We start from the raw sequence: 57,671 nt of genomic DNA, 5'->3' as shown, positions 1-57,671 counted from the left end.
CCGCCTGCTCAGGCTGATTGGTGCGGCGCAACACGTCGGCGCGGAACAGCCTGGCGGCCAGCCCTTTTTCACCGTCAGCCTGGACCAGCGGTTCGCTTAAGGTCAGCGCCTGCGCGCTGTCGCCGTTTTTCAGCGCCTGCTGCGCGCTGGCCAGCTGCGCATAAAAGCGGGCATCGTCGGCCTGCTGCTGGCGTGAGGAACCCTGATCGCCGCCCTGCTGAGCAGAGCGTTGCAGATAATCAGCCGCTTCCTGATAACGTCCGGCTCGCTGGGCCACATAGCCCATGCCCGCTAGCGCATCGGCATCCTGGGGATTGGCTCCCAGCACTTTTTCAAAGCTGGTCTGTGCTCCGCCGACGTCACCGCTGTTCAGCGCACTGAATCCGGCTCCTTTTTCTGCGCCACCGACATTTTTACGGTAGTAGTCGATGACGGCGGAGTCCTGCGGATGACGCTGCTGCCAGGTCTGATAGAGGGCCGCGTCTGACGGCTGCGGACCGAGCCACAGCAGCGCCTGGCGCAGTGAACGATCGGCATCCTGATTACCACTCGCCAGCGAACTCAGCACCTCAATGCCTTCGCGACGGGTCGGTTCCTGATAAGTCAGCGCCTTACCCAGCGCCAGCCGTGCGCCGGTGTCCTGCGGATGCTGAGCCGCAAACTGCCGCAGCGCCTCAACCGCCTGCGGCAGCAGCGTACGGTCACCCGCCATCGTAAGATAATATTCTGCCGCGACGCTCGGTGGCGGCTCATTACCGCTGAAGGTGTTGCGCCAGGTCTGTAACGCCGCCGGAATGTTGCCGCTGCGCGCCTGCTGACGCGCCAGCGAAAGCTGCGCCTGCGGAATGGTCTGCATCTGGCGCGCATTATCCAGCTCGCTCAGGTGCGGATCGCTGGGGGAGACCTGGCTGAGACGGGCGCGATACTCCATTGCGGCAGCCGTGTCGCCACCCTGCTGTGAATAGAGGGCCAGCAGATAAAGCGCCTGGGTATTGCCGGGTTCAACCATCAGCACCTTTTGCAGCGAGGCTTTCGCCAGGTCGTCATGCGCTTTCTGATGCCAGTAGGAAGCCTGATCGAACAGGGCCTGCAACGCCGGATTAGCGCTTTCCGCCGCCAGCAGCGGCGGCGACAGAGCCAGCGCGCCTCCCAGCAGTAACGCTTTACGGATACCGGCACTTAACAGATTTTTTTTCATTATTATTGTCCTTACTTCCTGCCGGAATCATGGCTCTGCTTTGGGTTCAGACGCCGCCAGGCATGACGCTTCAGCATCACCCAGGCCGCACTGCCCACCAGCGCAGAGAGCAGCATCGCCGCCACCGCCAGCAGCACCGAGTGCTGGTTGGCATACCAAACCACCATCATGTACCAGGGCATCTCGCCGCTGGGGAACTGTGCACCGACGCGGAAACTACGAATGCCGTTTTCATCGGTGATAATCGCGGTGTCGCCACGCACTGCGGCGTTAATCTGCGCCGAACTTAAATCGTTGTGCAGTCGCAGCAGCTGATCGTCGCTGGTTGCCACCGTCATCACCACCAGCCGATCGCGATTCCACGGCGACCGGTAGCTGAGAAAGCCCCGCCACGCTTCGTTGGAAGAGAAGTAACGATCTGCATCCAGCTGCTGACGACTCCAGTCGCCGGTCAGCCAGCCGCGTAATTTTTCCAGCGTGTCCGGCTCTTTCACCCCAAAGGTGCTGCTGGTGGCATCATAAGGTGACGCCGCCAGCATCGCCTGATTGAAAGCGCTGTTGCCGGTGGTGCTGACTGCCAGCAGATCGCTCTGCTGGATGCGCGCCAGATGGGTGCCGCCAGTGGGCAGACCAAACAGCACCTGATTCTGCGTCAGCGCTACGCCGGTCGCGGTTCCGGCCCGCGCCGCCAGATCCAGCAGCGTCGACAGCTCGGCATTACTGGGTGTTTCCGGCAGCAACAGCGTGGTCTGGCCGAAGTCAGCCAGCCGCGAGAACGGGAACGAGGCACCGACAAAGTAAGAGAGGTTCGGCAACATGCTGAAGTGGCGGGTATGGCTCAGATCGATCCACGAGTCCTCTTCAATCCGACTCTTGATGTTGTTATTCAGGAGCACACCGCAGGGCGCATCGGCGCGCGGTTTGATATTGAAGTAGAGCGCCAGCTGGTTATCGCCATAGATCAGATAGGGCTCGAGATTCAGCTGATACTGCTCCTGACGCGCATCACCGCCTAAACGATGCCAGGCGTTCTCCAGCAGACCGACCTTGTTCACCGTCAGGTTGCGCAGGAAGGTGCCGTTGAGCATGACGTTAAGGAACGAGTTGTCCTCATCAATCCAGCTTTCAGACGGGAAGCGATAGTGCAGATTAACCGGCACCGTGTCGCCATCCCACAGGAACAGATCCGGCGCGGCACGGAAGTTAACCCGCAGCGCGTCATGCCAGATGCCGCTGCTGGTCAGGCTCTGATCTTTACGCAGCAGTTCGCTCAGGCGGACCGGGCGGTCAGTGTTAATCCAGCGTGGCGCATCGTAAGGTTTGCGGTTGCCAATGGTCTGTACAGGAACCTGCAGCTGGCTCTCATCGGTGGTGAATGGCTGGGTTGTCAGACGGTTCGCCGCCTGACGCAGCTGATCGTCATTGTTACCACTGACCAGCAGTAATTTGTAAACCGGGTTACTGGGGTTATCCACCACCTGCAGCATCGGGCCATGACTGGCCGGGAACGTCAGGGTGCCGATTCGATCGCCAGGATGACCAAACAGGATGCCGTTGTTTTCCGGCAGTTCGCCGCGCACCACCGGGAACCGGATGCCGCGATAATCACTCTGAATTCCAAGCCAGGAAGCGACCAGTGCCGCCGCGCTGACCGCATCAGGTGAAACGTTACTGGCAAAGCCCATCGTGATGGTGGACGCCGTCATCCGCTGCGGATCCAGGAACGGACGCGGGAAGTTGCGCAGGCGCGTACCGATATTAAGCTTCTGCCCTTCAAGGTGCAGCGCGGTATTCGGCAGAATGGTGACCTGATACTGCTGCGCGCTCTCCTTCTCACACAGCAGCTTGTCCGCATCGTTGATTTTAAAACTGAGGTTGTTGTTCGACACCACCATCGCCGCCGGAATATCCAGCTCATAATCACTGACGTCGCTGTCCGTGGCACCCAGCGGCAGCGTACCGAGCGGCTGACCATTCAGCATCAGCTGCAGCGAGGTATTGCGAGCTGCCAGCGCGGCTGAGACGCGCAGCGTCAGATTCAGTCGCGCATTGGTAATGACCTCATCGCCAGGCAGGGTAAAGGTGATGCCCGACTGTAACTGGCCGCCGGTCAGCGTGATACCGCGCGACTGGCCCATCTGGGCTACGGAGATGACGCTGCTGATCGGCTGATTGATAGCCGGCGTAATCGGCATCTGCGGTTCTGCAACCGGCGCAGTCGTCTGGCCTGGCGCGTAGGGCAGCGCACTGGCGGCCGCTTCCAGCGCGGGATCGGCACTGCTCAGCCCCTGCGGCAGCGGCACCGCGGAGAGCGCGCTGCTGTCCTGCGTCACAGCGCCGCTGCTCGTCACCGGTGCGGTGGCTGGCGCGGCGGGTAAAGCTTCACCGGTTACTGACGCCTGAGGTGCGGCGGCGGCTTCTGCAGCCGGAGCATAAGATGGGGTCGCAGATGTCTGTGAGGCATCCGGTACTGCACTCGGTGGCGCAGAGGCCGGTACAGATTCTGCGGACTGAGTCGCCGCGGCTGCGGATGGCACTGACGGCGTTGCTGACCCACCACCACTCACCGGGGCCGTCACCTGCGCTGAACCGGCATCTGGTGTGGCAGTGTTATTAACAGGCGTTGCAGGTGGCGTCGCCGGAACCTGATTTTCCGCTGGCACACTGACAGTGGCATCAGCTGACTGTGTGGTTGCAGCGGCCTCAGGCGATGCCGGAGCCGCACTGTTTACCGGCGCACTGACGGCGGCAACAGCAGATTGTGAGGTTCCAGCGGCATCAGACGATGCCGGAGCCGCGCTGTTTACCGGCGCACTGACGGCGGCATTAGCAGATTGTGAGGATCCAGCGGCCTCAGACGACGCCGGAGCCGCGCTGTTTACCGGCGCACTGACGGCAGCACCCGCTGGCTGGCGGGTTGCAGCAGCCTCAGGTGGCATCGGTGCCGCGCTGTTTACCGGCGCGGCACTGCTGTTATCAATCGCTGTCGGCGTTTCCGCGCCAGCGGGCGTCAGCCATAACGCGGCGGTCAGTGAACTGGCCAGCAACGTGTGCGTCAGGATCTTCATGCCGCGCCATCCTCTTTCGCCGCCGCGGCAACCGGGTCGACTTTTTTACGTTTATCGTGGCGACCTTTCCAGGTCAGCCAGAACAGCTCAAATACGGTGCGGATAATGGTGCCCAGCGAAATCAGCGGGTTGTCCTGCTTATATTCCGGCTGGATCCAGGCATCCGCACGCGCCAGTACCACCCGCACCAGTTCGCGACGGCGCGCCAGCGGCATCGCCTCAAAGCGCAGGCGGATGCTCTCGTCATCGCCGGAAATCTTACTCACCGGGATGGTGATCGCGCCGGATTTCAGCAACAGATCAATCTCTTCAATTTCATCCGTTTCATGACGGCCATCCGGCGCATCGAGTTGCGCACCGCCCATCGACAGGTTACTGGTCAGCGTGCGTGATGAAATGCCGCTGGCGTAGTGAATAATCGCCGGGATTTGTACGTCAACGCGGATGGTTTTACGCACCTGTTTGGTTTCGCGCGCTACGGCAATCGCCGCCATCAGAATGATCAGGCTGAAAATCGCCCAGCCGACGTTAAGCGCAATAACGTAAGGGTCGACGCCAAAATAGTCATGCATCACCGCACGTACCACGCCCGCGACAATCCCGATGCCCAGCAGCAGCGCCACAATGACGTGCGGACGCACGATGTGGAAATCGAAGAAGCCCTGATCCAGCACGCCGCCTTTATCGGTCACGTTAAACTTGCCATGTTTCGGCGACAGCAGCGTCAGGATGGTCGGGATCACCAGATGGAAGCACATTACCGTCTCATAAATCTCACCCCAGAAGGTGTAACGGAAGCGGCCATTCATGCGCGAGTTAACGTAAAGCGACATCACCAGGTGCGGCAGCACATAGGCAAAAATCAGCGACGCCGACGAGTGAATAATATTCAGATTAAACAGCAGGTAAGCCAGCGGCGCGGTCAGGAAGGCGACGCGTGGCAGGCCGAACTGGAAGTGGAGCATGGCGTTGAGGTAGCAAAGACGCTGCTGCCACTTCAGGCCACGACCAAACAGCGGATTATCGACGCGGAAAATCTGCGTCATGCCGCGCGCCCAGCGGGTTCGCTGGATGATGTGCAGACCCAGACGTTCGGTCGCCAGACCGGCCGCCAGCGGGATCGACAGGAACGCTGAACCCCAGCCCAGGCGCTGCATTTTCAGGGCGGTGTGTGCATCTTCAGTGACCGTTTCAACGGCAAAGCCGCCAATCTCTTCCAGCGCCGAACGACGGATTACCGCACAGGAGCCGCAGAAGAAGGTGGCGTTCCAGTTATCGTTACCCTGCTGCACCGGGCCATAAAACAGCGCGCCTTCGTTGGGAATGCTGCGCGCAGCGCGCAGGTTGCGCTCAAAGGGATCGGGCGAATAGAAGTAGTGCGGCGTCTGCAACAGCGCCAGCTTCGGATCTTTCAGAAACGGTCCCACCGTCGCCTGCAGGAAAGTGCGGGTTGCCACGTGGTCGCAGTCGAAGATGCAAATCAGCTCACCTTTGGTGATTTTCATCGCATGGTTGAGGTTACCCGCTTTGGCATGTTTGTTGTCGTCGCGGGTGATATACCCGACCCCGACATCCGCCGCAAAGCGGGCAAATTCGCTGCGTTTGCCATCATCCAGCAGATAGATTTTGAGTTTGTCACGCGGGTAGTCGATACACTGCGCCGCCAGCACGGTATCGCGCACCACATCCAGGCTTTCATTGTAAGACGGCACATAAATATCGACCGTCGGCCACAGATGAGTATCGTCCGGCAACGGCTCAATGGTGCGCTTTAATGGCCAGGTGGTTTGCAGGAAGCCGAGAATTAAGATCAGCCAGACGTAAAGCTCCGCCAGATATAAGCCAATCCCTAATATCGCCTCGACTTCGGAATTAAAGTGCAGCGTCTCAGTGGTGCGCCACCAGATATACCGGCTGGACATCAGGGCAGAGAGAATCACCATCACCACGGTTATTTTGCGGCTCTTGCTGAAACCCAATAAAAACATCATGCCGATGCTGATCAGACCAAAAATATACTGTTTCTGGCTGTCCATTGGCGTAATGATGATCACCGCGGCAACGGGTGCAAGCACCAGCAGCAGCAGGTAAAACCCGATTTTACTCATGATTCACCCTGAGAAGAGCTGTGTAAGTCAGTCGCCTGCAGTAGCCGACTAAAAATGATTTGTGCGGATGGAAGCCTGAACTTCGCCATTTCCCACGGTGATATTCAGAATGCTGCTGACCCGTTTGGCGATCAGTTCAATATCAAATGCCGCTGCTGAGGCAGGACTGAAATCATATACGGACTGCTGGGAAGCATTGGCTTCACCCACACTTTCATCACGGTGAACCACGCCCAGTAAATTATCGCCCAGACGCTGCTGCATAAATGCAGTGACATCGCGATTAATATTCCGGCGATTATCGCACTGGTTCAGGATAAAATAGTGTCCCTGCTTATTATTGAGCGGTTTCCCGGTCATCCGGTTCTCTTCAATCTGCGGTAATAACGACACAGAAGCGGTATCCGCTAACATCACCACTAAATGCATATCGGCCAGCGCCGTCATTGCTTTAAGGGCCGGGCCCGGACCAGGCGGAAAATCAGCGACAATGACCAGACCGGGATAATTAAGTACCGTATCAAGACCACGCTTAATAAAGTGGGGATCTTTCATCAGGTTCTCTTCGAACCGTTCGCGCTGTGGCTCGGTGACATCGCCATAAGGCAGGACAAAGATATTGCCGCCAGTGGTGAGGATCGACTGGCTCCAGTCCGCCTGCTCTTCTGAGCGCGCCACAAATCCGCGACCATCATGCAGCGGCACGCCAAAGTGAAGACGCAGTGCATTCTGCACATCAAAATCAATAGCCAGAACTTTGCTACCGGAACGCGCCAGACTCCAGGCCAGATTCGCCGCCAGCGTGGTTTTCCCCACGCCTCCCTTCGGCGAGCACACACAAACTAACGGCATAGCGCAATCTTCTCCAGTAACGGTTTGAGTAAAGTTTCTTTCGGCAGATTCGACGGTTCGCTGTCACGCGAGCGGAACAAGGCACTAAACCGTTCCGGTTCAGAATGGGGTGTGACAGGCGTGAGGGCGGGCTTTAAATTTGCCGCCATGGCGGGCCGGACGGGCTCAGGATGTGATACAGCAACAGGCTCAGCCGCAACCCGTTTTTGCGGCGGCGGCGGTGGCGGAAACAGTGATGAAGGGTCACGTTCAGCCGTGCGGGCTGCGGGCAGGCTGCTACCTGACAGACTATCGAGAATTGAGCTGCGGGCTGATGTCGTCGGTTGCGCACTGAGTGTGGCGGGCCTTACCTGTGCCTCAGGCGGTGGCGCGGTGAATTCATCCCCGCGCAGCGGCTGAGGCTGCGGCAGGTCGATTCGCTGACCGCCACCCAGTGAGGTCTGATGGTCCTCTTTCGCCAGCTGGCGAATCAAAGCCCATTTACTGTGTTCCGCCGCTTCCTGCGCCTGGCCAGACATATCTTTAAAGTCGATGTCGAGCGTTTGCGTTTTCTCTTTAAAACGCTGCAAATCATCGTAATTATTCTTCATTGGCCGTGGCCTGCAACAAGGGGGGAATTTTCCTGGAATATAACACATCCCTTTAATGTCAGTCAGAAAAACCTGATTACAAATAAAGCAAATTCAATAAAATAGTTTAATCATAAAGATTCACTTACAGCGGAATAAAGCCAATATAAGATGATTATCCCCTATAATTAATAAGTGATGTTTAAGTTAAATTAATCTGCGATGTTTCAATAATTTTTAAGACTTAGCCGCTCTGACAACCACTGGCACAACCAGGCGGGACACGATAAGCGCAATGTTAAGCCGCAATCGGGCTGCCGCAGGCGCAAAAAAGCCTGATCGCTGTCATAAGGGATGGAGAGTGTTTATCTTTTTTCGCTGCGAATATCACCAGCAGAAAAACAGGTTAAATCTGATAACGGAAAAAGACGGGAAATAACCGAAACGTGATGGCTGGTCCGCCAGCGGTGCGGTTTACAGCGGAATTGAGATAAAAAAAAGCGCCAGAAAGGCGCCTTTGGCTGAGAAGAGAAGTGAGGACGCAGGGAGTATGGCACTACCCAATCAGAAGCACAGATGGTTAACCCTCTTCAGGAGAGGGAAGCATACGCCTGGAGCAAAGCAACGCGGGCTACGGAGGCGTTTTGCGTCTTTGCGAAGGGCGTATGCTCCCTGAGCTATCAACGAATCAACGGACTGAGCCGCCAATCCTCAGCTGACCTTTTCTGCCACACCCACCGGCTGGTTCTCATCCTGATCGACCGCGAAGCAGGCAATCTCCTGACCACTGTAGTTTTTCAGCTTCGGCTGTAACTGCACGCAGGTGCCAAAACGTCGGTGGCAGCGTGCATTGAAAGCACAGCCTGGCGGCGGATTAAGCGGGCTGGGCAGCTCGCCGGTCAGCTTAATACGCTCACGACGGTCGTCCGGATTCAGACGCGGCGTCGCTGACAGCAAAGCCTGGGTATAAGGATGGCGCGGGTTGGCAAAAATCGCCTCTTTACTGCCCTTCTCGACGCAACGGCCGAGATACATCACCATCACCTCATCGGCAATGTGCTCTACTACCGACAAATCGTGCGAGATAAAGACGTAGGAGAGACCCATATCCTGCTGCAGATCCATCATCAGGTTCAGCACCTGAGCACGCACCGAAACATCGAGCGCCGAAACCGGCTCATCGGCAATCAGCACGTCCGGATCGAGCATCAGCCCACGCGCGATGGCGATACGCTGACGCTGACCGCCTGAGAACATGTGCGGGTAGCGATCGTAATGTTCGGTTTTCAGGCCCACTTTCGCCATCATCTCCAGCGTCTTCTCGCGGCGTTCCGCTTTGGTCAGCTGGGTATTGATGACCAGTGGCTCCTCCAGAATCTGGCTTACTTTTTTACGCGGATTGAGTGAGCCATACGGGTTCTGGAATACGATCTGGATTTTCTGACGACGCAGCTTCTGCGCCTGGGGATCGTGCTTCAGCAGATCCTGACCGTGCCAGTAAAGCTGCCCTTCTGTCGGGGTTTCAATCATCGTCAGCAACCGGCCCAGCGTGGATTTACCACAGCCTGACTCGCCGACGACCGCCAGCGTTTTGCCGCGCTCCAGATTAAAAGAGACCCCATCCAGCGCTTTGACCAGACGCTCCTGACCAAACAGCCCCTTCTTCACCGGGTAGTGTTTTTTCAGATCAATCGCCTGCAGCAGGAACTGATCTTTCGTGGTTTCATGACTCATAAGTGGGTCTCCCGGCATCATCCAGAGGATAGTGACACTTGGACTGACGTCCTGGAATGGTGCGCAGTTCCGGTTCTTCCTGGCGACAAAGGTCAGTCGCATAGGGGCAGCGTGGGTTAAGCAGACAGCCAGCCGGGCGGTCATATTTGCCCGGCACTACGCCAGGCAGTGACGCCAGACGCGCTTTATCAGCCGCAAACTCCGGCAGCGCGCGCAGCAGCGCCTGGGTATAAGGATGGCGCGGCGCTTTGAAGATATCGGTCGCTTTCCCGCTCTCCACAACCTGTCCGGCATACATCACGATAATGTGGTGCGCCGCTTCTGCCACTAACGCCAGATCGTGCGTAATCAGGATCAGCGCCATGTTCTCCTGCCGCTGCAGATCCAGCAGCAGTTCAATAATCTGCGCCTGAATGGTCACGTCGAGCGCCGTCGTCGGCTCATCGGCGATCAGCAGCTTAGGCCGGCAGGCGATCGCCATGGCAATCATCACACGCTGGCTCATACCGCCCGACAGCTGGTGCGGATAGACATCAAGCCGTGACGCCGGATCGGGAATGCCGACCTGATTCAGCAGGTCGATTGCCCGCTGACGCCGGGTGCGTTTGTTGCCGCCCTGATGCACCTTGATCGCTTCCATAATCTGGAAGCCCACGGTGTAGCAGGGATTCAGGCTGGTCATCGGGTCCTGAAAAATCATCGCCACTTCAGCGCCCACCAGCTGGCGGCGCTCGCGTTCAGAGATGCGTTTCAGATCGCGCTGGTTGAACTCCAGCTTCTCCGCCATCACTTTGCCAGGGAAGTCGATCAGTCCCATGATCGCCAGTGAACTGACCGATTTGCCGGAGCCGGACTCGCCCACGATACCGACGACCTGGCCCTGCTCAACCTGATAACTGATGCGGTCAACCGCACGGAACGGTGCTTTATCGTCGCCGAAATGCACCGATAGTTTGTCTACATTTAATAACGCCATCTCGGTGCCTCTTTACTGCTTGAGTTTCGGGTCGAGGGCATCACGCAAACCGTCGCCCATCAGGTTAAATGCCAGCACGGTAAGCAGAATGACCAATCCAGGGAAGGTCACGACCCACCAGGCACTTTGCGCATACTGCAGAACGTCGGAGAGCATGGTGCCCCACTCCGGCGTTGGCGGTTGCGCACCCATACCGAGAAAGCCCAACGCCGCCATATCGAGAATGGCGTTGGAGAAACCTAATGACGCCTGCACGATCAGCGGTGCAAGGCAGTTAGGCAGAATATTCACAAACATCTGGCGCAGCATACCGGCACCGGCCACGCCGGAGGCGGTCACATAGTCGCGGTTCACTTCCACCAGCACCGCCGCGCGGGTCAGACGGATATAGTGCGGCAGCGCCACAAAGGTCAGCGCGATAGAGGCGTTAACGATCGAGGGGCCAAAGATGGCGACCAGCACCAGCGCCAGCAGCAGGCTTGGCAATGCCAGCATGATATCGACCACGCGCATGATGATGGCATCGACCACGCCGCCGAGATAACCGGCCAGCAGGCCGAAGATCACGCCGAAAATCAGCGACAGCACCACCACCAGACAGCCGACCAGCAGCGACAGGCGCGCACCGTACATCAGACGCGACAGCACATCGCGGCCCACGTCGTCGGTGCCCAGAATGTAGCTCCAGTTACCGCCCTCCTGCCAGACCGGCGGATGCAGCAGCGCATCGCGGAACTGCTCAGCAGGCGCATGCGGGGCCAGCACATCGGCAAAAATGGCACACAGCAATACAATGATGATGTAGACCAGGCCCACGACGGCGCCTTTGTTACGTTTGAAGTAGTGCCAGAATTCCTGGAATGGGGTCATCGGCTTGGGTGCAACGGTAACGCTGCCGGGATCAACAACAGACATGATGCCCCCTTATTTCTTGTGACGTATGCGCGGGTTAACCACGCCATACAGCAGATCAACCAGCAGGTTGACCACAATAATCAGTACCGCGGTCAGCAGCACACCGCCCTGCACCACCGGATAGTCACGGCGCTGCAACGCTTCAATCAGCCAGCGCCCCAGACCCGGCCACGAGAAGATGGTTTCGGTCAGAATCGCCCCGGCCAGCAACGTGCCGACCTGCAGACCAATGACCGTCACCACCGGCAGCATGGCGTTACGCAGTGCATGCACCACGATTACGCGCATCCGCGTCAGGCCTTTGGCACGCGCCGTACGGATGTAATCTTCACCCAGTACTTCGAGCATTGCCGAACGCGTCATTCGTACAATGACCGCCAGCGGAATGGTGCCGAGCACGATGGCGGGCAGGATCATGTGCATCACCGCATCGTGGAAGTCGCCCGGCTCACCCCAGAAGAAGGTGTCGATCAGCATAAAGCCGGTCAGCGGCATGCTGTCATCCAGGAAGACGGTGTCGCCGACCCGCCCGGAAACCGGTGTCAGGTTGAGCTGCACCGAGACCAGCATGATCAGCATGATGCCCCACCAGAAGATTGGCATGGAGTAGCCGGTCAGTGAGATGCCCACGGCGGTGTGATCGAAAATTGAACCGCGTTTTACCGCCGCCAGCACCCCAACCGGGATACCAATGGCCACGGCAAATATCATGGCGCAGATGCCAAGTTCCAGCGTCGCTTTGAAGCGCGGAACAAACTCATCCCAGACAGGGATGCGGCTCTTGAGTGAAATGCCCAGGTCGCCATGTAATACGCCGTTAATGTAGTTCAGGTACTGTTTCCACAGCGGCTGATCCAGACCTAACAGCGCCATTAACTGTGCATGACGTTCAGGAGAAATACCGCGCTCGCCAGCCATGATCAGCACCGGATCGCCCGGGATCATGTGAACAAACGCGAAGGTGAGTAATGTAATACCGATAAACGTTGGGATGACAAGGCCCAGACGTCGGAGTATGAACTGCAGCATAATCCGGGTTCTCTCTTGTCCGCGCGACCGTCGCCGCGAGGGTTGTTATTGCTTACATCTGACGATCGGGTAGGCCCGACCGCGACGCAGACAGGCTGCGCCTCTACCGTTTCCAGTAAAACAGGGAGATAAAGCCGGGGCGACGCGCAGTCGCCCCGGAAAAGGCGACAATTATTCTTTAATGTCTACCTGAGCAAAGTAGTGTCCGCCCAGCGGATCGACTTTGTAACCGGAGACTTTTTTGCTGACCGGTTCGTATACCGTTGAGTGCGCGATCATCAGCGCCGGTGCCTGGTCATGCATTACAACCTGAGCCTGCTTGTAGTACTCGATACGCTTCGCCTGATCGGCGGTGGCGCGAGCGGGCTGAATCTGATCCTCGAAGGATTTATCACACCAGCGCGAGTAGTTAGAGCCATCTTTCGCCGCTGAGCAGCTGAACAGGGTGGCCAGGAAGTTATCCGGATCCCCATTGTCGCCAGTCCAGCCCATCATGACGGTCTGGTGCTCACCCGCTTTGGCGCGCTTCAGATATTCGCCCCACTCGTAGGTGACGATTTTGGCTTTGACGCCAATTTTCGCCCAGTCGCTCTGAATCATCTCAGCCATGCGGCGAGCGTTGGGGTTGTACGGACGCTGAACCGGCATTGCCCACAGGTCGATGGAGAAACCGTCTGCCATGCCCGCTTCTTTCAGCAGCGCTTTGGCTTTCTCAGGATCGTAGGCGTAGTCTTTTACGTCGTCGTTATAGCCCCACATCGTTGGTGGGATCAGGTTTTTAGCCGGCTGGCCTGCACCCTGATAAACGGCGTCGATAATCGCTTTTTTGTTGACCGCCATGGTCAGTGCCTGACGCACTTTCAGGTTATCCAGCGGTTTTTTCTCAACGTTGTACGACAGATAGCCGACGTTCAGGCCAGCCTGCTCATACAGGTTGATGTTTTTGTCCTGCTTCATACGCGCAATGTCAGCCGGGTTCGGATATGGCATGACCTGACATTCGCCCTTCTGCAGCTTGGCGTAGCGCACCGACGCATCCGGGGTAATGGAGAAGACTAAGCGATCGATTTTTGGCTTGGTGCCCCAGTAATCCGGGTTAGCTTTGTAAAGAATGCGCGAATCTTTCTGGTACTGCAGCAGCTGGAACGGACCGGTACCGACCGGGTTCAGGTCGACGTTTTGCGGGGTGCCCGCTTTCAGCATGTTGTCTGCGTACTCTTTCGACAGAATCGAGGCGAAGTCCATGCCGAGGTCAGCAAGGAACGGTGACTCAGGGCGGGTCAGCACGAAGCGAACGGTATTCTCGTCCACTTTTTCGATTTTGCTGATCAGCTTCGGCATGTCCATGCCTTCGAAATATTCGTAGCTGCCGCCGGAGACGCCGTGGTAGGCGTTGTTTTTATCCAGCTGGCGCTCAAAGGTGAACACCACATCATCCGCATTGAAGTCGCGCGTCGGTTTGAAATCTTTGGTGGTCTGCCACTTCACACCTTTACGCAGGTGGAAGGTGTAGGTTTTACCGTCTTCACTGACATCCCACTTCTCTGCCAGCGCAGCGTGCAGTTCGGTGGTGCCGATAGTGAACTCAACCAGTCGATTGTAGATCTGACGTGAGCTGGCATCGTAGGTGGTGCCCGAGGTGAACAACTGCGGGTTAAAGCCTTCCGGAGAACCTTCAGAACAGTAAACGAGGGTTTTTGCCTGAACACCGGCGGCGACAGTCATAGCAATCAGGCTCAGACCGACCTTCAGCATCCCGGATTTAGCCAAGGAGTTGATCATGCTTTTGCTCCATTGTGATGTGATGTTGTGTGTATTGCCCGACCTCTGATTTTTTTATGCGGTTCAGGCGTACCACCGAACAGGTGGTTAACGCGCGCTGCGTTTTTTATGTTTTTTCTGACGCAGATTGTGCATTCAGAAAATTCCGTAACTGCGCGTTTATTGACGCATCAATTTGTCAACAGTTGCAAAGAACGTCAATACAACGGTTACTTATTTACACAGAGTGTGAGGAATAGCATGCAACGGTAATAAAAACCGTTTCTGTCTGAAAGCCATACAATGCACAGCGTAGCTGGCCTGAATTCCGTGCATTGTGCTGGATAGCGGCTCTATCGCTAGTGATTCTCACCGCTAAAAAACTTAAAACTTTTACCGGCAAATGTTGAATAACTGAACGATTCACCGTGCGTTATGACGTTCAACCAGCGGAATATGCTGGGAAAGAAGCATAAGAAATCAGCATGTTGCCGCTTTCGGTCATAAGAAGAATGTGTCGCGAATTATGATCGTAACTCTTACAGGGCAAGGCCTGACAGCGGGAAAGGGGTAACAATAACGGCGGGTAAGCGAAATGCGCGGCGGATGGAGTTTACTGGAACTTTCTGGAAGGCAGCGAGGAGGGCAACAAAACAAAATGTGGTAAGCGGGAGTGGCGTTAAGATCGAGATCTGCTTCGGGAACACGGGCAGATCGGAAAGGCGCTTAAACCATCCCTGGACGCTCGGCCCACGCCGTCCCTGGCGTGGGACGCTTTCCTCCTCTGCCCGTGTTCCCTCCGCCTTGTGTTTATGCGCTGCGGTCAGATTCCCAGGGTTTAAATCTTTCAGCCGTCTGAAGTGCTTCTGTAAGTTTCAAATGCGTCTGCCAGACGTGAAGCGAAGGGAGCATACGCCTGCAGCAAAGCATCGCGCCGCCCGGATAAAAACGCCGGGAGCGTTTTTGAACAACGCAACGCGTTGGCCCGGCAACGGGCGCACCACAGGGATGAGGTGCGTAATCACCCGCGCAGAGCTCGCCAGGGATGGCGGTTTTGCGTCTTTGCGGAAGGCGTATGCTCCCTGAAGCCCGCACACCACTAATTTTTTTGCCTGCCCATGACTTTTCTACAGACGAAAAAAAACCTGTCTTTTCAGACAGGTTTTCTTAAATATGGTCGGCGAGAGAGGATTACTCTGCTCTTCGAGCAGCGCCCTCCGGGCCGTTGCTGAAGCAACGTTGTCTCGCTACGCTCGGCTCAAACCTCCTTCGGAGGTCCTCATCCTCATTTTCTACAGACGAAAAAAAAACCTGTCTTTTCAGACAGGTTTCTTAAATATGGTCGGCGAGAGAGGATTACTCTGCTCTTCGAGCAGCGCCCTCCGGGCCGTTGCTGAAGCAACGTTGTCTCGCTACGCTCGGCTCAAACCTCCTTCGGAGGTCCTCATCCTCATTTTCTACAGACGAAAAAAAACCTGTCTTTTCAGACAGGTTTCTTAAATATGGTCGGCGAGAGAGGATTCGAACCTCCGACCCACTGGTCCCAAACCAGTTGCGCTACCAAGCTGCGCTACTCGCCGATGGGGGCGCATGTTACTGCTACCCCCGATCAGCGTCAACCGCTTTTTATGCTTTTGCCGCCAATCGCCTGGAAAGCACGCGGTTACCGGAAATTAACCACCTGCCCTGCCCTTTTCGCTCACTATTACAGCGCTTTAGCCTGACTTTTAGCCGGTGCCTGACACCAGTTGTTAGCCGGGTTAATGCCGCCATCTGGCGAGGTGTAGCCCAGACAACCCAGGATGGTATCGAACAACTCAACGTGACGATGCGTGCGGCCCACACGTTGTTGCGCCTGCAGGCGCTCGAAGTTGCTGCGGTTCTGACTATCTTCCAGATACTTATCTGACGCCCAGACCATCATCGGCACACGGAACTGCTCCGGCGGTGCCATCTCACGCGGCGTACCGTGCAGGTGCATATTTTCGCTGATCGACTCACCGTGATCAGCAGCATAGAAGACGATCGCCTTCTTATCACGCAGCTGATCCAGCACGCTATCCAGCATGCTATCGACATACAGCACCGAGTTGTCATAAGCGTTGATCAGCTGCGCTTTACTGCAGGTCTCATCGACGCCCATACACTCCGGCTGGTACTTCGCGAAGCTACGCGGATAACGCTGTGAATAAAGATAGTGCGAACCTTTGGTGTGCAGCACCACCAGATGCTTACCTTTCGGAAAACGATCCAGTGACGCTTTCATCTCCGGCACCAGCAGCATGTCATCGACCGCTTTGCCCTGATTGCGCTTCTCTGAACCAATCTGCTCACGGAAAGCAAAGTTGTTGGCATTGACGTTGTCGTAGAACCAGACTTCACTCTGCATCGCAAACAGCTCAGAGGTGAAGCCCAGCTCTTTCATCACCGCAAACACATTCTGCTCTTTCAGCGTGCGGCCAGGGTTATCCATGGTACCGCCTTCGCGTACGAACATGCAGCGCAGCGACAGCTTCGTCGCGGTATCACAGGACTCGCCGCGGAACGCGACCAGGTTCTTCTCTTTCGACAGCTTAGGCGTCGTGTCGCGCTCATAACCCAGCATTCCCATGTGATCCCAGCGGGTGGTTTCGCCAATCACAAACACCACATAGGTATCGTCCAGACCGGCAGGCGCAACGTAGGTAAACTTCTTCGCCGGATCCAGCAGCTCCTCGCTATTTAGCGACTCATCCACGCGGGTCCAGGCAAACAGTCCCACAGCCGCCAGCCAGTTGGAAGGAAGATACGAGTGGGCGACCACACCGCCGTAGCTCGGCAGATCGATGTTAGTGATCTCTTCATTATGCTTCTGCAGCTTGTCGAAATAACGGATCGGCAGCCAGACCAGGGCTACGCAGAGCAGCATAATCAGGGTCGGTTTCAGGCGCTGCCCTGGCGTACGCAGCTGTTCATTCAGTGTCATGCTCAGCCTGTTGCGCCAGATCATCAGCAGCGGCAGCGCGCTGACCAGAACCATCCACAGGATGAAATGGTAGCCAACCACTTCTTTAGAAAGATCGGTATCGGTCGTCATCACCGACGCCACAATGCCGTAGCCAATTACAACGTTAAAAAACGCCATGTAATAGGCGGCGGCAACAGAGATCAGAACAATCATCGTGGCCAGCACGCGATAAAACCACTTTCCGCCCAGCGACAGCAGACGCATCAGAAAGAACGTCAGCAGCACAATGGCCACGACCTCGGTGACGGCAGTGAGCCAGTTCGTTACCGTGGATTGCCTGAGAAAACCGTCAAAACGACGATAGAAAATCGGTAAGTTCAGTAAGATACCGAGGTAGAGCGCCAGCAGTAGCGATAACTTCTGCTGAGTCAGGGTTTTAATATAATTCATGAAAAAAGGAGTTTCTCCGGTGTGAAGCGCTTGACCAAATCTTTTATGTGACTGCCGAAACGCGGCAGAGTTCGCTGAATAAGCGGACCGGACAAGATGAAGGAAAATTCTGAACGGATTTACTGGCTATAACGCGAGGTGGCTCAGTAAAACATGGCCGCGGTTGATAGACCAGAAAATAATCGTTGTCGACCGGATTAGCACATTTTTTGTACATGGCGGAGAGTGACTGTTGGCTGGCTGACGCAGAAAACAGCAGGAGAGAGGATGTGATGAATGAAAAATGCGGGCCTGATGGTTCAGGCCCGCGGCACGCTTAGCGAATGATGTTCAGCGTAACGTCGATGTTGTTGCGGGTAGCGTTTGAGTAAGGACAAACGATATGCGCCGCATCAACCAGCTTCTGCGCTTCTGCTTCATCCATCTCTGGCAGATGAATATTCAGGGTCGCTTCGATACCAAAGCCATCAGGGATAGGACCGATACCGACTTCACCTTCAATCCACGCATCTTTTGGCATCGCGATTTTGTCGCGGCCAGCAACAAACTTCATCGCACCCAGGAAGCAGGCAGAGTAGCCTGCAGCAAACAGCTGCTCAGGGTTAGTCACTTCGCCGCCTGCACCGCCCATCTCTTTTGGCACGCCCAGTTTAACGTCCAGTACACCATCAGAAGAGGTTGCACGACCATCGCGACCACCGGTTGCTTTGGCTTTGGCGCGGTAAACCACTTGTTCTAAAGACATGACATTTCTCCGTTACGCTATTTAATCGCCTGCTACTTATTTAACCGTAATCAGGCGGTGAGGTTCAACGGATGCAGCGCATCCGTCGGCAATATTTATCGTGATTGATTCAGGTTATCACGCAACCCATCGAGCTGTAATTTCAGCGCCAGCAGGGCATCATCGTCACAGGCTGTGGCACATTTAACCGCTTCAGGAATCGCTTCAGCCTTAACGCGCAGCGCGCGGCCAGCCTCTGTTAGCGTTACCGCAACCTGGCGTTCATCCTGCCGGGTGCGCTGTCGGTTAATCAGACCTGCGCTTTCCAGCCGCTTCAGCAGTGGCGTTAATGTTGCCGAATCTAAAAAAAGCTGCTCGCCAATCTCTGACACCGTGACATCATCTTTCTGCCACAACACCAGCATCACCAGATACTGCGGATAGGTAATGTCGAGCTGGCTCAGCAACTGTCGATAGACTTTATTCATCGCCAGATTGGCAGAATAAAGCGCAAAACAGAGTTGCTGATCGACCAACAGTGGCATCGTTTTCACTTTTTTGTCATCTTGATCACAGTTCATGATGATTAATATAGATAGCGCGCTAGATAATTGCAAGCAAACTTTTTTGTCAGGAGAAATAGCATGCAGGATTCACTGGAAGAACAGGCGCGTCGTTTCGCCACTGAGGCACATGCCGGTGCCGGTCAGCGCCGCAAATATACCGATGAGCCTTACATTGTTCATCCGGCTGCGGTAGTGGAGCTGGTGCGCAGCGTCACTCATGACGATGCCATGTTAGCCGCCGCCTGGCTGCACGACACCGTAGAAGATACCTCTGCCACGCTGGGGGATATCGAAGCCCGGTTTGGTGCGCACGTGGCCAGCCTGGTGGAGATGCTGACCGACAGCACACCCACAGCGGCAAAAAATCGGGCGGCCCGTAAACTGGCGCACTTTCGCCATACGGCCAGCGCCAGTCCTGAGGCGCAGACGATCAAACTGGCTGACATCATCGACAATACCCGCGCGATTGTGCGTTTTGATCCTGACTTTGCTCGGGTCTATCTGGTGGAAAAACAGATACAGATTGCGCTGCTGAAGGAGGGTGATGCGCAGTTATGGCAACAGGCGTCAACGATCATTGAAAGCGGCCTTGCCCAACTGCGGGAGCCTCCCTACAACGTGCCAGCGAGCTGGTTTGTGAAACAGGCCGCTAAATACAGCGAAATGCGCGCATAAAAAAACCCGCCAGCGGCGGGTTCTTCTCGTGATGCCTGATTATTCAAGCAACTGCCGTCCCAGATAGGGATTGGCATGCAATAACTTCATTAATTTCTGCGCCGTCGCGGAAGGACGGGTACGCCGCGCTTCCCAGCTTTTCACGGAAGAGACGCTCACGCCCATCACTTTTGCAAATTCATCAACCTGCATGCCGGTCATTTCACGCAGACGCTGCGGCTCTGGCTGGGCGGGTTGCTGACGCTGAATAAGTAACTCGGCGGCGCGATCATCACGTGTCAAAACAATCTGCTCAAGGCTGCTGAGCAATTCAAACATCGGGTCTTTTAATTCCATAGAGAACTCCTTAAAAACTCACTATGAAGCACGTGAAAGTAGAGAGGTACGAGCCTGAAGTCAGGACTCTGAAACCGGGCCTGTTTCAGGCTGGATCCCGCAAGGGTTTGTTTTTGTTATGAGAAAAACCATTACGGGACACAGCCTGCGGTGCACTGCTTTAATGATGTCAGGTCAATGCAACAAATGCCGGGAGACTAAGTATGGATAGAGACCTGACTATTTGCCGCGCAATTTATAATTATTTTTTTCACTATGGTTTGCCGGAAATGTTCCAGCACCTCTAACCTGCTGAGGCAGTTGATTTTTGTGCTGGCATAGCGTGCAAAAAAATCAAATGGTGTTTGCGATTTATGTGGATGCCATCAAGCTTTTCTCAGGCATATTCTCATTTCTGTGAAGCACTACACCTCTTCACCTTGTGAGTGCAAAATATACGCCAATGGTTTACTTCCTGAACACTTATATTCACGGTTCTGATTAATTTAAGAATAGTCCTGGTTAGCGCCTGAACCCTGGCGCGCGGCGGCTCACAGTGCAGTGCGGAGAAATCTTTTAGTCTTAACGCCCCTGTATCGTCAGATGAATCAACAGTCATCCTAACGAAACGGCTGACGCCTCATAACGGTGCAGCTGGCGGCTAAAAACGAGCCCTTTGCGCGCTAAACGTGCAGCTGTGGAATCACGTGCTGATGACGGGAAAATTCACTCCTGACCTCTTTAAGGAAAAGCGATGCGTGAAACAGATTTTAACGTCGGCTATCCCTCTCATCGCGTGCCGATGATGGGCCGCAATGCCGTCGCAACCTCGCAACCGCTGGCGGCACAGGCGGGTTTACGGATGCTGCAACAGGGTGGGAACGCCGTGGATGCGGCTATCGCCACCGCCATCGCCTTAACCGTGCTGGAGCCGACCGGAAACGGCATCGGCAGTGATGCGTTTGCGATTGTCTGGGACGGCAGCGAGCTGCATGGCTTAAATGCTTCAGGTCGGGCGCCCGCCGCCTGGCGTCCCGAACGCTTTGCCGCTCTGAGCGCGATGCCTGAAACCGGCTGGGAGTCTGTCACTGTGCCGGGCGCCGTCTCGGCGTGGGTGACGCTGGCGCAGCGCTTCGGCACCTTACCGCTGACCACCCTGGCGCAACCGGCAATTGACTATGCGCACGACGGCTTTCCGGTCTCTCCGCTGATTGGTCAGCTGTGGCAGCGCGGCTATGACAAGCTGCGGGATCAGCCTGGTTTCAGCAGCTGCTTTGCGCCGCAGGGCCGTCCACCGCGTACGGGCGAGCTGTTCCGCAACCCGGCGCAGGCCCGCACCCTGCAGGAGATCGCTGAGACTGGAGGCGAAAGTTTTTATCGCGGCGCACTGGCGCAGAAAATGGCGGCCTTCGCCCGCGAACATGACGCGGCGCTGACGCTGGAGGATTTAAAAAACCATCGTGCTGACTGGGTTAACCTGCTGTCGCATCCGTTTGCCGGCGGATCGGTGCAGGAGCTGCCGCCGAATGGTCAGGGGATAGCGACCTTAATTACGCTCGGCATTCTGGAAGGGTGGGAGATCAATCGCTATGCACCCGATTCACCGCAGTGGCTGCATCTTTCTATTGAGGCGATGAAACTGGCGCTGGTTGATCTGGACCGTTATGTCACTGACGAGGATCACCTTGAATTTCCGGCTGAATTACTCCTGAGCAAAGAGTACATCCGCCAGCGGGCAGCATTAATCGACCCTGATAAAGCAGGAGATTTCCGCTTTGGATCACCGCAGCAAAGCGGCACGGTGTATGTCGCGGCAGCGGATGCCAGCGGCATGATGGTCTCTTTCATCCAGTCCAATTACATGGGCTTTGGCTCTGGCGTGGTCGTACCCGATACCGGCATCAGCCTGCAGAACCGTGGCGCAGGCTTTTCACTCGACCCGGAGCATCCCAACGTTGTGGCGGGCGGTAAGCGGCCTTTCCATACCATCATTCCGGCCTTTGCGCTGGATCAGCAGGGCCAGCCGCTGATGGCGTTTGGCGTGATGGGCGGCCCGATGCAGGCGCAGGGACACGTTCAGCTGGCGCTGCGGATTATGCTGCACCGGCAGAATCCGCAGGCCGCGATTGATGCGCCGCGCTGGCGCGTGGTACAGGGACGTGAGGTGGTGTTTGAATCCACTCTCGATCGCAATACCCTGAGCACGCTGCGCCGTATGGGGCACAATGTGGTGCTGGAAGACCCTCTGAGTAACTACAACTTTGGTGGCGCACAGGTAATCGTACGCGATCCGCAGGGCTTCTATATCGCAGCCAGCGAGAGTCGCAAAGATGGTCAGGCGGTAGTGTTTTAAGGCCGCGCCAGCGCGCGTCAGGTCGCTAAGTGTGCCTTTCAGCTACACGCTTTGCCCGCAATGGCAGGCAAAGCAGCTTGCCCTGACACGCAGACAATCCCGTTCTTTAACCGGCGTTTCAGAAAGCGTCTGTTTCACAGGTGGTTTCACATTGTGCCGTGATGCGGGTTTGTTCTATTCTTTAGGCCATTCTTACCTGGACATCCGACAGTATCACCGACAGGAGTTGAACCCATGGCTTCAGGACTTACACGCCTTATGGCACGCGGCGGCATGATGCTCGCTGGCGCGCTGATTGTGCTGCAACTCACCGCGTGCGGTGATAAAGAAGGCGAGCAGCGCAAAGCATTTATCGATTTCCTCCAGAACACCGTCATGCGCAGCGGCGAGCATCTGCCCAGCCTCAGCGAGAATCAGAAGCAGAGCTTTGGCAACTTCGCCAGCGATTACGCCATCATGTATGGCTTCTCACAGCAGGCGAACAAGGCCGTTGAGCAGGGTATGCGTCCGGTGGTGGATGAGCTTTCGGCCATTCGCGTTCCGCAGGATTATCTTAGCCGTCGTGATTCCCTGCGTCAGGCGAACAGCGCACTGGTGATCGTTACCCAGCAGATTGAAAGCGCAAAAATGCAGGCGGACAGCAGCAAAGCGGCCCTGAAGCAGCCGGATGACCTGAAAAAAGTCTATGACACCGCCTACAACAAAGTGGTGACGGTGCCTGCCAATCAGCTGATTCCGCTGCTGCCAAAACTCCAGGCGCTGAGTCAGGGTGCCGTACAGGCCGGCGATTTCCTGCAAACGCAGGGAAACCGTGTCAGCTTCAATGATGGTGGCGTGCAGTTCCCGACGCAGGATCAGGCTTCACAATATAACGCGCTGATGAGCACTTTATCAGCCAATTCGCAGGCACTTCCTCAGGCACAGGCTGCCGTCCAGGGTGGTCTGCAGTAAAACCGTTTAACGGGCAGGCGTTATTCGTCTGCCCGGCTCATTCCCCTTTTCATCTCTCTTCCTGTCACCTGGATAATGAAGTGTGATCCGGCGCATTTTCGACCAAAAATAGTTTGTGATCTAAGTCACATTTATATAACAAATACCCTGCCGATAAGTGTGATTCATCTCACAGATAACCTGCCAGTCCGGCCAGAATCCAGGCAAAACGATCATTAATGCCGACAAAAATGTGATCAAAATCACGCAAACCACCCCTTCCACCACCCTCAATCAGTGACACAGATCACACTTGCTCCATGCGCTACGCAGCGTCAAATTCGCGTGATAGAGTCCGCGTGCATACAGTAATACCACCGGCTTTGCGTCGGGGTGGCTAAACAAAAACAAGCGCGCTCTCCTATTGCAGCGCGTCTCAATAAGGGGTGGGTTTATGTCCTCATCAGTGAAGGTCAAAGTACAGAGCTTTGGTCGCTTTCTGAGTAATATGGTGATGCCGAACATCGGGGCGTTTATCGCCTGGGGTATCATCACCGCACTGTTTATTCCAACTGGCTGGATCCCTAACGAAACGCTGGCAAAACTGGTTGGCCCGATGATCACCTACCTGCTGCCTCTGCTGATCGGTTTTACCGGTGGGCGTCTGGTGGGCGGCGATCGCGGCGGCGTGGTTGGCGCGATTACGACCATGGGTGTGATTGTCGGTGCAGATATGCCGATGTTCCTCGGTGCGATGATTGCCGGTCCGCTGGGCGGCTGGGCAATTAAGTCGTTTGACCGGGCGATTGACGGCAAAATCAAAAGCGGCTTCGAGATGCTGGTTAACAACTTCTCGGCCGGTATTATCGGGATGATCCTGGCACTGCTGGCGTTCCTGGCAATCGGTCCGTTGGTTGAAGGTCTGTCACACATTCTCGCCGCAGGCGTGAATCTGATGGTGCAGAACAACCTGCTGCCACTGACTTCCATCTTCGTGGAACCGGCGAAAATCCTGTTCCTGAACAACGCCATTAACCACGGTATTTTCTCACCGCTGGGTATCCAGCAGGCGAGCGAAGCGGGTAAGTCGATCTTCTTCCTGATCGAAGCCAACCCGGGTCCGGGTATGGGCGTACTGATGGCCTACATGTTCTTTGGCCGTGGCAGTGCTAAACAGTCTGCGGGCGGTGCGGCGATTATCCACTTCCTCGGCGGCATCCATGAGATCTACTTCCCGTATGTGCTGATGGCCCCTCGCCTGCTGCTGGCGGTTATCCTGGGCGGTATGACCGGCGTCTTCACGCTGACCGTGCTGAACGGTGGCCTGGTCTCTCCTGCCTCACCAGGTTCTATCCTGGCCGTGCTGGCAATGACGCCAAAAGGTGCCTACTTCGCCAACATCGCCGCTATCGCTGCAGCCTTCGCCGTCTCCTTCGTGGTTTCCGCTATCCTGCTGAAAACCAGCAAAGTCAAAGAAGATGACGATATTGAAGCCGCGACCCAGCGCATGCATGAGATGAAAGCGCAGTCTAAAGGCCAGAGCACAACGGGCAGCGCCGTCGCCAGCGATGCCATGAGCGTCGAGCTGCATCACGTGCGTAAAATCATCGTGGCCTGTGACGCCGGTATGGGTTCCAGCGCCATGGGTGCAGGCGTGCTGCGCAAGAAAGTGCAGGACGCCGGTCTGAGCAATGTGTCGGTAACCAACACCGCCATCAACGCCCTGCCGGGTGATGTCGATCTGGTGATTACGCATCGTGACCTGACTGAACGCGCGATTCGCCAGGCGCCACATGCCCAGCATATCTCGCTGAATAACTTCCTCGACAGCGCGCTCTACAGCACCCTGACAGAACGTCTGGTGGCGGCGAACCGCAGCGACGTACATCGTGAGACGGTGAATACCGCGCTCTCAGACAGCTACGATGAAGGCAATGCGCACCTGTTTAAACTGGGCGCGGATAATGTCTTCCTCGGTCTGACCGCCAGCAACAAAGAGCAGGCGATTCGCTTTGCCGGCGAACAGCTGGTCAAAGGTGGTTACGTTGAACCTGAATATATTGATGCGATGCTGGCGCGTGAAAAACTGACGCCGACCTATCTCGGTGAGTCGATCGCAGTACCACACGGCACGGTTGAAGCGAAAGATCGCGTGCTGAAAACCGGCGTAGTGTTCTGTCAGTATCCGGCAGGCGTTCTGTTCGGCGAAGAGCCGGACGATGTGGCGCGCCTGGTGATTGGTATTGCGGCCCGCAACAACGAGCACATCCAGGTGATCACCAGCCTGACCAACGCGCTGGATGATGACAGCGTGATTGAGAAGCTGGCGAATACCACCAGCGTCCAGGAAGTGCTGGATTTGCTGTCAGGTAAGCCTGTAATCGCGTAATTTATAGCAATTATTTTCCCTGGGGCGGTCATGCCCGTCCCGATTTCCTGGGGCGGGTTTGCCCGCCCCATCGTCATTTGATATGGGTCAAAAATTATGAAAGCGTTACATTTCGGAGCAGGAAACATTGGTCGCGGCTTTATCGGCAAATTACTGGCTGATGCAGGTATCGAACTGGTTTTTGCTGATGTGAATCAGACGGTGCTGGATGCACTGAACGCGCGTCATGAGTATCCCGTTCATGTGGTTGGCGAGCAGGCCAAAGAGGAAACCGTTAAAGGCGTCAGTGCGGTCAACAGCACCAGCGATGAGATCATCACCCTGGTGTCTGAAGTCGATCTGGTCACCACCGCCGTGGGTCCGCAGATTCTGGAGCGTATTGCCGGCAGTGTGGCTAAAGGGCTGGCAAAACGCAGCGACAACGGCAACACCCGTCCGTTAAATATCATCGCCTGTGAAAATATGGTGCGCGGCACCAGCCAGCTGAAACAGCACGTGCTGAAAGCCTTGCCGGAGCAGTATCACGCCTGGCTGGAGCAGCATGTCGGCTTTGTGGATTCCGCTGTCGATCGCATCGTGCCTCCGTCTGAAGCAGGCAGCACCGATCCGCTGGAAGTGACCGTTGAGACCTTCAGCGAATGGATCGTCGATAAAACTCAGTTTAAAGGCGACCTGCCGACCATTCCGGGCATGGAGCTGACTGATAATCTGATGGCCTTTGTTGAGCGTAAACTCTTTACCCTGAACACCGGTCACGCCATTACCGCCTACCTCGGCCAGCTGGCCGGTCACCAGACCATTCGCGACGCCATCCTCGACGAAAAAATCCGGGCCGTGGTGAAAGGCGCAATGGAAGAGAGCGGCGCGGTGCTGATCAAGCGTTACGGTTTTGACGCGGAGAAGCATGCGGCCTACATCCGGAAGATTCTGGGTCGTTTTGAAAATCCGTATCTGAAAGATGATGTGGAGCGCGTGGGCCGTCAGCCGCTGCGTAAACTCAGCGCGGGCGATCGCCTGATCAAGCCGACGCTGGGCACGCTGGAGTATGGTTTGCCGCACGCCAGCCTGGTGCAGGGCATTGCCGCCGCAATGCACTATCGCAGCGATCAGGACCCCCAGGCGCAGGAGCTGGCTACACTGCTGGCTGAAAAAGGCCCACAGGCGACCCTGGCTGAGATTTCAGGGCTGGATGCTGACAGCGAAGTGGTGGCTTCTGTGGTGAGCGCCTGGCACGCTATGGCATAATGCGCGCGTGTTAGTGATGCAAGCCGGGCGCAGTTCACCTGCGCCCGACGGCGGTATTGAACCCATGCAGGCAATAATGGAAGAGAAGCAGGCTTTTGAGAACCGGGTGCTTGAGCGCCTGAACGCCGGTCGTTCGGTGAGAAGCTTTCTGATCGCCGCCGTTGAGCTATTGGCTGAGGCCGTCAATCTGCTGGTGCTGCAGGTGTTTCGTAAAGATGACTATGCGGTGAAATATGCGGTAGAGCCGCTGCTGCTGGGCGATGGTCCTCTGGGCGAACTCTCGGTTCGCCTGAAGCTGATTTACGGACTTGGCGTCATCAGTCGCCACGAATATGAAGATGGTGAACTGCTGCTGGCGCTGCGCGAAGAGCTGAATCACGACAGCGGCGATTATCGTTTTACCGACGATGAGATCCTGGGCCCGTTTGGTGAGCTGCACTGCGTCACCGCCTGGCCACCTGCGCCGGTGTTTCACACCGACGATGCTGAGCTGCGCAGCATGCAGCAGCAGCGCTATCTGCAGATGGTGCGATCCACCATGGTCCTGTCGCTCACCGAGCTGATCGCCCGCATCAGTATGAAGCAGGCGTTTAAAAAGTCCGGTAGCTAATCCTGTCAGGCGTCATCACGACGCCTTTTTCGTCTTAACCTGGCCGGGAATATACGTCAGATTTGGTGTATCCTTGGCCTGTTTTCCTCAACGAGTTGTTGTCATGAAAGAGCAAGAAAAGAACGAAATTAAACTTCTCAGCGATAAGCTGGACGCACTGAACCGCAAAGAGCCGCAGTTACTGGAATCAGGTGATGTCGAGAAACTGGGCGCGTTGCTGAAAGAGAAAGAAGCGCTGGTCATTGAGATCGAGCGTCTGCGCGGTCAGCGGGTTGAAAAACTGAGTGCCGAAGCGCAGAAGCTGCAGAAGATGGGCTTCAGCCGCGAAATTACTAAAAAAGAGCAGGCAAATCTGGGTGCGCTGAAGAAAAGCGTGCGCGGCCTGGTGGTGGTGCATCCAATGACCGCGCTGGGACGTGAGATGGGTCTTAAAGCGATGACGGGCTTCGCTAAAACCGCATTCTGACGGGTCGATCAGGCAGCAGCCTGATCGACATCGGCTTTGCGTTCGCCGGCGGCGGCATAAACCTGCTCCGCCAGCGCATCCAGCAGTTCATAACGGCGGCGATACTCTGCCCGCTTCTTACTGGCAATCTCCTCCAGCGTTTTACGCGGCAGGCTCAGCGGCAGCGTAAACATCCCATCCCTGCGCGCTTCACCACTCAGCGACAGCCAGAATTCACTGTAGCTGGCAAAGAATTTATCCCCTTTGCTGTGGCGATAACGCAGGCTGCGAAATACATGGGTCTCATCGCCTACTGCCTGAATACTTTCCACGCCGCACTGCTTCGCCACAATAAATACCGCTTCCATTAACAGGCGTTTCGGGAAGAGACCGTGAGCCGCTTTGGTCGCCTCGCGGATCATCTCATTATTAATATGTTTCCGCGGCCCCTGTAATCCGCCAATTAATAAGGTGCGCTGGTTATTCTCGTTAAGAATCGAAAATGAGAGTGAAGCAATAATTTCGTCGTTATAACGCAATACCAGCGTCACTTCCCCTTCACGATCAAAATAACCGGAACTGCAGGAGAGTAAAAAAGCTTCGCCATTTTTTCCGGTCAGCGCGGCCAGCGGATTTTCTGAAGCGCTCTGCAGCAGCTGACGCAGCACAGGATTGTCGAGATTGTTCATCAGCGTGTAGTGGTCGAGAATCGCCTGCGCACGCGCAGCAATGCTCATGCCTGAACGCAGATAGGGCCGGTGCAGCTTGGCTGGCAGCAATCCCTGAGTGCTCATCAGCAACGGGAGTTGCGGCAGATGCGACAGTGCATCCAGATAATGCAGCGTGGTCAGCGGCGATATTAAGGTTCTTAACACAAATTTCAGACGAAAACGTTTACTGTTCCAGAGTTTATCCGGAATGTATTTGCCACTGATTAACTGGAAAAAAAGTGAAGCAGAGGATTCGGTCGTATTTTCGTGAGTAGTTATAATTGACATAGTCAGCGACACACAGTGAGTTAAGCAGGAATGTCACTGAACATAACATAGTCAATATCAACAGAAAGTTAATGTGGAATAACATTAAAACCGATAATTGACGATTTTCATTTCATTTTGGCAATGCACAAAATAAGGACAAAAAAAACCGGCGAAATAGATTTCACCGGTTTTATCTTCATTACGTTTACGTTTGGTTAACTTATTTAGCAGATGCGAAGCGGGCTGCCGCTTCGTCCCAGTTAACCACGTTCCAGAACGCTTTGATGTAGTCAGGGCGCTTGTTCTGATATTTCAGATAGTAAGCGTGTTCCCACACATCCAGACCGATGATCGGGAAGCCAGAAACGCCGGCAACCGCTTCACCCATCAGTGGGTTGTCCTGGTTTGCGGTTGAAACCACAGCCAGTTTGTCGCCTTTCTTAACCAGCCATGCCCAGCCAGAACCGAAACGGGTGGCGGCAGCTTTCTCAAACTCTTCCTGGAATTTTTCCACGCTACCGAAATCTTTCTCGATAGCCGCTTTCAGGTCGCCCTGCAGCGTGGTGCCGGTTTTCAGGCCTTTCCAGAACAGGCTGTGGTTAGCGTGGCCGCCAGCATTGTTACGCAGTGGGCCTTTTTTGTCTGCTGGCAGCTGATCCAGTTTGGTGATCAGCTCGTCTACCGGCAGATTAGCAAATTCAGTACCTTCCAGCGCTGCGTTCGCGTTGTTCACGTAGGTCTGGTGGTGTTTAGTGTGATGGATCTCCATCGTCTGCTTGTCGAAATGCGGTTCCAGTGCGTCGTATGCGTAAGGCAGGGATGGCAGTGAATAACTCATGTTCTTCCTCTCCATTTAGTGTGAGCAGCACGACGAATTCGGGACGTGCCGCGTAAGCAGTCGAATCATTATAGTTAAATTCATGTAGCGTAAAAGGGTAATCAATGCCCTATTAACCATAAGGATTTGCGAAACCCGGCAAAAGCAACCCATTGTTTTTTCAGTGTGCTGCTGCTGACTCAGCCTTTTCTGACTTATCCGACAGCGCACGCGGCGCGCTTAAGCCAGGGCAGCAGCAAGCACGCTGCCTGCCCGGATGCCGCGTCTGCCCTGCCCTGTGCCTTACTGACCCAGCTCGCGCAGTGAGTTGTCGAGTGCGCCAACCAGCCAGTCGATGTCGCTTTCCTGGAAAGCCAATGGCGGACGCAGTTTCAGTACATTCCCATACGGGCCAGCGACCGAGGTCAGCACACGATGTTCACGCAGCTTCTCGATCAGGTTCAGCGCCAGGGTTTTATCCGGCGTTTTGCTGTGACGATCGGTGACCAGTTCAAAGCCGATAAACAGTCCGGCACCGCGCACGTCGCCCACGCACTCATAGCGATCCATCAGGGTCTGCAACTCCGCCAGCAGCTTCGCGCCGACCACGCGGCTGTGTTCCTGTAATCCCTCTTCGGTGATCACGTTCAGCACTGCCTGCGCCGCCGCCATCGCCACCGGATTACCACCAAAAGTATTGAAGTAGGGAATCGAGTCACTGAAGGCGGCCAGCACGTCGCTTTTTGCCAGCAGCCCGGACACCGGAATACCATTGCCCATCGGCTTACCGGTGGTAATCACATCAGGCACCACATCGTGGCGGCCAAAGCCCCAGAACGCATCGCCGGTACGGCCAAAGCCAGGCTGGACTTCATCAGCAATAAAGATACCGCCGTTGGCATGCACCACATCGACCGCCTTTTTCAGGAAGCCGCGCGGATTCGGCAGCACCCCGTCCGAAGAGAAGATCGAGTCCGCCAGGAAACCAGCAAATTTAATGCCATGCGCCGCCATATCATCAATCTGCTGCTGAATCTGATCAGCGAACCAGTCACCCAGGTCCGGCGCATCCACACGATACGTATCCGGTGGCATCACCAGCCGCGTGGTAGGTGCCAGCGGCTGTCCACTACCCAGCGCCGGAGAAGCGCCAGAGGTCAGCTCACTGGTGCCATGATAGGCCTCTTTACTGACGATAATTCCGGTACCGCCGCTGAAAGCGCGCGCCACGCGGATCGCCAGGTCATTGGCTTCCGACCCGGTGCACATGTACATCGCGCGATCGATCGCCGCAGGCGTGGTCGCCAGCAGCGCTTCGCTGTAGTCGAGTATATTTTCATGCAGGTAACGGGTATGGGTGTTCAGCATTTTCATCTGCTGCGTCACCGCCTCAATCACGGCCGGATGGCAATGGCCGATGCTCGCCACGTTGTTGTAGACGTCGAGATATTTATCGCCCGCCGCGTCCCACAGATATTGCCCTTCACCCCGCACCAGATGAACCGGTTTGCGATAGAACAGGCGATAGGATTCGCCAAGCACTTTGCTGCGTTTATCGGTCAGTTTGCGCGTTTCGCTGTCGAGCGCATCAGCATGTTCGGCGCGGAAACTGTTGGTATCCATAATGGTGGAACGCGTGGCCATAATGACTCCCGTGACAAGGATGAAGGAGGAAGAGCTGACCCCTGTATCATGCCTGCCTGAATCTAAAATGCAACCAAATACACAAATACAATAAAATACACATGACGCTGGCCGATCCCCGCGCTAAGCTTCCCTCTGATTCAGACGGCATCTTTCGCGTCAGTGGCGTATCATCCGTGCTCTTCGCGCTTTATAAGGAAACCGCTATGCTGCAGGAAACGCGCCTTCATCGCATCCGTGCCTTACTGACCCGGCTTAATCAGGTCAGTACCGAACGCATCATCAGGGAGCTGGGGGTGTCTCGCGAAACCGCGCGCCGCGATATCATTGAGCTGGAAGCGCAGGGTCTGGCGCGCCGCGTTCACGGTGGCCTGGTAGCGATTGAAACGGCGGCTGAACCGCCGCTGACACAACGCCGCAGTACGCAGACCCGCGAGAAGCATTCTATCGCACGCGCCGCTGCACGGTTGCTGCAGCCGGGACAGACGCTGTTTCTGGATGCGGGCAGCACTACCACCCTGCTGGCAGAGGAGCTGCACGCCCTTTCCGGCCTGACGATAGTCACCAATAGCCTGCAGGCCGCGCTGGCGCTGAGCGCCGGAGAAGAAGATCGACCGCTGAATAACCAGATTATTTTGCTGGGCGGGATGATGACAGCGGGGGCGCACCAGACGCGCGGCGAAATCACCGTAGGTGAGATCGTCCGCTATCGCGCCGACGTCGCGCTGCTGTCGCCGGTCGGCATTGAGGCGAATCGGGGTGCCAGCAGTTTTCATCCGCACGAAGCGGCCATTGCCAGAGCGATGGTGCAGCAATCTGCAGCCTGCTATCTGCTGGCCGATCACACCAAACTGGGCGTGGTCAGCCGCACGGTTTACGCGCCGCCGCAGACTATCACCATGCTGATTACCGACAGCGGCGGCGACAACGGTGCCGCCCTTGAAGCATTGCAGCAGACGCTGCCAGAAGTGATGGTGGTTTAACGCAGTCGCTGAGGATGGCTGTAGACCGTGGCGCGGCCAGGTTTACTGAAGCCGACCAGCGTCAGATTGCAGCGCTCAGCCACCTCAACCGCCAGGCGGGTCGCGGCTGAAACCGCGAACAGGATCTCGACGCCGCACATGGCGGACTTCTGCACCATTTCATAGCTGGCGCGGCTGGAGACCAGCACCGCGCCCGGTCCCCACTCAGCCTGACTGCGATACCCCAGCAGCTTATCCAGCGCCACATGGCGACCCACATCTTCACACCCACCGGCCAGCTGGCCATCGGGCTGAATCCACGCGGCCGCATGGGTGCAGCCGGTTTTCTGTCCGACCGGCTGATAATCTTTCAGCTGGCCCAGCGCCCGATCCAGTTGCTCCAGCGCGAAGGTCTGGGTAAACGGCAGCGGAGAGAGCGGCTTGCCAATCTGATCCAGCTGTTCAACGCCACACACACCGCAGCCGGTCCGGCCTGCCAGCGCGCGACGCTGCGCTTTCAGCGCCATAAAACGGCGGCTGGAAAGCTCAATCTGAACCTCAATGCCGTCACAGCCCGGCACGATGTCCATGCCGAAAATGTCGCCCGGCGCGTCGATAATGCCCTCTGACAGCGAGAAGCCCAGCGCAAACGCCTCCAGATCTTTGGGCGTAGTCATCATCACCACGTGCGAGATGCCGTTATAGACCAGCGCCACCGGCACTTCATCCGCCAGCCAGTCATCCTGCGCATCAGTCAGGTCTTTACGCTGCCACACCTGCGTCCTGCTGACGCCGGCCTGAATTGTTAAATCTTCGCCTGAGTCAGGCTGGATAGCTTTCAAAAAGTATGACCTGTTGTTAATAAATTATGTAATTCAGTGCCCGAGTCGGCAGAGCACTGACGCGCTCTGATTCTGCCTTTTAGCCCCATCCAGCGCAAATAAACAGCGGGGCAATTCATGCGGTTTTCTCCCCCAAAAGGCGTAGCCGCGCCTGCTGGCGGACACAATGCGAATAGTTCTCTTTTACGCGTTAACATCAGTAAGCATAAAACAACAGTAATTATCTGCGCCGTCTGAAAATCTGCTTGCAGCACAAATACACCACCGAGGATTTTTAACAAAATTGAGAAAAAGAATTACTAATGACTAACGTGTTGACCCTGGTCAACTTACAGTCAACCAGGACTGCTATTTTGCAAGGCTTCGCAATGGAGCCAATAAAGAAGAACGATAAAATGCAGATTAACAGACGGAGTTTTTTCAAAATCTGTGCTGGCGGGCTGGCAGGCACCAGCGCGGCATTACTCGGTTTTGCCCCCACCACAGCGTTAGCCAGCGTCAGAGAATTCAAACTCATTCGTGCCAGAGAAACACGCAATAACTGCACCTACTGTTCAGTCGGTTGCGGCATGCTGATTTACAGCCTGGGCGATGGCGCAAAAAATGTCCGTGCCTCGATTTACCATATCGAAGGCGATCCTGACCATCCGGTCAGTCGCGGATCGCTCTGCCCGAAAGGCGCAGGCGTGCTCGACTTTATTCACAGCGAACAGCGTCTGAAATACCCGGAATACCGCGCTCCGGGTTCCGATAAATGGCAGCGCATCAGCTGGGATGAGGCGTTTGACCGCATTGCCCGTCTGATGAAGCAGGATCGCGATGCTCATTTCCAGACCACAAACGCCGCTGGCGTGACGGTAAACCGCTGGCCGACCACGTCGATGCTATGCTCTTCTGCCGCCAGTAATGAGACCGGTCTGCTCGATCAGAAATTTGCCCGGGCGCTGGGTATTCTGGCACTGGAAAACCAGGCGCGCCTGTGTCACGGCCCGACCGTGGCGGCACTGGCCCCGAGCTTTGGCCGCGGAGCGATGACCAACAACTGGAATGACATCAAAAACGCCAACGTGGTGATGATCATGGGCGGCAACCCCGCCGAGGCGCATCCGGTTGGCTTTAAATGGGTAATTGAAGCCAAGATCCATAACAATGCGCAGGTTATCGTGGTCGATCCGCGCTTTAACCGATCTGCAGCGATCGCCGACTTCTACGCACCCCTGCGTGCAGGCAGCGACGTGGTGTTCCTGATGGGGGTGATCAACTATCTGCTGCAGCACAATCAGATTCAGCAGGAGTATGTTCGCGCCTTTACCAACGCAGCGCTGATTGTCAGCGAAGGCTTCAGCTTCAGCGACGGTTTGTTCAGCGGCTACGATGCGGAAACCCGTCAGTACGATCGCCAGAGCTGGCACTATGAGCTGGATGAAAACGGCCATGCGCGACGCGATGAGAGCTTCAGCCATCCACGCTGTGTACTGAACCTGCTGAAAACCCACGCCAGCCGTTACACCCCGGAAATGGTGACGCGGATGTGCGGCACTTCGCAGGATGCCTTTATTACGGTGTGCGAGCAGCTCGCCTCTACCTGCGTGCCTAATCGCACCGCAACCATCCTCTATGCGCTGGGCTGGACCCACCACACCAACGGTTCGCAGATTATCCGCACGGCGGCGATGATCCAGCTGCTGCTGGGCAACATCGGTATGCCAGGTGGCGGTATCAATGCGCTGCGCGGTCACTCCAACGTGCAGGGTTACACCGACCTCGGCCTGCTGGCGCAGAGCCTGCCGGGCTATCTGCCGCTGCCGTCCGAGAAGATGACCACGCTGGCGACTTACCTGCAACAGGCCACGCCTGTGGCGGCGCTGCCGGACCAGGTCAACTACTGGCAGAACACCGACAAGTTTTTCGTCAGCCTGATGAAGAGTTTCTATGGTGATAACGCCACGGCGGAGAATCAGTGGGGCTACGACTGGCTGCCGAAGTGGGACAAGGCTTACGACTGCATGGCGCAGGCGGAGATGATGGAGCAGGGCGCGCTGAACGGCTGCCTGATTCAGGGCTTCAACCTGCTGGCCGCCTTCCCGGACAAAAACAAAGCCGTTCGGGCCCTTTCGCGCCTCAAATATATGGTGGTGATCGATCCGCTGCGCACGGAAACCGCCAGCTTCTGGCAGCATCATGACGAATTCAACGACGTCGATCCATCGACTATCCAGACCGAAGTATTCCGCCTGCCCTCCTCCTGCTTCGCCGAAGAGTCGGGTTCGGTGGCGAACTCGTCGCGCTGGCTGCAGTGGCACTGGGCAGCCGCCGAGCCACCTGCTGAAGCGCTGCACGACGGCAAAATCCTCGGCAATCTGTTTATGCGTCTGCGCGCGCTCTACCTCCTGGAAGGCGGTGCAGCCCCTGAGCCGCTGATGGCGATGCGCTGGGACTACCACGACCCGTTCAATCCTGAGCCGGAAGAGGTGGCGAAGGAGAACAACGGGCAGGCGCTGGCCGACATTTATGACGCCAGCGGCAAACTGCTGCTGAAAAAAGGTCAGCAGCTCAACGGCTTCTCTGAGCTGCGTAACGATGGCACCACTGCCAGCTCCTGCTGGATCTACAGCGGCAGCTGGACGCCGGAAGGCAACCAGATGGCACGACGCGACAACGCCGATCCGTCGGGACTGGGGGCCGTCTCAGGCTGGGCCTGGGCCTGGCCCGCTAACCGCCGCATTCTTTATAACCGTGCCTCCGCGGATGCACAGGGTAAAGCCTGGGATCCGCAGCGCCGCCTGATTGAATGGGATGGCACACGCTGGCACGGCATCGACGTACCGGATTACCCGGTGACGCTGTCGCCGCAGAAGCAGGCCGGTCCGTTTATCATGCAGCCCGATGGTCTCGGCCACCTGTTTGCACTCGATAAAATGGCCGACGGCCCGTTCCCGGCACACTACGAACCGATGGAAAGTCCGCTCGCCGACAATCCCCTGCATCCGCAGCAGCGTCACAGTCCGGTGGTCCGTCTGTTCAGTAGCGACGCCGCGCAGCTGGGTGAGGCCGCCGACTATCCCTGCGTCGCCACCACCTACTCCATCACCGAGCTGTTCCGCCACTGGACCAAGCATGCCCTGCTGAATGCAATCGCGCAGCCGGAGCAGTTTGTCGAGATCGGCACTGAGCTGGCAGAGGAGAAAGGCATTCAGGCCGGAGACAGCGTCAAAGTCACGTCACGTCGAGGCTATATCAAAGCCAAAGCAGTGGTCACACGTCGTCTGCAGCGTCTGATGATTGACGGCAGGCCGGTTGATACCGTGGGCATTCCCTGTCACTGGGGCTTTGAAGGCACCACGCGTAAAGGTTTCCTCGCCAATACGCTGACGCCTTCGGTTGGCGACGCCAACTCGCAGACCCCGGAGTACAAGGGATTTTTAGTGAAAGTTGAAAAAGCGTAACGGCAGATGACTATGGCTTATCAATCACAAGATATTATCCGTCGCTCTGCGACCAATGGCTTTACCCCACCGCCGCAGGCGCGCGATCACCAGCGCGAAGTGGCGAAACTTATCGATGTCACCACCTGTATCGGCTGCAAAGGCTGCCAGGTCGCCTGCTCTGAGTGGAACGACATCCGCGATGAGGTCGGCCACAACATCGGGGTTTATGACAATCCCACCGACCTGACCGCCAAATCCTGGACGGTGATGCGCTTTTCCGAAGTCGAAGAGAACGGCAAGCTGGCCTGGCTGATTCGCAAAGATGGCTGCATGCACTGCGCCGATCCCGGCTGCCTGAAAGCCTGCCCGTCGGCAGGCGCCATCATTCAGTATGCCAACGGCATCGTCGATTTTCAGTCGGAGCAGTGCATCGGCTGCGGCTACTGCATCGCGGGATGCCCGTTCAACGTGCCACGGCTGAATAAAAAGGATAACCGCGCCTACAAATGCACCCTGTGCGTGGATCGCGTCAGCGTCGGTCAGGAACCCGCCTGTGTGAAGACCTGCCCGACCGGTGCCATCCATTTCGGCAGCAAAAGCGACATGCTGACGCTGGCGGAGGAACGTGTGGCGGAGCTGAAGTCACGCGGGTTTGCGCAGGCTGGCCTCTACAACCCGGAAGGCGTGGGCGGCACCCACGTGATGTATGTGCTGCATCATGCGGACAAGCCTCAGCTCTATCACGGCCTGCCTGCGAATCCGGGCATCAGCCCGACCGTGACCTTCTGGAAGGGGATCTGGAAACCGCTGGCAGCGGTCAGTTTTGCCGCGACGTTTGCCGCCTCAATCTTCCACTATGTTGGCGTTGGCCCGAATCGCGTCACTGAAGAGCACGACGACAACGACGATCAGCCTGAGGAGCATCAATAATGAAGAAACCCGATCATCTGGTGCGCTATCGCGCACCTGAACGCATCAATCACTGGATCGTCGCGATTTGCTTTGTCATGGCCGCGTTAAGCGGATTAGGGTTTTTCTTTCCGTCGTTTAACTGGCTGATGCAGATCTTTGGCACGCCACAACTGGCGCGTATTCTGCATCCTTTTGTCGGCGTGGTGATGTTTGTCGCTTTTATGCTGATGTTTTTACGTTACTGGAAACACAACCTGATTAATCGCGATGACCTTTACTGGGCCAGAAATATTCACCGGATTGCGCTGAACGAAGAGGTCGGTGATACCGGTAAATATAACTTTGGTCAGAAGTGTGTGTTCTGGGCTGCTATCATCAGCTTAGTATTGCTGCTTGCCAGCGGCATTGTGATCTGGCGACCCTACTTTGCTGATGCCTTTGTCATTCCGCTGATTCGTCTGGCGCTGGTTGTGCATTCGGTGTCGGCGGTGGCGCTGATCATCGTCATTATGGTGCATATTTATGCTGCATTGTGGGTCAAAGGCACACTGACCGCGATGGTGGAAGGCTGGGTCAGCGCCGAATGGGCCAGACAGCATCATCCTCGATGGTACCGTGAGCAGCGTAATCCGCCAATAAAACAGGAAAAACGCCCCTGATGAGTATTCGCATAATCCCGCAGGACCAGCTGGAGAAAGGCGAAAAGACAACGGCGGAGATGATTCCGCCGTTACTTTTTCCACGGCTGAAAAATTTATACAGCCGTCGTGCCGCGCGACTGCGCGACCTGGCGGCGAAAAATCCACTCGGCGACTATCTGCGCTTTGCGGCGGTGATCGCTGAAGCACAGGAGATTGTGCTGTATGACCATCCGCTGCACATCGACCTGCATGCCCGACTGACGCAGAGCGCCAGCGAGGGCAAGCCGCCGCTGAACATCCATACCCTGCCGCGCGATGCACACTGGCAACGGCTACTGCACTCGCTGATTGCCGAGCTGAAGCCGGAGATGAGCGGTCAGGCACTGGCAGTGCTGGAGAATCTGGAGAAGGCGTCAGCCACCGAGCTGGAAACCCTGGCCAGCGCGCTGTTTACCGGCGAATATGCGCAGGTCAGCAGCGATAAAGCCCCCTTTATCTGGGCGGCGCTTTCGCTCTACTGGGCGCAGATGGCGGCCCTGATCCCGGGCAAAGCACGCGCGGAGATGGGCGATCAGCGCCAGTTCTGTCCGGTCTGCGCCAGCATGCCGGTCGCCAGCGTGGTGCATATGGGCAGTCATGAAGGTGCGCGCTATCTGCACTGCAATCTGTGCGAAAGTGAATGGCACGTGGTGCGCAGCAAATGTACCCAGTGCGAACAGTCCCGCGATCTGCACTACTGGTCGCTCGACAGCGAGCATGCGGCGGTGAAGGCAGAGAGCTGCGGCGACTGCGGCACCTACCTGAAGATGCTCTATCAGGAGAAAGATCCGGCTATTGAACCGGTGGCCGATGACCTGGCGTCGCTGATACTCGATGCAAAAATGGAGCAGGAAGGCTTCGCACGCAGCAGTCTCAATCCCTTTATGTTTCCTGGCGAATAGTCACTGAATCCGGAGAACCCGATGAAACTGATTGGCAGCTATACCAGCCCGTTTGTGCGTAAGATTTCGATTATCATGCTGGAAAAAGGCATTACGTTTGAATTCGTTAACGCATCGCCTTACAGCGATGACAGCCACGTGCCGCACTACAATCCGCTGGGCAAAGTCCCGGCGCTGGTCGCTGACGATAAGCAAATCTGGTTCGACTCCAGCATCATCGCCGAATTTCTGGAACTGCGCGGCGCGGAGCCGGCTCTGCTGCCTGCCGATCCGCTTGAGTCACTTAACATTCGTCAGCTGGAGAAGCTGGCGGATGGGGTCAGTGATGCCGCGCTGGTGATCGTGCGCGAACAGATGCGTCCGGGGGATTTGCAGTCGGAAGAGGTGCTGTTGCGTAATCGTGAAAAAATTCAGCGCAGTCTCGATATGCTGGAAGCGAAGGCCGCAGAGGGCAAATGGCTTAACAACGGTCAGCTTAATCTGGCGGATATCGCCACCGGATGTATGATCGGCTACCTCAACTTCCGCCGCGTGGTGCCCAACTGGTGTGTTGAGCGTCCGGCATTGGTTAAGCTGGCGGAAACGCTGTTTGAGCGCGAGAGCTTTGCGCGGACGACGCCGCCTGCGGCGTGATGGGTGCGGTGGCTGGCAGCTGTCAGTTTCATACCCTGCGGAGTCACTCTCTCAGAAATCGGATATTTACAGATGGCGTTGCGAGTATCCGGTTTTCAACAACGCGCCAGCGCATTTTACCAGCGGTTCAGCCACGGTCATTACCGGATAGGGTAAAACCATACAGATTAGAGAGGAATTCAGGGATCTTCAGCACAACTGAAACGCAGGCAATCCACTTCATCTGCAGTCGTCAGCCAGAGCTGAGCATTAAGACAGGTGCTTTGAGTAAACACGCTATCGGGAGGCCCTCCCGGCCTGAAAAATCCCATAAAAAAAGGGACGATTGCTCGTCCCTTTTCCGCACTACGCTAAGAGGATTACTGCAGCAGCGAGATATCCGCGACCTGCAGGAACAGCTCACGCAGTTTTGACAGCAGCGTCAGGCGATTGACCCGCACTGCCTGATCGTCGGCGTTCACCATCACTTTGTCGAAGAAGTTGTCTACCGCGGTACGCAGCTGGGCCAGTTCGACCAGCGCATCCTGATAGCGGCCTTCAGCAAAGTAAGGTTGCAGCTTGCTGCTCAGTGCGGTGACAAAGGTCGCCAGCTGGATCTCTTCGTTCTCTTTCAGCAGCGATGCCTGCACGCTTTCATTCAGCGTTTCGGTCGACTTTGCCAGTATGTTAGAGACGCGCTTGTTCGCCGCTGCCAGCGCTGCAGCGGCTTCCAGCGTACGGAAGTGCGACACTGCTTTCATACGTGCATCAAAGTCAGCCGGACGGGTCGGACGACGCGCCAGAACTGCCTGCAGCGTATCGATGCTGTGACCCTCTTCCTGATACCAAGTGCGGAAGCGACCCAGCATAAAGTCGATCACATCATCCACCACGCGAGCGTTGCTCAGCTTGCTGCCATACAGACGCACCGCTTCTTCGGTCAGCGTTTGCAGGTCGAGCGGCAGGTTCTTCTCAACGATGATACGCAGCACGCCCAGCGCCGCACGACGCAGTGCGAACGGATCTTTGTCGCCTTTCGGATGCTGACCAATGCCGAAAATACCGGCCAGCGTATCCATTTTATCGGCAATCGCCAGCGCACAGGCGACCGGGCTGGATGGCAGATCGTCACCGGCAAAGCGCGGCTGATACTGCTCGTTTAGCGCAACCGCCACATCTTCGGCTTCGCCGTCGTGACGCGCATAGTGCATGCCCATCACGCCCTGGGTGTCGGTGAACTCGAAGACCATGTTGGTCATCAGGTCACACTTCGACAGCAGGCCCGCGCGGGTAGCGTGATTCACATCGGCGCCAATTTCACCGGCAATCCAGCCCGCCAGGGTCTGAATGCGATCGGTTTTATCGCGCAGCGTGCCCAGCTCTTTCTGGAACAGCACCGTCTCCAGACGCGGCAGATTATCTTCCAGACGTTTTTTGCGGTCGGTATTAAAGAAGAACTCCGCATCGGCCAGGCGTGGGCGTACCACTTTCTCGTTGCCGGAGATAATCTGGCGCGGATCGCTGGATTCGATGTTGGTGACGAAAATGAAGTTCGGCATCAGGTTGCCGTCATTGTCGTAAACCGGGAAATATTTCTGATCGCCTTTCATGGTGTAGACCAGCGCTTCCGCAGGCACCTTGAGGAATTTCTCTTCAAAGGTCGCGGTCAGGACGACCGGCCACTCCACCAGCGACGTCACCTCTTCCAGCAGGCTGTCGCTGATATCGGCGTTACCGCCTAAGCGACGTGCGGCCGCTTCGGCATCAGCTTTAATCATCGCTTTGCGGACCTGATAGTCGGCAATGACCTGGCCGCGTTTTTCCAGCACATCTGGGTACTGATCGGCGTTGTCGAGCGTGATTTCGCTTTCACCCATAAAGCGGTGACCACGAATAACGCGATCTGACTTAATGCTCAGAATAGTGCCAGGAATCAGCTCATCGCCCAGCAGCATCGTCACGGTGTGAACCGGACGAACGAATTGCACATCGCTGTCGCCCCAGCGCATCAGTTTTGGCACGGGCAGCTTGCTGAGTGCTGTCGCAATCATCGCCGGCAGTAGTGCCTGAGCCGCTTCGCCTTTGACCTGGGCGCGATAAAACAGCCATTCGCCTTTATCGGTGGCGAGGCGTTCAGCCTGATCGACCGTAATGCCGTTGCCACGCGCCCAGCCTTCTGCGGCTTTGGTGGCGTTGCCGTCAGCGTCAAACGCCGCAGCGACCGCCGGACCGCGCTTCTCCACTTCCCGATCGGGTTGTGAGGCGCTCAGGTTTGCGACTTTCAGCGCCAGACGACGCGGCGCAGCAAACCAGCTGACCTCGCCGTGGCTCAGGTTGGCGGCATCCAGTTCAGCGGTAACCTGCGCGGCAAAGGCTTCTGCCAGGCTGCGCAGGGCTTTTGGTGGCAGCTCTTCGGTGCCGATCTCCACCAGGAAAGTTTGTTCAGTCATGGCTGCCTCTTACTTTTTGTTATTGCACATCGGGAAGCCCATTGCCTCGCGAGAGGCGTAGTAAGCTTCAGCCACGGCTTTGGTCAGAGTACGAATGCGCAGAATATAGCGCTGACGCTCTGTTACCGAGATCGCTTTGCGGGCATCCAGCAGGTTGAAGCTGTGTGCCGCTTTCAGAATGCGTTCGTAGGCGGGCAGTGGCAGCGGTTTTTCCAGCGCCAGCAGATGCTGCGCCTCTTTCTCGTACTGCTCGAAGCAGGTAAAGAGGAAATCGACGTCGGCGTATTCGAAGTTATAGGTGGATTGCTCCACTTCGTTCTGATGAAACACGTCGCCGTAGGTAGTTTTGCCCAGCGGGCCATCGCTCCAGACCAGATCGTAAACGCTGTCGACGCCCTGAATGTACATCGCCAGACGCTCCAGACCGTAGGTGATCTCACCCGTTACCGGCTTACACTCCAGGCCGCCAACCTGCTGGAAGTAGGTGAACTGCGTTACTTCCATGCCGTTGAGCCACACTTCCCAGCCGAGTCCCCAGGCACCCAGCGTCGGGTTTTCCCAGTTATCTTCTACGAAGCGAATGTCATGCACCGTCGGATCCATACCCAGCTCTTTCAGCGAGCCGAGATAGAGCTCCTGAATGTTGTCCGGTGACGGCTTAATGATCACCTGAAACTGGTAATAGTGCTGCAGACGGTTCGGGTTTTCACCGTAGCGGCCATCGGTAGGACGGCGGGATGGCTGCACGTAGGCGGCGGCGATCGGCTCCGGGCCGAGTGCACGCAGGCAGGTCATCGGGTGTGAAGTGCCAGCGCCCACTTCCATGTCCAGCGGTTGGACAATGGTGCAGCCCTGACGCGCCCAGTAATCCTGCAAGGTCAGGATCAGCCCCTGAAAGGTTTTGGTATCAAACTTTTGCATGTTAAGTGTGCACGCGCTTCGGTTAGATTAAAAAAAGAGGCCGACAGTATACCCTTTGACCGCGCGATGTGCAGCCGTAAATCCCGGACGGTTCCAGCGCGTTTTCACGGTAATTTCGGGGGCCGGCATACAGATGGCTCCGAATCCTGCTGGCAGCGGTTGTTGCTCTGGTCGCATTTGACTACCCTTTTGCGCACGGAGCTATGCGCAAGAGGACGCCATGCCGCAAAAGATTTACTGGATCGACAATTTACGCGCGGTTGCCTGCCTGATGGTGATCGTGATTCACACTACTACCTGGTATATCACTGGCCCGATGGCGGTAACGGGTACCACCTGGGATGTGGCGAATCTGCTGAACTCCGCATCACGCGTCTGTGTTCCGCTGTTCTTTATGATCTCCGGCTATCTGTTCTTCGGTGAACGCAGCGCCCAGCCGCGCCATATGCTGCGGCTGGTGCTCTGCCTGCTATTTTACAGCGCGGTCTCGCTGGCCTATATCACCTGGCTGACGCCGATCAGCGAAGGACGGTCGATCCTGAAGATGCTGCAGAAGCCGGTGTTTTATCACCTCTGGTTCTTCTTTGCGTTGATTGGCATCTATCTGATGTCGCCGCTGATTCAGGTGAAAACCGTGCAGGCACGCTATGTGGCGCTGCTGGTGCTGGTGCTGGCGGTGCTCGCTAATCCGAATACGGCCAGCCAGTCGCTGGGCCCGTTTCATTTTCTGCCGGTGAATCTTTATGTCAGCGGGGACAGCATTTACTACCTGCTTTATGCGCTGCTGGGACGGGCGATCGGCACAATGGACACGACCCGGCGCGGTCTGACGCCGCTGGCGGCCGGGCTGTTTATCGCCTGCGTAATTGGCATTACGTTAGGGACGAAAAAGGCGCTGATCGTCAACGGAGCGTTTAACGATACCTGGTATCTCTACTGCGGACCGCTGGTGTTTATCGCGGCCATTAGCCTGCTGATTGTGTTTAAAAACAGCCTGAATCAGCGCACGCTGCCCGGTTTTACGGTGATTGCACGCTATTCACTGCCGATCTACGGCTTTCACGCGCTGTTCATTCACTATCTGCGTACGCATCACTACGATGATATGTCGCGTCCGTGGCTCGACCTGCCCTGGGTGTTCGGGCTGACGCTGGGCGGCAGTCTGCTGCTGGGGATGGCGCTGAAACGTGTCGATACCCGTCACTTCGTCAGTTGATCGGTTTCCCGCTGGCGGGCGCGTCGCAGCTGGCGCGCCGATGAAAATCCCGCCGCCAGCGCCGCTTTTTCGGCCGATTCCCCCTGCTGCTGACGCTGGCGCGCCACGCCAACCCGCAGCTGCTCATGGTATTCCCGCACGCTGATCCCCAGATGCTGACGAAACAGCCGCGCCAGATGGCGGCTGCTGACGTGGGTGCGCCCTGCCAGCTCGGTCAGCGTCCAGCCGTGTTCAGGATGGGCAATCATCAGATCCTGTGCCCGATGAATGGCCGGATGCATATGATTGCGGTAACGCAGCCAGGGTGAAAGCTGCGGATCGTCCCCGGCGCGGCGGAACCAGACCACCATTTCCCGCGCCACCGCCAGCGCGGTAGGCGTATCGCAGAGCTGCTTCACCAGATGCAGCGCCAGATCGATGCCCGCCGTGATGCCCGCGCTGGTCCAGATATTCTCATGCCCGACAAACACCCGATTCTCCTGCACCCGTGCGCGCGGGGCGGCTGCTTTCAGGCGGGCGATCACATCATGATGGGTGGTGCAGGGCACCTCATCCAGCATGCCTGCCTGCGCCGCCAGCAGTGCCCCCGAGCAGACGCAGACCAGCATAAAGGTCTGCGCGCGCAACGCGGCGTGCTGGCGCATCAGCCAGTCGCGTGCTTCTGCGGCTTGCTGTGTGGAATAACAGATCTGTGAGTCAAAGACGCCCGGCACCACCAGCAGGCTCCCGGCGGGCAACTGTTCCGGTAAAGGTTCGATGCCGCCAATAGTCATGCCGGTGGAGCAGACCACCTCCGGCTGCGGGCCGATGTAGCGCAGCGTAAAGCGATCGCCCGCCAGCTTCAGCGTCTCGGCAGGGCCGGTCAGATCCAGCGCCATGACACCGGGCAGAGTTAAAAACCAGACGGTATGCGTCATGCTGGCTCGCTACATTAGATCCCAGCCGCGGGCGCGCCACAACGCAGGCAGCTGCGCCATGTCGTCGAAGCGCGTCACCAGCGGATGGTCCAGTTCAGGGTTGTGCGGGTCAGCGCAGTAGTAGTAGACCGGAATGCCGGCGGCGATACCGGCGCGGGCACCCGCTTCGGAGTCATCCACCAGAATGCAGCGCTCAATCGGCACCTGCATCTGTTCCGCCGCGTGATACATCAGTTCCGGATCGGGCTTCCAGTGCAGAATGTCATAGCCGCTATAAAGGTGCTCCTCAAACAGCGGCAGCATGCCGGTTAAGCCCAGCGAGTGCTGCATCTTTTTTACCGTCCCGTTTGAGACCACGCACATCGGCACTTTGATCTGCTCAACCAGCGCTTTTGCGCCTGAGATCGGCTGCAGTTGCTGATCAAACAGTCGCGCGACTTCCGCGCGATAGGCGGTTTCCACCTCTTCCATCGGCAACGTCACCTGATGTGCATCACCCACGTCACGAATGATGTCGTAGAGTTTGACGCCCTTATACTTTTCAAACATCTGCTGCAGCGACAGCTCGAGACCATAACGGGCAAAGGTGTTGACGTAGGCCTGGGTGCAGAGCAACTCACTGTCCACCAGCGTGCCATCGCAATCAAAAAAGACGCATTCAACTGACATCAGACTCTATCCTTCGATTCAGGGGGGTGCTCCACACTCTACCGCACTCAGCGCAGATTGCGAGACTGGCAATCGGTTGCGAAAAATCATTGTATTGCCCCGGTAAAATCGCCAGGATACGCGCCGATGATTTTTTCTTCTGGATGGATGGCATGAGCAAGCAAGGCGTTTTGCAGCGCATCTTCAGGCTGCAGGAACACGGCACCACGGTGCGCACCGAAGTGATCGCGGGTATCACCACCTTTCTGACGATGGTCTATATCGTCTTCGTCAACCCGCAGATCCTCGGCGTCGCCGGCATGGATACCCAGGCGGTGTTTGTGACCACCTGTCTGATTGCCGCCTTCGGCAGCATTCTGATGGGGCTGTTTGCCAATCTGCCGGTGGCGCTGGCCCCCGCAATGGGCCTGAACGCCTTCTTCGCTTTTGTGGTGGTCGGGGCGATGGGCTATTCGTGGCAGGTCGGTATGGGCGCGATCTTCTGGGGCGCGGTCGGCCTGCTGATCCTGACGCTGCTGCGGGTTCGCTACTGGATGATTGCCAATATCCCGCTGAGCCTGCGCGTTGGCATTACCGCCGGTATCGGTCTGTTTATCGCCATGATGGGGCTGAAGAACGCCGGTATTATCGTGCCGAATCCCGATACCCTGGTGGCGGTAGGCAACCTGACCTCGCACAGCGTGCTGCTGGGTGCGCTGGGCTTCTTTATTATCGCCATTCTGGCATCACGTAATATCCACGCGGCGGTGCTGATCTCAATGGTGATCACCACCGGTATTGGCTGGATGCTGGGCGACGTGAAGTTTGTTGGCCTGTTTTCAGCGCCGCCGTCGATTACGTCGGTAGTGGGTCAGGTTGATATCAAAGGCGCGTTTAACATTGGCATGGCAGGCGTGATTTTCTCGTTTATGCTGGTCAACCTGTTCGATTCATCCGGCACGCTGATCGGCGTCACCGACAAAGCGGGACTGACCGATGAAACCGGCACCTTCCCGCGGATGCAGCAGGCGCTTTATGTCGACAGCATCAGTTCGGTGAGTGGCGCGCTGGCGGGCACCTCATCGGTGACCGCCTATATCGAGAGCACTTCGGGCGTGGCGATTGGTGGCCGTACCGGCCTGATGGCTGTGGTGACCGGCCTGCTGTTCCTGCTGGTGACCTTCCTGTCACCGCTGGCCGCGATGGTGCCCTCCTACGCTGCCGCGGGTGCGCTGATTTATGTGGGCGTGTTAATGACCGCCAGCCTGTCGCGCGTGCGCTGGGACGATCTGACCGAAGCGGTTCCGGCGTTTGTGACCGCCGCCATGATGCCCTTCAGCTTTTCCATCACCGAAGGGATTGCGCTGGGGTTCATTGCTTACTGTGTCATGAAGCTGGGTACCGGCCGCTGGCGTGAGATCAGCCCCTGCGTGGTGATTGTTGCGCTGCTGTTTGTGCTGAAGATTGTCTTTATCGACGCGCACTAAGCGCAGTCAGAGCCGCAACCCACCGGTTGCGGCTTTTCACATTTCAGGATGCAGATTGCGCTCGCTGGGCAGACTGGTCAGCCGCAGGGCATGAGGCCCGATGTTGGGCTTACCCATCTCAATTTCACGTAATGCACGCCATTCAAAGTCGTTATCCATCTCCCACAGGTACAGCCGCTGCGTCGCAGACGACAGCGCACACGACCAGACCAGCATGGGTTCCGCATCACACACCACCTGAATGTCGGGATAGAGTGACGATCGCAGCCGACCGGCACCCGGCAGCAGGCGCAGCGAATCCAGTCCCCGATCGCCTTCTCCCGTCAGCTTGAGAATGCTCTGGCGTAACGTCCAGATCTGCGTCACCGCTTCCATGGCATCCTGCTGGGCATTAATCCAGGCGATTTCGCCCGACGTTAATCCCTGAATCAGCTGCGCCTGCGTCTGACGGCTCCGCGCATGCACAATCTCCATATCCAGACCGGCACGTCCACCCTCTTCAGCCAGCAGTACACCCACCGTATTGCCCGCATAGGCAATGCTGAAATCGGGCAGATCGCTGTCAGCAAACACGGGACGTCCGTTGCTCTGGATAATCAGCCGTGGCAGCTCTTGAATACCATAAACGCGCAGCATCAGCTGTGCCAGTAGGGTTCGCGCGGCAAGGAAACGTCCACGGCGTTTGTCAGCGAACTGCTGTGCCGTGTCGGTAATCGCCTGGGGAATGCACATCTCTTTAGCCGGGAAGCCGGGATCGCCCGTCCAGCGTACAAAATGACCAGCCATCTGTCGCTCCGTGAAAATGGTCAGATAATCATCAGAAACATTGTAGGAATTTTCCTACCTTATTGCACTCAGCAACAGCACAGATTGGGTTAAATTCAGAATAGGATGATCAGGCAGCACAGGCTGGCGGGAATGGTTCAGAGTTACGCGCCGCGAACCGAATCGCGACGCGGGCCGCATCAGGCGAAGCGGCTTGCCTGCTCAAAACTCAGACGCGGCAGGCGCGGATGAAGTTTTGATGCCTCACCGTAACCGAGGTTAATCAGCAGGTTAACCTGATACTGGCCGTCGGGGAAAAAGGCATCATTGATTTTGGCCGGATCGAAACCGGACATCGGACCGGCATCCAGACCCAGCGAACGGGCTGCCAGGATCAGGTAACCCGCCTGCAGGCTGCTGTTACGGAAAGCCGTCTCTTTCGCTGCTTCCGGGCTGCCGGTAAACCAGCTGCGCGCATCTGCATGCGGGAACAGCGCAGGCAGCTGCTCATAGAACTCACGGTCCCAGGCCACGATCACCGTAACCGGCGCGCTCATGGTTTTGTCCAGATTGCCGGACGAGAGGGCCGGTTTCAGCTTCTCTTTGCCTTCCGCTGAGGTGACGAAAACAAAACGCGCAGGCAAGCAGTTCGCCGAGGTCGGCCCCAGCGCCGTTAAGGTATAGAGCTGTTCCAGCAGGGCGTTATCGACCGGCTTATCCTGCCAGTAACTGTGGGTGCGGGCGTCATTAAACAGCGTATCCAGTGCGGCAGTGTCGAGCGGTGTACTCATGCAACTCTCCTTTTTCAGGCAAAAATTTCGCCTGACGGTGTTCACGTAGTGGGTTTGCGTGCGGCCCGACACGGCGGGATGAAGCGGGATTCACTCACCGCGATCATAGCCGCACGTCAGATCGGCGCATCTACCGTTATACGACAACGCGGTGCCGCCGCAAAATAACATATCAGCAAGAATCAACGCAGAGGCGGGAATAACAGGGGAGGCAGCGAGACGGGAAATCAGGCCTGACAGCGCGATGCCGCCAGGCCCGGAAAGCTATTTACCAATACAGAAGCTGGAGAAGATACGGCCCAGCAGATCGTCAGAGGTGAATTCACCGGTGATCTCGCTTAACGCCTGCTGAGCAACACGCAGCTCCTCCGCCAGTAACTCACCGGCCCGGGCACCGAGCAGCTGTGCTTTCCCCTGCTGTAAGTGTGTGGCCGCCAGCTCCAGCGCCTGCAGATGGCGACGACGCGCCAGGAAGCCACCTTCCATGTTGCCCGCGAAGCCCATGCTCTGCTTCAGGTGATCCCGCAGCGCATCGACGCCCTCGCTGGTGCGTGCCGACAGGCGAATCAGTGAGTGACCGTTTACTTCTGTCAGGCCCAGCGCTTCACCGGTAACATCCGCCTTATTGCGCACCACGGTAATTGGCAGCTCCGGCGGCAGACGGGAGACAAAATCGGGCCAGATAGCCGCCGCATCGGTGGCATCGGTGGTGGTGCCATCTACCATAAACAGCACGCGGTCAGCCTGTTCAATCTCCTGCCAGGCGCGCTCAATGCCGATGCGTTCGACTTCGTCGCTGGCCTCTCGCAGACCGGCGGTATCGATAATATGCAGCGGCATGCCATCTATATGAATATGTTCACGCAGTACGTCACGGGTGGTGCCCGCAATGTCCGTAACGATAGCGGCGTCACGGCCTGCCAGCGCATTCAGCAGGCTCGATTTGCCCGCATTAGGCCGGCCCGCAATCACCACCTTCATTCCTTCACGCAGCAGGCTGCCCTGACGCGCTTCGGCACGGACCGCATCCAGGTCCCCGATCACCGTATTCAGCTGTGCTTCAATTCGGCCGTCAGAGAGGAAATCGATCTCTTCATCCGGGAAGTCGATAGCCGCTTCGACATAGATGCGCAGGTGAGTGAGCGCTTCCACAAGATGATTGACGCGGGTGGAGAACGCGCCCTGCAGCGAGTTCACGGCCGAACGCGCCGCCTGCTCAGAGCTGGCATCGATCAGGTCGGCAATCGCTTCGGCCTGCGCCAGATCGAGCTTGTCGTTCAGAAACGCACGCTCAGAGAACTCACCCGGCTGAGCGATACGCACGCCCGGCAGCGCCACGATGCGCTTCAGCAGCAGATCGAGAATTACCGGGCCGCCGTGGCCCTGCAGCTCCAGCACATCTTCGCCGGTAAAGGAATTGGGGCCAGGAAACCACAGCGCAATGCCCTGATCCAGCACGCTGCCGTCGCTGTCAGTGAACGGCAGATAATCGGCGTATCGCGGCTTAGGCAGTTTACCCAGCAGCTGGCGGGCGACCTCTGCCGCCTGGGCACCGGAGACGCGCAGAATGCCGACGCCGCCGCGTCCGGGCGGTGTTGCCTGGGCAACAATGGTATCGCTGTGGCTCATAAATTTTCTCTCGCTACAAAAAACACAGGCGGTCGCTTTGACCGCCTGAGAATAGACTATTTTAGAGCGGGATGGCTCCCGCGCTGGATCGCTTACGCTTTCTTCTTGTCGCGGCTATGCAGACCACGTTTTTCCAGGCCGCGATAAATCAGCTGCTGCTGGAGAATGGTTACCAGGTTGCTGACGATGTAGTACAGCACCAGACCTGACGGGAACCACAGGAAGAACACGGTGAAGATCACCGGCATGTAAGTCATGATCTTCTGCTGCATCGGATCGGTCACGGTGGTCGGTGACATCTTCTGAATGAAGAACATGGTGATGCCCATCAGAATCGGCAGGATGTAGTACGGGTCCTGCGCTGACAGGTCATGGATCCACAGAATGAATGGCGCATGACGCAGTTCAACTGAGCCTGACAGCATATAGTAGAGCGCCAGGAAGATTGGCATCTGAATCACCAGCGGCAGACAGCCACCCAGCGGATTCACTTTCTCTGCTTTATACAGCGCCATCATTTCCTGGCTCTGCTTCTGCTTGTCATCACCCAGACGCTCACGCATCGCCTGAATCTTCGGCTGCAGCATGCGCATCTTAGCCATCGAGGTGTACTGCGCTTTGGTCAGCGGGTACATGATGCCGCGCACGATGAAGGTGATCACGATAATGGAGAAGCCCCAGTTACCGATGAAGCTGTGGATAAATTTCAACAGCTTGAACAGCGGCTGAGAGATAAACCACAACCAGCCGTAATCCACGGTCAGATCAAGGTGCGGCGCAATCGCGGCCATCTTGTCCTGAATTTCCGGGCCGACCCACAGCGTTGCACCCAGATTCTGCTGAGCGCCTGCAGCGATGGTGACCGGTGCAGATTTATAGCCAATCGCTGCCACGCCGTTACCCAGGTTGCTGGTGTAAAGGGTGTTGGTGCCTTCAGTACGCGGAACCCATGCAGTCGCAAAGTACTGCTGCAGCATCGCCACCCAGCCATTGCTGGTGGTTGCGTTCAGGTTCTCGTTGTCCGCGATGGTGTCGAATTTATACTTCTCATATTTCGACTCGCTGGTGGAGTAGGCCGCGCCACGGAAGGTGTGCAGAGCAAAGTTGTTGCTGCCGGTATCGCGATGCTTAGGCAGATCAATCGTCTGCTTCAGCTGGCCAAACAGTGACACTTCCAGCGGCTGCTGAGTGGTGTTGTTGACATGATAATCGACATTAACGGCATATTCGCCACGCTTGAAGATGAAGGTTTTGGTGTAAACCACGCCATTTTCAGCGGTATAGGTCATCGGCACACGCAGTTCGGACTGGCCATCAGCCATCTCGAAGTGATCCTGCGCAGTGGTGAACAGCGGACGCGCACCGTTGTTCGGGTTATCCGGACCATTACGACCGGTTAAACCACTCTGAGCCTGATAAAGGAACGCTGGCGTTGTTTCAAGCAGCTGGAACGGCTGGTCTGAACCCAGTTTGTCCGGGAAAGTCAGCAGCTGTGCCTGTTCAACATCACCGCCGCGGGTGTTGATATTCAATGACAGGACATCAGTCTTAACGGTGATCGTCTGGCCCTGACCGCTGGCCGGTACACCCTGACTGGCGGTATCACCCGCTACGCTGTTGGTGCCCTGTGTGGTCTGCGTCTGCTGTGGCTGCGGAGCGTGGTCCGTCTGCCAGGCTTGCCAGATCATAAAGGTCACGAACAGAAAAGCGATGAGAAAGAGATTGCGTTGCGAATCCATCGTTAATGTTCTCTGGTATCAAAGGTTTTTGGCGGCACAGGATCGTCACCACCCGGGTTCAAAGGGTGGCATTTTAATACGCGTTTTAATGTCAACCAACTGCCTTTTATCAGGCCGAACCTGCGTAACGCCTCAATTCCGTAATGAGAGCAGGTCGGGTGAAACCGACAGTGTGGTCCCAGTAATGGACTGATACCGCGTTGATAGACGCGTATCAGGACGATCAGGAGCCGCGCGCCAGGCGACAGTGACGACGCCATAATTTCTCCAACGCTTCCGCCAGCATACGGTTATCCAGATCGGCAACCCCCTTCTTCGCGACCACCACGAAGTCCATCGACGGCAGTTCATGTTGACGCAGACGAAAGCTTTCGCGGGTCAATCGCTTGATCCGGTTGCGTTCATGAGCGCGTTTCACATGTTTTTTAGCGACGGTGAGACCGATGCGGGGATGCCCCAGCGCGTTAAGGCGGCCGAGAATAGTAATTTGCGGCGTGCCAGCCCGTTGTGGCTGCTGGAAGACGAAAGTGAAATGAGTGGGAGTTAACAAACGTAACTCCCTGGGAAATGCGAGCTTACCCATCAGGGCTTGCTTTATTACTTAGAAACGGTCAGACGAGAACGGCCTTTAGCACGACGACGTGCCAGAACCTGACGACCATTTTTTGTTGCCATACGAGCACGGAAACCGTGTGAACGGTTGCGCTTCAGTACGGACGGTTGAAAAGTGCGTTTCATGGCGGTTTCTACCTAAACTTGAAAATTTTCACTGGATGACGCGTTTCGGGCCAGTAAATCGACCTACGCCTCAATGTGTCTTTAATAAAGAGGCGGGATTGTAATAATTGTACAGTCCCGAGTCAATTTACTTCGCGTGTTGTCGTGCCTGAAAACCCGCATACAGCCCGCTGAGACCCGACGTTGCGCCTTACAGCATAATGTCGGGTGAAGGATTATACGGGCTCCGTTCCAAAGCGCAAGGATCGTACGGGATCTTATTGCGATCGGCTTGCCGGATCCTGGGGATAAAATGAGATGTCGCCCGAAAATTTAGCGCATTGCGCCAGATCCCTGCTGGTTTTTCCCGCAACTGGCGTAAACTTCTTTGCGCGTCTCCGGCCTGTGGATAAAAAGGATCAAAACTGTGTAGAAAGGGAAGATCTCTGTCTCGCTTTGCGCTATGATCCGCCCTTCCGCTGACGATCCTCCGGTGATTGCAGGACGGGAAACCGCTGATAGCGGTCGCAGGCGCTTTCTTAGCGTCTGTGTCAAAAATGAACGTTTCTTAGAGTAACGCCTACTATTCTTTTCGAATTTGTACGAGTGGAGTCCGCCGTGTCACTTACGCTTTGGCAACAGTGTCTTGCCCGTTTGCAGGATGAGCTTCCTGCCACCGAATTCAGCATGTGGATCCGTCCACTGCAGGCTGAGTTAAACGACAATACGCTTGCCTTGTATGCTCCAAATCGCTTCGTACTCGACTGGGTCCGGGACAAATACCTTAACAGTATCAATGCACTGCTGAATGAATTCTGTGGTCCGAACGTGCCTGCGCTGCGTTTTGAAGTGGGTACGCGCCCGGTTCAGCAGCCAGCGGCAGCGGTCAGCCAGCCGGTGATGGCCAGCGTCAGCGCGCCCGTCATGCCCGTGCAGAGTCACATCCGTCCGGCCCCAACGCAGATCCTGCGTCCCAGCTGGGATAATGTCCCGGCACCAGCCGACGTCACCTATCGCTCGAATGTGAATAACCGTCATAACTTCGATAACTTTGTCGAGGGTAAATCCAACCAGCTGGCGCGCGCGGCGGCACGTCAGGTGGCGGATAATCCAGGCGGCGCTTACAACCCGCTGTTTCTGTATGGCGGCACCGGTCTCGGCAAAACGCACCTGCTGCACGCGGTAGGCAACGGCATCATTGCCCGTAAACCCAATGCAAAAGTGGTTTACATGCACTCCGAGCGCTTTGTGCAGGATATGGTTAAAGCGCTGCAGAACAACGCGATTGAAGAGTTCAAACGCTATTACCGTTCTGTCGATGCGCTGCTGATCGATGACATTCAGTTCTTTGCGAATAAAGAGCGGTCGCAGGAAGAGTTCTTCCACACCTTTAATGCCTTATTAGAAGGCAATCAGCAGATCATCCTCACCTCGGATCGCTATCCAAAAGAGATCAATGGGGTGGAGGATCGTCTTAAGTCACGTTTCGGCTGGGGTCTGACGGTGGCGATCGAGCCGCCTGAGCTGGAAACGCGCGTGGCAATCCTGATGAAAAAAGCAGATGAGAACGACATTCGTCTGCCGGGTGAAGTCGCCTTCTTTATTGCCAAGCGTTTACGCTCTAACGTGCGTGAACTGGAAGGCGCGCTGAATCGCGTGATCGCTAATGCCAACTTTACCGGCCGGGCGATCACCATCGACTTCGTGCGCGAAGCGCTGCGCGATCTGCTGGCGCTGCAGGAAAAGCTGGTCACCATCGATAATATTCAGAAGACCGTGGCTGAGTACTACAAGATTAAGGTGGCGGATCTGCTCTCCAAGCGCCGTTCGCGCTCAGTAGCGCGTCCGCGCCAGATGGCGATGGCGATGGCAAAAGAGTTGACGAACCACAGCCTGCCAGAAATTGGCGATGCTTTTGGGGGTCGCGACCACACAACGGTGCTTCATGCCTGCCGCAAGATTGAGCAGCTGCGTGAAGAGAGCCACGATATCAAAGAAGATTTCTCTAATCTCATCAGAACATTATCTTCCTGACGCTATGAAATTTATTGTTGAACGTGAGCAGCTGCTGAAGCCGCTGCAGCAAGTAAGTGGCCCGCTGGGCGGTCGTCCGACACTGCCGATCCTTGGAAACCTGCTGCTGCAGGTAACGGAAGGGTCGCTGTTACTGACCGGTACCGATCTGGAAATGGAGATGGTCGCGCGCGTAGCGCTGACGCAGGCGCATGAGCCTGGCTCCACCACCGTGCCAGCGCGCAAATTCCTCGATATCTGTCGCGGATTGCCGGATGGCGCAGAAATTACGCTGGCGCTGGAAGGCGATCGCATGCTGGTTCGCTCTGGCCGCAGCCGTTTTTCGCTGTCGACTCTGCCCGCCAGTGACTTCCCGAATCTGGACGACTGGCAGAGTGAAGTTGAATTCACCCTGCCGCAGGCAACGCTGAAACGGTTGATCGAAGCAACTCAGTTCTCGATGGCGCATCAGGATGTGCGTTACTACCTCAACGGCATGATGTTTGAAACCGAAGGGGAAGAGCTGCGCACCGTGGCCACTGATGGTCACCGTCTGGCCGTTTGCTCTATGCCGATTGGTCAGGCGCTGCCGAGTCATTCGGTAATTGTGCCACGTAAAGGCGTGATTGAGCTGCTGCGTCTGCTTGATGGCGGCGAGAATCCGCTGCAGGTTCAGATTGGCGGCAGCAACATCCGGGCGCATGTCGGTGACTATATCTTCACCTCTAAGCTGGTTGATGGTCGTTTCCCCGATTATCGCCGCGTATTGCCGAAGAATCCCGACAAAGCGCTGGAAGCCGGCTGCGATCTGCTCAAACAGGCGTTTGCCCGTGCGGCGATCCTCTCGAATGAGAAGTTCCGCGGCGTTCGCCTCTATATCACTGAAAATCAGCTGAAGATCACCGCTAATAACCCTGAACAGGAAGAAGCGGAAGAGATGCTGGACGTCAGCTACAACGGCACCGAGCTGGAGATTGGCTTCAACGTCAGTTATGTGCTGGATGTGCTGAACGCGCTGAAGTGCGAAAACGTCCGCCTGCTGCTGACGGATTCGGTGTCGAGCGTGCAGATTGAAGATGTAGCAAGTCCCGCAGCGGCCTACGTCGTGATGCCCATGCGCTTGTAGGTGTTACATATCGGCCTGGCTTACTTGCCATTCTGATTCCGGGCAGTGCTCGCCCCTGGTCACATACTTCAGTATGCTCCCAGGGTCTGCGCGCTGGCCTGAACCAGACTGGCGTCGACGCCGACGGCCTGGTGACGGCGATATCGGGCAAACCTGCTTCGCCGTCAACGCACTGGATTGTGTTATAAGGCAAACCCATTTCATCCCGACTATTGCCCTTCACGCTGGATTGATTCATGGCTTTAACCCGCCTTCTTATCAAAGATTTTCGTAATATCGAGCAGGCTGACCTGCAGCTGGCACCCGGCTTTAATTTCCTGGTGGGCGTCAACGGCAGCGGGAAAACCAGCGTTTTAGAGGCGATCCATACGCTGGGGCATGGCCGCTCGTTTCGCAGCCTGCAGGCGGGCCGCGTAATCCGTCACGACGAGGCAGCGTTCGTACTGCACGGACGACTGGAAAGCAAAGAGCGGGAAATCTCCGTCGGGCTGACCAAAAACCGGGCCGGTGACAGCAAAGTGCGCATTGATGGCAGCGATGGACACAAGGTCGCGGAGCTGGCGCAGCTGCTGCCGATGCAGTTAATTACGCCGGAAGGCTTTAGTTTGTTGAATGGCGGCCCCAAATACCGCAGAGCCTATGTGGACTGGGGCTGTTTCCATAACACGCCCGGCTTCTTTAACGCCTGGAACAATATGCGCCGCCTGCTTAAGCAGCGAAATGCGGCGCTGCGCCAGGTTTCACGTTACAGCCAGATTCGTCCCTGGGATCAGGAGCTGGTTCCGCTGGCGGAACAGATCAGCCAGTGGCGGGCGGAATACAGTGCGGCGATTTCAGCGGAGATCACTGCCACCTGCGCCCAGTTTCTGCCGGAGTTTGAGCTGCGCTTTTCCTTCCAGCGTGGCTGGGACAAAGAGAGCGACTACGCCGAACTGCTGGAACGTAATTTTGAGCGCGATCGCGCACTGACCTATACCGCCAGCGGCCCCCATAAAGCCGATTTTCGTATTCGCGCTGAAGGGACGCCGGTCGAAGATTTACTCTCACGCGGGCAGTTGAAACTGCTGATGTGTGCATTGCGTCTGGCACAGGGCGAGTTCCTGACAAGCCAGAGCGGACGCCGCTGTATTTACCTCATTGATGACTTTGCTTCTGAGCTGGATGAAAGCCGTCGGCGCCTGCTGGCGGACCGGTTAAAAGCCACTCAGGCTCAGGTGTTTGTCAGCGCCATTTCTGCCGGACATGTAATCGACATGACCGACGAAAAGGGCAAGATGTTCCGCGTGGAACAGGGTAAAATAGCGGTTCAACCTGAAGATTAAAATGAGCGAGAAACGTTGATGTCGAATTCTTATGACTCCTCAAGTATTAAAGTCCTGAAAGGACTTGATGCGGTACGCAAACGCCCGGGCATGTATATCGGCGATACCGATGACGGTACCGGTCTGCATCACATGGTATTCGAGGTCGTGGATAACGCAATCGACGAAGCGCTCGCTGGTCACTGTAGTGACATCGTAGTCACTATCCATGCGGATAACTCCGTCTCGGTGCAGGATGATGGACGCGGTATTCCAACCGGTATTCACGAAGAAGAGGGCGTTTCCGCCGCTG

Annotated in this window: 48 protein-coding genes, 1 tRNA gene and 2 other RNA genes (2 of these 51 cut by a window edge); 19 read left to right on the top strand and 32 right to left on the bottom strand. The window is 56.5% G+C overall.

The annotated features are described in order from the left end of the window. From AC6I8E_RS00515 to AC6I8E_RS00440, 16 genes are all read right to left on the bottom strand, one after another. Positions 1-1,198, bottom strand: partial view of a cellulose biosynthesis protein BcsC gene (locus AC6I8E_RS00515; RefSeq protein ID WP_497824316.1) — the beginning only. Its footprint begins 2,618 nt before the window's first position; 1,198 of the gene's 3,816 nt are visible here — the first part of the coding sequence; its start codon is at positions 1,196-1,198; its stop codon lies off the left edge, out of view. Positions 1,199-1,209: 11 nt separating this feature from the next. After that, complete coding sequence (gene bcsB, locus AC6I8E_RS00510) at positions 1,210-4,266, bottom strand: cellulose biosynthesis cyclic di-GMP-binding regulatory protein BcsB (RefSeq protein ID WP_497824315.1); 3,057 nt, start codon at positions 4,264-4,266, stop codon at positions 1,210-1,212. Further along, complete coding sequence (gene bcsA, locus AC6I8E_RS00505) at positions 4,263-6,374, bottom strand: UDP-forming cellulose synthase catalytic subunit (RefSeq protein WP_497824314.1); 2,112 nt, start codon at positions 6,372-6,374, stop codon at positions 4,263-4,265. Before bcsA ends, bcsB begins: the two co-directional genes overlap by 4 nt. A gap of 48 nt (positions 6,375-6,422) precedes the next feature. Then, the gene (gene bcsQ / locus AC6I8E_RS00500) at positions 6,423-7,226 is read right to left on the bottom strand and encodes a cellulose biosynthesis protein BcsQ (protein ID WP_033734778.1); all 804 of its coding nucleotides are present in this window, start codon (positions 7,224-7,226) and stop codon (positions 6,423-6,425) included. Continuing rightward, positions 7,217-7,816, bottom strand: coding sequence for a cellulose biosynthesis protein BcsO (gene bcsO / locus AC6I8E_RS00495; RefSeq protein ID WP_497824313.1), 600 nt, complete (start codon positions 7,814-7,816; stop codon positions 7,217-7,219). Before bcsO ends, bcsQ begins: the two co-directional genes overlap by 10 nt. Before the next feature lie 690 nt (positions 7,817-8,506). Then, the gene (dppF, locus tag AC6I8E_RS00490) at positions 8,507-9,529 is read right to left on the bottom strand and encodes a dipeptide ABC transporter ATP-binding subunit DppF (RefSeq protein ID WP_095706420.1); all 1,023 of its coding nucleotides are present in this window, start codon (positions 9,527-9,529) and stop codon (positions 8,507-8,509) included. Then, entirely contained in the window at positions 9,519-10,505 is a 987-nt protein-coding gene (dppD, locus tag AC6I8E_RS00485; RefSeq protein ID WP_033784396.1) for a dipeptide ABC transporter ATP-binding protein, read from the bottom strand. Before dppD ends, dppF begins: the two co-directional genes overlap by 11 nt. A gap of 12 nt (positions 10,506-10,517) precedes the next feature. Then, positions 10,518-11,420, bottom strand: coding sequence for a dipeptide ABC transporter permease DppC (dppC, locus tag AC6I8E_RS00480; RefSeq protein WP_013359639.1), 903 nt, complete (start codon positions 11,418-11,420; stop codon positions 10,518-10,520). 9 nt (positions 11,421-11,429) lie between these two features. Beyond that, positions 11,430-12,449, bottom strand: coding sequence for a dipeptide ABC transporter permease DppB (gene dppB, locus AC6I8E_RS00475; RefSeq protein ID WP_013359638.1), 1,020 nt, complete (start codon positions 12,447-12,449; stop codon positions 11,430-11,432). A gap of 171 nt (positions 12,450-12,620) precedes the next feature. Then, entirely contained in the window at positions 12,621-14,231 is a 1,611-nt protein-coding gene (gene dppA / locus AC6I8E_RS00470; RefSeq protein WP_013359637.1) for a dipeptide ABC transporter periplasmic-binding protein DppA, read from the bottom strand. Positions 14,232-15,384: 1,153 nt separating this feature from the next. After that, a non-coding RNA gene (locus AC6I8E_RS00465) (RtT sRNA) lies at positions 15,385-15,514 on the bottom strand. A 35-nt stretch (positions 15,515-15,549) separates the two neighbouring features. After that, positions 15,550-15,679: non-coding RNA, RtT sRNA (locus AC6I8E_RS00460), on the bottom strand. Positions 15,680-15,713: 34 nt separating this feature from the next. Continuing rightward, positions 15,714-15,790: transfer RNA gene (locus AC6I8E_RS00455), tRNA-Pro, on the bottom strand. A 125-nt stretch (positions 15,791-15,915) separates the two neighbouring features. Next, on the bottom strand, positions 15,916-17,607 hold the full coding sequence (gene eptB, locus AC6I8E_RS00450) for a kdo(2)-lipid A phosphoethanolamine 7''-transferase (RefSeq protein ID WP_147789670.1): 1,692 nt from the start codon (positions 17,605-17,607) through the stop codon (positions 15,916-15,918). Positions 17,608-17,923: 316 nt separating this feature from the next. Beyond that, positions 17,924-18,352: an organic hydroperoxide resistance protein gene (locus AC6I8E_RS00445; protein WP_013359635.1), complete on the bottom strand. Its 429-nt coding sequence runs from the start codon at positions 18,350-18,352 to the stop codon at positions 17,924-17,926. Positions 18,353-18,447: 95 nt separating this feature from the next. Beyond that, the gene (locus tag AC6I8E_RS00440; RefSeq protein WP_095706422.1) at positions 18,448-18,912 is read right to left on the bottom strand and encodes a MarR family winged helix-turn-helix transcriptional regulator; all 465 of its coding nucleotides are present in this window, start codon (positions 18,910-18,912) and stop codon (positions 18,448-18,450) included. A 63-nt stretch (positions 18,913-18,975) separates the two neighbouring features. Between AC6I8E_RS00440 and AC6I8E_RS00435 the strand changes: the two genes are divergently transcribed. Beyond that, complete coding sequence (locus AC6I8E_RS00435; protein WP_147789671.1) at positions 18,976-19,572, top strand: HD domain-containing protein; 597 nt, start codon at positions 18,976-18,978, stop codon at positions 19,570-19,572. 39 nt (positions 19,573-19,611) lie between these two features. Here AC6I8E_RS00435 and AC6I8E_RS00430 read toward each other — a convergent pair whose 3' ends face one another. Further along, complete coding sequence (locus AC6I8E_RS00430; RefSeq protein WP_010257438.1) at positions 19,612-19,908, bottom strand: HTH-type transcriptional regulator; 297 nt, start codon at positions 19,906-19,908, stop codon at positions 19,612-19,614. A gap of 733 nt (positions 19,909-20,641) precedes the next feature. Here AC6I8E_RS00430 and AC6I8E_RS00425 point away from each other — a divergent pair. From AC6I8E_RS00425 to AC6I8E_RS00400, 6 genes are all read left to right on the top strand, one after another. Beyond that, positions 20,642-22,240 carry a gamma-glutamyltransferase family protein gene (locus AC6I8E_RS00425; protein WP_147789672.1) on the top strand — a complete coding sequence of 533 codons (1,599 nt, stop codon included), beginning with the start codon at positions 20,642-20,644 and terminating at the stop codon, positions 22,238-22,240. Positions 22,241-22,474: 234 nt separating this feature from the next. Further along, positions 22,475-23,191 carry a DUF3053 domain-containing protein gene (locus AC6I8E_RS00420; RefSeq protein WP_013359631.1) on the top strand — a complete coding sequence of 239 codons (717 nt, stop codon included), beginning with the start codon at positions 22,475-22,477 and terminating at the stop codon, positions 23,189-23,191. Between the two features lie 433 nt (positions 23,192-23,624). Beyond that, positions 23,625-25,559, top strand: coding sequence for a PTS mannitol transporter subunit IICBA (locus tag AC6I8E_RS00415; RefSeq protein WP_013359629.1), 1,935 nt, complete (start codon positions 23,625-23,627; stop codon positions 25,557-25,559). A 96-nt stretch (positions 25,560-25,655) separates the two neighbouring features. Beyond that, the gene (gene mtlD / locus AC6I8E_RS00410; RefSeq protein WP_312217175.1) at positions 25,656-26,804 is read left to right on the top strand and encodes a mannitol-1-phosphate 5-dehydrogenase; all 1,149 of its coding nucleotides are present in this window, start codon (positions 25,656-25,658) and stop codon (positions 26,802-26,804) included. A 16-nt stretch (positions 26,805-26,820) separates the two neighbouring features. Beyond that, a complete protein-coding gene (mtlR, locus tag AC6I8E_RS00405) occupies positions 26,821-27,414 on the top strand; it encodes a mannitol operon repressor MtlR (protein WP_013359627.1) in 594 nt (197 codons plus the stop codon). 103 nt (positions 27,415-27,517) lie between these two features. Continuing rightward, positions 27,518-27,880, top strand: coding sequence for a YibL family ribosome-associated protein (locus AC6I8E_RS00400; RefSeq protein WP_013359626.1), 363 nt, complete (start codon positions 27,518-27,520; stop codon positions 27,878-27,880). Positions 27,881-27,888: 8 nt separating this feature from the next. Here the strand turns inward: AC6I8E_RS00400 and AC6I8E_RS00395 are convergent, their stop codons facing one another. The 3 genes from AC6I8E_RS00395 to AC6I8E_RS00385 form a co-directional block, all read right to left on the bottom strand. Then, positions 27,889-28,857 (bottom strand): VirK/YbjX family protein, encoded by a 969-nt coding sequence (locus AC6I8E_RS00395; protein ID WP_013359625.1) that lies wholly within the window; start codon positions 28,855-28,857, stop codon positions 27,889-27,891. 202 nt (positions 28,858-29,059) lie between these two features. After that, the gene (sodA, locus tag AC6I8E_RS00390) at positions 29,060-29,677 is read right to left on the bottom strand and encodes a superoxide dismutase [Mn] (RefSeq protein WP_013359624.1); all 618 of its coding nucleotides are present in this window, start codon (positions 29,675-29,677) and stop codon (positions 29,060-29,062) included. Positions 29,678-29,959: 282 nt separating this feature from the next. Beyond that, positions 29,960-31,300, bottom strand: a complete 1,341-nt coding sequence (locus AC6I8E_RS00385; RefSeq protein WP_147789673.1) for an aspartate aminotransferase family protein — start codon at positions 31,298-31,300, stop codon at positions 29,960-29,962. Between the two features lie 206 nt (positions 31,301-31,506). Between AC6I8E_RS00385 and AC6I8E_RS00380 the strand changes: the two genes are divergently transcribed. After that, positions 31,507-32,283, top strand: coding sequence for a DeoR/GlpR family DNA-binding transcription regulator (locus AC6I8E_RS00380; protein WP_147789674.1), 777 nt, complete (start codon positions 31,507-31,509; stop codon positions 32,281-32,283). Here the strand turns inward: AC6I8E_RS00380 and fdhD are convergent. After that, positions 32,280-33,104, bottom strand: a complete 825-nt coding sequence (gene fdhD / locus AC6I8E_RS00375; protein ID WP_033734696.1) for a formate dehydrogenase accessory sulfurtransferase FdhD — start codon at positions 33,102-33,104, stop codon at positions 32,280-32,282. The two genes, AC6I8E_RS00380 and fdhD, sit on opposite strands and share 4 nt — an antisense overlap. A gap of 395 nt (positions 33,105-33,499) precedes the next feature. Here fdhD and fdnG point away from each other — a divergent pair, with 395 nt between their 5' ends. The 5 genes from fdnG to AC6I8E_RS00350 are packed head-to-tail and all read left to right on the top strand — an operon-like array spanning position 33,500 to position 39,659. Beyond that, positions 33,500-36,550 carry a formate dehydrogenase-N subunit alpha gene (fdnG, locus tag AC6I8E_RS00370; protein ID WP_497824312.1) on the top strand — a complete coding sequence of 1,017 codons (3,051 nt, stop codon included), beginning with the start codon at positions 33,500-33,502 and terminating at the stop codon, positions 36,548-36,550. Positions 36,551-36,562: 12 nt separating this feature from the next. After that, complete coding sequence (gene fdxH, locus AC6I8E_RS00365) at positions 36,563-37,462, top strand: formate dehydrogenase subunit beta (protein WP_095706429.1); 900 nt, start codon at positions 36,563-36,565, stop codon at positions 37,460-37,462. Next, on the top strand, positions 37,462-38,103 hold the full coding sequence (gene fdoI / locus AC6I8E_RS00360) for a formate dehydrogenase cytochrome b556 subunit (RefSeq protein WP_013359617.1): 642 nt from the start codon (positions 37,462-37,464) through the stop codon (positions 38,101-38,103). Before fdxH ends, fdoI begins: the two co-directional genes overlap by 1 nt. Next, the gene (gene fdhE, locus AC6I8E_RS00355) at positions 38,103-39,026 is read left to right on the top strand and encodes a formate dehydrogenase accessory protein FdhE (RefSeq protein ID WP_013359616.1); all 924 of its coding nucleotides are present in this window, start codon (positions 38,103-38,105) and stop codon (positions 39,024-39,026) included. The genes fdoI and fdhE overlap by 1 nt, the downstream gene beginning before the upstream one ends. A gap of 21 nt (positions 39,027-39,047) precedes the next feature. Beyond that, on the top strand, positions 39,048-39,659 hold the full coding sequence (locus tag AC6I8E_RS00350; RefSeq protein WP_013359615.1) for a glutathione S-transferase: 612 nt from the start codon (positions 39,048-39,050) through the stop codon (positions 39,657-39,659). A 359-nt stretch (positions 39,660-40,018) separates the two neighbouring features. Here AC6I8E_RS00350 and glyS read toward each other — a convergent pair whose 3' ends face one another. Then, entirely contained in the window at positions 40,019-42,088 is a 2,070-nt protein-coding gene (gene glyS / locus AC6I8E_RS00345; protein WP_497824311.1) for a glycine--tRNA ligase subunit beta, read from the bottom strand. 9 nt (positions 42,089-42,097) lie between these two features. After that, positions 42,098-43,009, bottom strand: a complete 912-nt coding sequence (glyQ, locus tag AC6I8E_RS00340) for a glycine--tRNA ligase subunit alpha (RefSeq protein WP_003849680.1) — start codon at positions 43,007-43,009, stop codon at positions 42,098-42,100. A 220-nt stretch (positions 43,010-43,229) separates the two neighbouring features. On the opposite strand from glyQ, the gene AC6I8E_RS00335 reads away from it, so the two are divergent. Continuing rightward, positions 43,230-44,225, top strand: a complete 996-nt coding sequence (locus tag AC6I8E_RS00335; RefSeq protein ID WP_033784378.1) for an acyltransferase — start codon at positions 43,230-43,232, stop codon at positions 44,223-44,225. Here the strand turns inward: AC6I8E_RS00335 and AC6I8E_RS00330 are convergent. Next, on the bottom strand, positions 44,210-45,142 hold the full coding sequence (locus tag AC6I8E_RS00330; protein WP_201252227.1) for a GlxA family transcriptional regulator: 933 nt from the start codon (positions 45,140-45,142) through the stop codon (positions 44,210-44,212). The genes AC6I8E_RS00335 and AC6I8E_RS00330 overlap by 16 nt on opposite strands. A 9-nt stretch (positions 45,143-45,151) precedes the next feature. After that, complete coding sequence (gene yieH / locus AC6I8E_RS00325; protein ID WP_497824310.1) at positions 45,152-45,811, bottom strand: 6-phosphogluconate phosphatase; 660 nt, start codon at positions 45,809-45,811, stop codon at positions 45,152-45,154. A gap of 152 nt (positions 45,812-45,963) precedes the next feature. Here yieH and AC6I8E_RS00320 point away from each other — a divergent pair, with 152 nt between their 5' ends. Continuing rightward, positions 45,964-47,277, top strand: coding sequence for an NCS2 family permease (locus tag AC6I8E_RS00320; protein WP_033734757.1), 1,314 nt, complete (start codon positions 45,964-45,966; stop codon positions 47,275-47,277). A 36-nt stretch (positions 47,278-47,313) separates the two neighbouring features. On the opposite strand, the gene AC6I8E_RS00315 is transcribed toward AC6I8E_RS00320, so the two are convergent. The 7 genes from AC6I8E_RS00315 to rpmH form a co-directional block, all read right to left on the bottom strand. Next, positions 47,314-48,063, bottom strand: a complete 750-nt coding sequence (locus tag AC6I8E_RS00315; RefSeq protein WP_013359609.1) for a 4'-phosphopantetheinyl transferase family protein — start codon at positions 48,061-48,063, stop codon at positions 47,314-47,316. Between the two features lie 179 nt (positions 48,064-48,242). Further along, the gene (locus tag AC6I8E_RS00310; protein ID WP_497824309.1) at positions 48,243-48,833 is read right to left on the bottom strand and encodes a malonic semialdehyde reductase; all 591 of its coding nucleotides are present in this window, start codon (positions 48,831-48,833) and stop codon (positions 48,243-48,245) included. Positions 48,834-49,097: 264 nt separating this feature from the next. Further along, positions 49,098-50,462, bottom strand: coding sequence for a tRNA uridine-5-carboxymethylaminomethyl(34) synthesis GTPase MnmE (gene mnmE / locus AC6I8E_RS00305; RefSeq protein ID WP_497824308.1), 1,365 nt, complete (start codon positions 50,460-50,462; stop codon positions 49,098-49,100). A 92-nt stretch (positions 50,463-50,554) separates the two neighbouring features. Next, positions 50,555-52,201, bottom strand: coding sequence for a membrane protein insertase YidC (gene yidC / locus AC6I8E_RS00300; RefSeq protein WP_013359606.1), 1,647 nt, complete (start codon positions 52,199-52,201; stop codon positions 50,555-50,557). Positions 52,202-52,203: 2 nt separating this feature from the next. Next, on the bottom strand, positions 52,204-52,461 hold the full coding sequence (gene yidD / locus AC6I8E_RS00295; RefSeq protein WP_008926397.1) for a membrane protein insertion efficiency factor YidD: 258 nt from the start codon (positions 52,459-52,461) through the stop codon (positions 52,204-52,206). Beyond that, positions 52,425-52,784 carry a ribonuclease P protein component gene (rnpA, locus tag AC6I8E_RS00290; protein WP_008926396.1) on the bottom strand — a complete coding sequence of 120 codons (360 nt, stop codon included), beginning with the start codon at positions 52,782-52,784 and terminating at the stop codon, positions 52,425-52,427. The genes yidD and rnpA overlap by 37 nt, the downstream gene beginning before the upstream one ends. Positions 52,785-52,798: 14 nt before the next feature. Further along, the gene (gene rpmH, locus AC6I8E_RS00285; RefSeq protein ID WP_003849659.1) at positions 52,799-52,939 is read right to left on the bottom strand and encodes a 50S ribosomal protein L34; all 141 of its coding nucleotides are present in this window, start codon (positions 52,937-52,939) and stop codon (positions 52,799-52,801) included. 597 nt (positions 52,940-53,536) lie between these two features. On the opposite strand from rpmH, the gene dnaA reads away from it, so the two are divergent. The 4 genes from dnaA to gyrB all read left to right on the top strand — a co-directional run. After that, on the top strand, positions 53,537-54,952 hold the full coding sequence (gene dnaA / locus AC6I8E_RS00280; protein WP_013359605.1) for a chromosomal replication initiator protein DnaA: 1,416 nt from the start codon (positions 53,537-53,539) through the stop codon (positions 54,950-54,952). Between the two features lie 4 nt (positions 54,953-54,956). Next, the gene (gene dnaN, locus AC6I8E_RS00275; protein WP_033734661.1) at positions 54,957-56,057 is read left to right on the top strand and encodes a DNA polymerase III subunit beta; all 1,101 of its coding nucleotides are present in this window, start codon (positions 54,957-54,959) and stop codon (positions 56,055-56,057) included. Positions 56,058-56,293: 236 nt separating this feature from the next. Continuing rightward, positions 56,294-57,379, top strand: coding sequence for a DNA replication/repair protein RecF (recF, locus tag AC6I8E_RS00270; protein WP_013359603.1), 1,086 nt, complete (start codon positions 56,294-56,296; stop codon positions 57,377-57,379). An 18-nt stretch (positions 57,380-57,397) separates the two neighbouring features. Continuing rightward, positions 57,398-57,671, top strand: partial view of a DNA topoisomerase (ATP-hydrolyzing) subunit B gene (gene gyrB / locus AC6I8E_RS00265; protein WP_013359602.1) — the 5' end (the start) only. The gene runs 2,135 nt beyond the window's last position; only the first 274 of its 2,409 coding nucleotides appear in the window; its start codon is at positions 57,398-57,400; its stop codon lies beyond the right edge, outside the window.

It is taken from the genome of Pantoea sp. X-Soil-YNGN-785 (assembly GCF_059730585.1).
The sequence above is the reverse complement of the archived record's forward strand: the minus strand, read 5'-3'. Positions and strand labels throughout refer to the sequence as shown.

What these genes read in the sequence shown, in the direction of transcription:
- bcsB (WP_497824315.1), bottom strand. Translation starts at nt 4,266, where the DNA reads ATGAAGATCCTGACGCACACGTTGCTGGCCAGTTCACTGACCGCCGCG.
- bcsA (WP_497824314.1), bottom strand. Translation starts at nt 6,374, where the DNA reads ATGAGTAAAATCGGGTTTTACCTGCTGCTGCTGGTGCTTGCACCCGTT.
- bcsQ (WP_033734778.1), bottom strand. Translation starts at nt 7,226, where the DNA reads ATGCCGTTAGTTTGTGTGTGCTCGCCGAAGGGAGGCGTGGGGAAAACC.
- bcsO (WP_497824313.1), bottom strand. Translation starts at nt 7,816, where the DNA reads ATGAAGAATAATTACGATGATTTGCAGCGTTTTAAAGAGAAAACGCAA.
- dppF (WP_095706420.1), bottom strand. Translation starts at nt 9,529, where the DNA reads ATGAGTCATGAAACCACGAAAGATCAGTTCCTGCTGCAGGCGATTGAT.
- dppD (WP_033784396.1), bottom strand. Translation starts at nt 10,505, where the DNA reads ATGGCGTTATTAAATGTAGACAAACTATCGGTGCATTTCGGCGACGAT.
- dppC (WP_013359639.1), bottom strand. Translation starts at nt 11,420, where the DNA reads ATGTCTGTTGTTGATCCCGGCAGCGTTACCGTTGCACCCAAGCCGATG.
- dppB (WP_013359638.1), bottom strand. Translation starts at nt 12,449, where the DNA reads ATGCTGCAGTTCATACTCCGACGTCTGGGCCTTGTCATCCCAACGTTT.
- dppA (WP_013359637.1), bottom strand. Translation starts at nt 14,231, where the DNA reads ATGATCAACTCCTTGGCTAAATCCGGGATGCTGAAGGTCGGTCTGAGC.
- eptB (WP_147789670.1), bottom strand. Translation starts at nt 17,607, where the DNA reads ATGAATTATATTAAAACCCTGACTCAGCAGAAGTTATCGCTACTGCTG.
- AC6I8E_RS00445 (WP_013359635.1), bottom strand. Translation starts at nt 18,352, where the DNA reads ATGTCTTTAGAACAAGTGGTTTACCGCGCCAAAGCCAAAGCAACCGGT.
- AC6I8E_RS00440 (WP_095706422.1), bottom strand. Translation starts at nt 18,912, where the DNA reads ATGAACTGTGATCAAGATGACAAAAAAGTGAAAACGATGCCACTGTTG.
- AC6I8E_RS00435 (WP_147789671.1), top strand. Translation starts at nt 18,976, where the DNA reads ATGCAGGATTCACTGGAAGAACAGGCGCGTCGTTTCGCCACTGAGGCA.
- AC6I8E_RS00430 (WP_010257438.1), bottom strand. Translation starts at nt 19,908, where the DNA reads ATGGAATTAAAAGACCCGATGTTTGAATTGCTCAGCAGCCTTGAGCAG.
- AC6I8E_RS00425 (WP_147789672.1), top strand. Translation starts at nt 20,642, where the DNA reads ATGCGTGAAACAGATTTTAACGTCGGCTATCCCTCTCATCGCGTGCCG.
- AC6I8E_RS00420 (WP_013359631.1), top strand. Translation starts at nt 22,475, where the DNA reads ATGGCTTCAGGACTTACACGCCTTATGGCACGCGGCGGCATGATGCTC.
- AC6I8E_RS00415 (WP_013359629.1), top strand. Translation starts at nt 23,625, where the DNA reads ATGTCCTCATCAGTGAAGGTCAAAGTACAGAGCTTTGGTCGCTTTCTG.
- mtlD (WP_312217175.1), top strand. Translation starts at nt 25,656, where the DNA reads ATGAAAGCGTTACATTTCGGAGCAGGAAACATTGGTCGCGGCTTTATC.
- mtlR (WP_013359627.1), top strand. Translation starts at nt 26,821, where the DNA reads ATGCAAGCCGGGCGCAGTTCACCTGCGCCCGACGGCGGTATTGAACCC.
- AC6I8E_RS00400 (WP_013359626.1), top strand. Translation starts at nt 27,518, where the DNA reads ATGAAAGAGCAAGAAAAGAACGAAATTAAACTTCTCAGCGATAAGCTG.
- AC6I8E_RS00395 (WP_013359625.1), bottom strand. Translation starts at nt 28,857, where the DNA reads ATGTCAATTATAACTACTCACGAAAATACGACCGAATCCTCTGCTTCA.
- sodA (WP_013359624.1), bottom strand. Translation starts at nt 29,677, where the DNA reads ATGAGTTATTCACTGCCATCCCTGCCTTACGCATACGACGCACTGGAA.
- AC6I8E_RS00385 (WP_147789673.1), bottom strand. Translation starts at nt 31,300, where the DNA reads ATGGCCACGCGTTCCACCATTATGGATACCAACAGTTTCCGCGCCGAA.
- AC6I8E_RS00380 (WP_147789674.1), top strand. Translation starts at nt 31,507, where the DNA reads ATGCTGCAGGAAACGCGCCTTCATCGCATCCGTGCCTTACTGACCCGG.
- fdnG (WP_497824312.1), top strand. Translation starts at nt 33,500, where the DNA reads ATGCAGATTAACAGACGGAGTTTTTTCAAAATCTGTGCTGGCGGGCTG.
- fdxH (WP_095706429.1), top strand. Translation starts at nt 36,563, where the DNA reads ATGGCTTATCAATCACAAGATATTATCCGTCGCTCTGCGACCAATGGC.
- fdoI (WP_013359617.1), top strand. Translation starts at nt 37,462, where the DNA reads ATGAAGAAACCCGATCATCTGGTGCGCTATCGCGCACCTGAACGCATC.
- fdhE (WP_013359616.1), top strand. Translation starts at nt 38,103, where the DNA reads ATGAGTATTCGCATAATCCCGCAGGACCAGCTGGAGAAAGGCGAAAAG.
- AC6I8E_RS00350 (WP_013359615.1), top strand. Translation starts at nt 39,048, where the DNA reads ATGAAACTGATTGGCAGCTATACCAGCCCGTTTGTGCGTAAGATTTCG.
- glyS (WP_497824311.1), bottom strand. Translation starts at nt 42,088, where the DNA reads ATGACTGAACAAACTTTCCTGGTGGAGATCGGCACCGAAGAGCTGCCA.
- glyQ (WP_003849680.1), bottom strand. Translation starts at nt 43,009, where the DNA reads ATGCAAAAGTTTGATACCAAAACCTTTCAGGGGCTGATCCTGACCTTG.
- AC6I8E_RS00335 (WP_033784378.1), top strand. Translation starts at nt 43,230, where the DNA reads ATGCCGCAAAAGATTTACTGGATCGACAATTTACGCGCGGTTGCCTGC.
- AC6I8E_RS00330 (WP_201252227.1), bottom strand. Translation starts at nt 45,142, where the DNA reads ATGACGCATACCGTCTGGTTTTTAACTCTGCCCGGTGTCATGGCGCTG.
- yieH (WP_497824310.1), bottom strand. Translation starts at nt 45,811, where the DNA reads ATGTCAGTTGAATGCGTCTTTTTTGATTGCGATGGCACGCTGGTGGAC.
- AC6I8E_RS00320 (WP_033734757.1), top strand. Translation starts at nt 45,964, where the DNA reads ATGAGCAAGCAAGGCGTTTTGCAGCGCATCTTCAGGCTGCAGGAACAC.
- AC6I8E_RS00315 (WP_013359609.1), bottom strand. Translation starts at nt 48,063, where the DNA reads ATGGCTGGTCATTTTGTACGCTGGACGGGCGATCCCGGCTTCCCGGCT.
- AC6I8E_RS00310 (WP_497824309.1), bottom strand. Translation starts at nt 48,833, where the DNA reads ATGAGTACACCGCTCGACACTGCCGCACTGGATACGCTGTTTAATGAC.
- mnmE (WP_497824308.1), bottom strand. Translation starts at nt 50,462, where the DNA reads ATGAGCCACAGCGATACCATTGTTGCCCAGGCAACACCGCCCGGACGC.
- yidC (WP_013359606.1), bottom strand. Translation starts at nt 52,201, where the DNA reads ATGGATTCGCAACGCAATCTCTTTCTCATCGCTTTTCTGTTCGTGACC.
- yidD (WP_008926397.1), bottom strand. Translation starts at nt 52,461, where the DNA reads ATGGCGTCGTCACTGTCGCCTGGCGCGCGGCTCCTGATCGTCCTGATA.
- rnpA (WP_008926396.1), bottom strand. Translation starts at nt 52,784, where the DNA reads ATGGGTAAGCTCGCATTTCCCAGGGAGTTACGTTTGTTAACTCCCACT.
- rpmH (WP_003849659.1), bottom strand. Translation starts at nt 52,939, where the DNA reads ATGAAACGCACTTTTCAACCGTCCGTACTGAAGCGCAACCGTTCACAC.
- dnaN (WP_033734661.1), top strand. Translation starts at nt 54,957, where the DNA reads ATGAAATTTATTGTTGAACGTGAGCAGCTGCTGAAGCCGCTGCAGCAA.
- recF (WP_013359603.1), top strand. Translation starts at nt 56,294, where the DNA reads ATGGCTTTAACCCGCCTTCTTATCAAAGATTTTCGTAATATCGAGCAG.